The sequence below is a fragment of the Tessaracoccus massiliensis genome, assembly GCF_000826065.2.
Classification (GTDB): domain Bacteria; phylum Actinomycetota; class Actinomycetes; order Propionibacteriales; family Propionibacteriaceae; genus Arachnia; species Arachnia massiliensis_A.
This window is the reverse complement of the sequence record NZ_LN623537.1, coordinates 56973-105406: the sequence shown is the minus strand read 5'-3', so window position 1 is coordinate 105406 and position 48434 is coordinate 56973. Positions and strand designations below refer to the sequence as shown.

The window sequence follows — 48434 nt, the reverse complement described above, 5'->3', positions numbered from 1 at the left end:
TTTTGGCATTGGGCCCTCGGCGCTGACGGAGGCCATGGGCATGCTCAACCACCATTTCGCAGCAGCCGCCTGATCGGCGCAGAGCGACAGCCTACCTCTGACTGCCGCCAATCTTTGCAACAGAGCCCTCCTGGGCAACCGGTCACCGTGCGCGTCGAGGTCGAGGGCGATACTGTCACTGCGATCGTTTGCAATCCGCGTGACGAGGAGGCGTCCTCAGCCCATCCGCTCGATGGTGGATTCGGACTGCATGGCCTGCGGCATCGCGCCGCGATGCTGGGCGGCGCCCTCACCGTCCATCAGATGCCGACCCAGTTCGCACTGACTCTCACCCTTCCGGCGCACGCACGCCCATCTGCGGACAGCGCAGCATCTGATGGCGACATCGTCGCCGCCGAGGACGATGCCGCGACCCTTCGATCCCGCGCCACGCGTGCTGCCATCGCCGTTCCCTCAGCCATCCTCGGCGCACTCGTGTTCATCGCGGTCGCTTACTTCGTGCTCGCCAACACGCTATCGGTGATGACCACGGCACAGTTTGCGGACATCTCCGTCGGAGACACCCAGGAGACGGTCGAGCGTTCCCTCCCCGCCCTGGAGATGCTCGATCCTCCACGCGATGAGTTCCCGCCTCGCCCCGACGAGACCTGCGACTATTACGAGGCGGAAATCAGCTTCTTCGAACGAGTCGACGTCCACGTCGTCTGCTTCGCCTCCGACCAGGTCAGCAGGATCGGAACGGTTCCTGCGCCATGACCCCGGAGGATCGCACCGACACCCCACCGATCCGTGTCCTGATCGCGGATGACGACCAGCTCGTCCGCACCGGCGTCGCCGCTATTCTCGCCTCCGCCATTGACCTTGACATCACCGCCCTCGCCAGCAACGGCCACGAGGCAGTCGACGCCGCGGCAACACACCGCGTCGACGTCGCACTGCTGGATATCCAGATGCCACGACTCGACGGCATCGGAGCTCTCCGTGAGATCCGGCACCGACAGCCCGAGCTTCCGATCGCCATGCTCACCACCTTTTCCGACGACCATCTCATCGCCGATGCGATCAACGCCGGCGCCCTCGGTTTCCTCCTCAAATCCGACGAGCCTCAGCAGCTTATTGCCGGCGTCAGGGCCCTCGCGCACGGCGGCGGCGCGTTCTCCCCCCGAGTCGCCCGCTGGCTCGCCACCGAGCAACAGGCGGGCCACCGCACCCGAACCGCGCGAGACGAACTCACTGCCCTGCTCACCGAGCGCCAGATCGAGCTCCTCACCCACATCGCTCGCGGACTCTCCAATGCCCAGATCGGCCGGGCCATGCACCTCTCCGAAGGCACCGTCAAGCAGTACGTCTCCCAGCTCTTCAACACCCTCGGCATCGACAACCGTGTCCACGCCGCCATCACCGCCTACCGACACGGACTCATCACCTGAAGCCGACCCTGACCGCGCTAATGCTGGGTAGTGGAACACTCGAGAGCACGGTCACCGTCGGGATCCAGATGGCGGTCGTCTACAGCGGCGCAATCTTTCAACCAGAGTGGACAGCGCGTTCGCAATCAGTTCCCGCTCACCTGACCTCGAAGGCAGTGGCGTCGTGACGGTTTCGATGCGCGTGATGATCGCGAGGGATGGCTACTAGCACCTTCTGCGCACGGTCGCGGCTCAAAAGCAGTTGCGTTTCGATCGGGTGGTTTCTGCGGTTCCTAGATTACGGACTCAAGAGTCGCTCATGCTGTCCACAGAGGCCTTAGCCAACCTACGTCTCGATACAGTAGCTTCGCAGTTCTGCGAACATCGCGGTCTTCGGGTGCTAGACGAAGCGGAACGCATGGCTGAAACGGACGTGCCTTCCTACAGACTCGAGGTATCCATCGTAGGAAGCGCGTCGTCCGTGGGCGATGACCGAAATGACTTCCACCCGCTCGGGAGGACGGCGGGCGCACCTCTCGGGCTGCACTGGGGCCGCTGTGTGTGGATTTCTCGATGAGCGTCCAGCTCATGTCATCGGCAAGCTACTCGGAGAGGGCCTCCGGCTCTCCCTTGGCCTTCTCCGCGATCGGCACGCACACTTCAATGGGTCTTTAGACTCCCAGCTGACCTATCCTTGGCAGATGATGCCGAGTTGCCCGGTGGCACCGACTCGCTCGTCGGCCGTGGCGAAGACGTGTCGCCGTCATGTTGCTCCTGCTCACAACTCACATCGAGTCGCCGCTCGCCCATGAGCCGAACTTCGGGGACGCCGCTGTACCACGCACGATGAGAATCACGCAGGGCACGTAGAGTGCTGCGGCGCAGAGCCAGAGGAAGCCGTCGGCGTTGATGTAGGTGAACGCGAAGATCGTTGTGAAAGCGACCGGTCCGAAGATCGATGTGACGCTGTTGATGCTGGCGAGCACACCCTGGAGGCGCCCTTGCCGCTGTTCATCGACGCGCTGGGAGAGAAGGGTTTGCAGAGCGGGGAGGCCGATGCCACCGATCCCCAATGCCGCCAAGATAGGCGCCATGGACAATCCGTCAGTGACTATCGCCAGGCCTACGAGACCCAAGGCGTCGGTAACACACCCGATGATGACTGTTTTTGCCTCACCGATCCACTCCACGATGCGGCCAGTAAGGAGGGCCTGCACGAGAACCTGTACGATCCCGAAGACGGACAGGGAGATTCCAACTTCGACGGGACTCCAGTCGAGGCGGTGTTCAGTAAACAGCACCCAGGTCGCACCTGGAGCCTGCCCAATGAATTGAACAAGGCCGAATGCGACTAATAGGAAGGTAATCCCAGGCACCGCGCTGAGGCCGGGGCGACCACGATGCTGAGCGAGCGACGCAGAGCGCGCAGGGGAATCAGGACGGGTCTCGCGTAACAGGATAAAGGTGAGTGCCAGATTGCTCGCTGAGAGAAGAGCAGCGAGCAAAAACGGCAGATGTGGCGAGATGGCACCGAACAGTCCACCCATGGCTGGCCCCGCGATCATTCCGCCGCCATAGCAGGCACTGAGTAAACCGAAACGCTTGGCGCGCTGGTGGGGTGGCGTGATGTCGGCGATCACGGTGGCGGTGACCGCATTGGTCGCTCCGGTTATCCCAGCCACTGCGCGGGCGATATAGAACACCGACAGAGCGGACGTCGTGGCGAGCACGAGATAGTCGACGGTCGCACCGGCCAGGGAAACAAGCAGCACCCGGCGGCGGCCGAATCGGTCCGACAGCGTTCCCAGTACGGGGGCAAAGATGAACTGCATTACCGCGTAGAGCGCGATCAGCACTCCGACGTTCAGCGGAACCGCATCAGCGGTGACCCCTGCCTCGTGTAGCAGTGCGGGAAGAATCGGCATCACCAGGCCCATGCCGGCGGCGTCGAGGCTAGCCGTGATGAGGACCGTGGCCAACGAGCCACGAGCGGAAGTGAGAAATGACACCTTATCAACGATAAAGTTATCGATGATAAAGTGCAAGCATGGCTCAGAAACAAGCGCGACTCGATCGTGCAGCAGTCTTGCGCGGTGCGAGGCATGTGCTCAATAACACGGGGATCGACGGTTTCACCACGCGGGCGCTGGCTGCGCATCTGCGGGTGCAGCAGCCAGCGCTCTACTGGCACTTTCGGACAAAGGCCCACCTGCTCGGATCGCTCGCAGCTGATGTGCTTGATCGCGAACACCACGCCTCACTCCCAGAGTCAGGGGAGCGCTGGGACGACTTTCTCCTGCGCAACGCGCGGAGCTTCCGGACAGCGCTTCTGGCAGTCCGGGATGGAGCACGGCTGCACGCAGAGTTTCACCGTCAAAAGAGTGACCAGATGCCAGCGGGCTCGGATGCCCCCGAAAGTCAGATCGAGTTTCTCGTGTCCGAAGGATTCGCTGAGGGCTCTGCGGTCCGAGCTCTCATGGCTATCAGCCGCTATACGGTCGGTTTCGTACTAGAAGAACAAACAGCGCTCGACAACGGATGTGAGCCTGTCGATCAAGACCTAGATTTCGAGTTCGGGTTAGTTGCAATGGTTGAAGGGCTGGCATCAAAGCGATGAGGGATGCTCGCACTTTGGGTCTCTGCGTCAGTAAGGTCAATCCTTTCCCGCTCCCGCAGCACCTCCTCCGCGATACTGACGATTCGCTCATGGCTACGGGGCTCACAAACGAGCAAATCAGGGACCGTGTGTATGTCGCGTCGCGATCGCGGAACGGCACATCAGCAGCATCTTCACCATGCTCGACCTTAACGAGCGCACAGGGAACAAGCGCGTCATCGCCGTCCTCGAGTACCTCAAGAACTAAGCGTCGAGTGCGCGACCGGCGCGATGACCATAGGTAACGGCGGTTTAGCATCGGTGCCGCATCTTGACCCGACTCAATCCGCGACAGCTAACCTCCGCATATGGAGTTCGACGGAATGGAGATCCCCGACGATATCGAGGTCACGGTCTGGGGGAGCAACGAGTACCGGCTCTGTAACGTCTGCCGCGCAGAATGCGACCCCGAGCCGAGCGGCGCCGACGGGTACGGCGTGCGAATCATCTACGTCTGCCGCGACCACGGACTCCAATCCGTCGTGGACCCATTCGAGCATCTCCGTTGAAGCGCGCTCTTCGCTATCTCCCTGCATTGACGCAAACATCGCGCTCTCCGCCTTCCGAGGGTAGATCCCAAGATCTGCGGCGCACCTGCCCAGTGTGACGATTTCGATCAGGGTCATGACCGCTGGGGACGGGTACCGGTACCTGCTGAACGCAGTTGTCGCTGGCGACGGGGATCGCGATGCGTCGTCAGCGCTGACAAGGTACTACCTTGAAGCAGGAACGCCTCCCGGCATCTGGCTCGGGGCCGGCCTCCCAGGACTCGCCGGAGAGATCGCCGTCGGTGCCTCGGTGAGCGAGGAGCAGTTACGGCGCCTCATGGGGCACGGGCAGGATCCGAACAGTGGCGAGCAACTGGGGCGCCCGTACCGGAAGTTCGCGACCGCGGGCGAGCGGACGCAGCGCCGCCTCGATCAGCTCCCGAAGTCCCTCACCGCAGGTGAGCGTGCCGCGCAGCAAGCGCTGATCGAGGCGGAGGAGGCACAGAAGCCGACCAATGCGCCGGTCGCGGGGTTCGACCTCACGTTCTCGGTGCCGAAGTCCGTGTCGACCCTCTGGGCAGTTGCCGATGGCGGAACTCAGGCACTCGTCGCTCAAGCCCATCACGCCGCGATCCGAGACGTGATCGCCCTGCTTGAGCGCGACGTCGCGATGACCAGGGTCGGCGCGAAAGGGCCGCGCGGAGCTGTCGCGCAAGTCGACGTGCGGGGTGTGATTGCGACCGCCTACGATCATTACGATTCCCGCGCCGCGGATCCGCAACTCCACACGCACGTCGTGATCGCCAACCGCGTCCAAGCCGTCGATGACGGGAAGTGGCGCACGCTCGATTCCCGCGCTATCCACGCCGCCGTCACGGGCCTATCGGAGCATTACAACGCCGTCCTCTCCGACCATCTCACCCAGATCCTCGGCGTCGGGTGGGAAGCCCGCGACCGCGGAGCCGGACGCTCCACTGCGTGGGAGATCGTCGGCGTGCCGCAAGAGCTGATGGATGAGTTCTCTTCCCGCACACGCGATATCGAGCAGGTCAAAGACCGGCTGGTCGACGAGTACGTCTCGAAGCATGGCAGGCAGCCATCCCCGAAGCTGGTGTGGCAGTTCCGGCAGCAGGCCACGCTCGAGACCCGGCCCCCGAAGCAGCAGCACTCCCTCAGCGACCTCACCTCCCAGTGGCGAGAACGCGCGACCACGTTGCTGGGTGAGGACGCGCCAACCTGGGCGTCGGCACTGCTCGCCGGTAGTGAGCAGGAACCGTTGCTGCGGGCGGACGATATCCCGTTGGAAGATCTCGAGCAGGTCGCCGAGGTTGTGGTGCAGCAGGTAGGTGACCGGCGGGCGACGTGGAAACGGTGGAACCTTCACGCGGAGGCGATACGGCAGACGATGGATCTTCGCTTCGCGTCCGCGAACGACCGGGACGCTATCACCCAGCAGATCGTCGATGCCGCTGAACGGGTCTCGCTGCGTCTCACCCCGCCCGAGCTCGCGACGGCTCTGTTGCAAAAATCGTGAAGCTTGAGCATGCTTGGCGGAGATTGGACGGACGGAACGATGACGGATTTCAAGTGGCGCCATTTCCAGGGTGATGTGATCCTGTGGGCGGTGCGCTGGTATTGTCGCTATCCGATCAGCTATCGCGACCTTGAGGAAATGCTGGCGGAACGCGGCATTTCGGTCGACCATACGACGATCTATCGCTGGGTCCAGTGCTACGCCCCGGAGATGGAGAAGCGGCTGCGCTGGTTCTGGCGGCGTGGCTTTGATCCGAGCTGGCGCCTGGATGAAACCTACGTCAAGGTGCGGGGCAAGTGGACCTACCTGTACCGGGCAGTCGACAAGCGGGGCGACACGATCGATTTCTACCTGTCGCCGACCCGCAGCGCCAAGGCAGCGAAGCGGTTCCTGGGCAAGGCCCTGCGAGGCCTGAAGCACTGGGAAAAGCCTGCCACGCTCAATACCGACAAAGCGCCGAGCTATGGTGCAGCGATCACCGAATTGAAGCGCGAAGGAAAGCTGGACCGGGAGACGGCCCACCGGCAGGTGAAGTATCTCAATAACGTGATCGAGGCCGATCACGGAAAGCTCAAGATACTGATCAAGCCGGTGCGCGGTTTCAAATCGATCCCCACGGCCTATGCCACGATCAAGGGATTCGAAGTCATGCGAGCCCTGCGCAAAGGACAGGCTCGCCCCTGGTGCCTGCAGCCCGGCATCAGGGGCGAGGTGCGCCTTGTGGAGAGAGCTTTTGGCATTGGGCCCTCGGCGCTGACGGAGGCCATGGGCATGCTCAACCACCATTTCGCAGCAGCCGCCTGATCGGCGCAGAGCGACAGCCTACCTCTGACTGCCGCCAATCTTTGCAACAGAGCCAAGGCCCGATCCTTGGAGCCCTTGCCCTCCCGCACGATGATCGTGCCGTGATCGAAATCCAGATCCTTGACCCGCAGTTGCAAACCCTCACTGATCCGCATGCCCGTTCCATACAGAAGCTGGGCGAACAAACGATGCTCGCCTTCCAGAAAACCGAGGATGCGAACCACTTCATCCGGGGTCAGCACCACCGGCAAGCGCCGCGACGGCCGAGGTCTTCCGATCTCCTGAAGCCAGGGCAGATCCGTGCACAGCACCTTGCCGTAGAAGAACAGCAAGGCCGCCAATGCCTGACGATGCGTGGAGACCGAAACCTTGCGCTCGTTCGCCAGCCAGGACAGAAATGCCTCGACTTCGCTGCTGCCCAAGGTTGCCGGGTGACGCACACCGTGGAAACGGATGAAGGCACGAACCCAGTGGACATAAGCCTGTTCGGTTCGTAAACTGTAATGCAAGTAGCGTATGCGCTCACGCAACTGGTCCAGAACCTTGACCGAACGCAGCGGTGGTAACGGCGCAGTGGCGGTTTTCATGGCTTGTTATGACTGTTTTTTTGTACAGTCTATGCCTCGGGCATCCAAGCAGCAAGCGCGTTACGCCGTGGGTCGATGTTTGATGTTATGGAGCAGCAACGATGTTACGCAGCAGGGTGACGGTGTTCGGCATTCTGAATCTCACCGAGGACTCCTTCTTCGATGAGAGCCGGCGGCTAGACCCCGCCGGCGCTGTCACCGCGGCGATCGAAATGCTGCGAGTCGGATCAGACGTCGTGGATGTCGGACCGGCCGCCAGCCATCCGGACGCGAGGCCTGTATCGCCGGCCGATGAGATCAGACGTATTGCGCCGCTCTTAGACGCCCTGTCCGATCAGATGCACCGTGTTTCAATCGACAGCTTCCAACCGGAAACCCAGCGCTATGCGCTCAAGCGCGGCGTGGGCTACCTGAACGATATCCAAGGATTTCCTGACCCTGCGCTCTATCCCGATATTGCTGAGGCGGACTGCAGGCTGGTGGTTATGCACTCAGCGCAGCGGGATGGCATCGCCACCCGCACCGGTCACCTTCGACCCGAAGACGCGCTCGACGAGATTGTGCGGTTCTTCGAGGCGCGGGTTTCCGCCTTGCGACGGAGCGGGGTCGCTGCCGACCGGCTCATCCTCGATCCGGGGATGGGATTTTTCTTGAGCCCCGCACCGGAAACATCGCTGCACGTGCTGTCGAACCTTCAAAAGCTGAAGTCGGCGTTGGGGCTTCCGCTATTGGTCTCGGTGTCGCGGAAATCCTTCTTGGGCGCCACCGTTGGCCTTCCTGTAAAGGATCTGGGTCCAGCGAGCCTTGCGGCGGAACTTCACGCGATCGGCAATGGCGCTGACTACGTCCGCACCCACGCGCCTGGAGATCTGCGAAGCGCAATCACCTTCTCGGAAACCCTCGCGAAATTTCGCAGTCGCGACGCCAGAGACCGAGGGTTAGATCATGCCTAGCATTCACCTTCCGGCCGCCCGCTAGCGGACCCTGGTCAGGTTCCGCGAAGGTGGGCGCAGACATGCTGGGCTCGTCAGGATCAAACTGCACTATGAGGCGGCGGTTCATACCGCGCCAGGGGAGCGAATGGACAGCGAGGAGCCTCCGAACGTTCGGGTCGCCTGCTCGGGTGATATCGACGAGGTTGTGCGGCTGATGCACGACGCTGCGGCGTGGATGTCCGCCAAGGGAACGCCCGCCTGGGACGTCGCGCGGATCGACCGGACATTCGCGGAGACCTTCGTCCTGAGATCCGAGCTCCTAGTCGCGAGTTGCAGCGACGGCATCGTCGGCTGTTGCACCTTGTCAGCCGAGGATCCCGAGTTCTGGCCCGACGCCCTCAAGGGGGAGGCCGCATATCTGCACAAGCTCGCGGTGCGACGGACACATGCGGGCCGGGGTGTCAGCTCCGCGCTGATCGAGGCTTGCCGCCATGCCGCGCGAACGCAGGGGTGCGCCAAGCTGCGGCTCGACTGCCACCCGAACCTGCGTGGCCTATACGAGCGGCTCGGATTCACCCACGTCGACACTTTCAATCCCGGCTGGGATCCAACCTTCATCGCAGAACGCCTAGATGTGATGTCCAGGGACGTTGTTCTGGCCCCCGCCCGTAATGACACCGTGCCGATTCAAGAAGTATTTGTCCAGACCGCTTGCCATTGAAGGCATGTTAGAGTTTGGGGCATGTCGAGTCCCGAATCAGACAGGTCAGGGGTTGTCGGTCACACCGCCAGCCCCTTGAACCACTAGTTACGACGCCCACGATCTGTGTGGGCGTATGTCTGGCGTACCCGGGGCGCTGGCCGTGGTGACAAGAAGAACCATTTCTTGATCTCACACCTCGGAGTACTCGATGCCTTTTGCCCTTTACATGCTTGCCCTGGCGGTCTTCGTCATGGGCACTTCAGAATTCATGCTCGCGGGATTGCTCCCCGCGATCGCGACCGAACTTGACGTCTCGGTCGGCACTGCGGGCCTGCTGACCTCCGCATTCGCAGTCGGTATGGTCGTCGGCGCGCCAGTGATGGCGGCATTCGCTCGCCGTTGGCCACCGCGGCTCACATTGATCGTTTGCCTTCTCGTGTTCGCGGGAAGCCACGTCATCGGAGCGATGACACCAGTGTTCTCTCTCCTGCTCATCACCCGGGTGCTCAGCGCTCTCGCAAACGCAGGATTCCTCGCCGTAGCACTGAGCACGGCCACTACCCTCGTGCCAGCGAACCAGAAGGGGCGTGCACTGTCGATCCTGCTCTCCGGCACGACGATCGCAACCGTCGTGGGCGTCCCCGCCGGGGCACTGCTCGGCACAGCGCTGGGCTGGCGAACGACGTTCTGGGCGATCGCCATCCTCTGTATTCCCGCGGCCGTTGGAGTCATTCGTGGCGTCACGAACAATGTTGGTCGGAGCGAGACTAGCGCGACCTCACCAAGGCTCCGTGTCGAGCTCAGCCAGTTGGCGACGCCGCGGCTCATCCTGGCCATGGCACTCGGAGCGCTGATCAACGGAGGGACCTTTGCGGCATTCACCTTCCTGGCACCCATCGTGACCGAGACCGCGGGCTTGGCCGAAGCGTGGGTGTCCGTCGCGCTGGTGATGTTCGGCATCGGATCGTTCCTTGGCGTCACGATCGCAGGACGACTATCAGATCAACGACCTGGCCTCGTGCTCGCAGTCGGCGGACCGCTATTGCTGACAGGCTGGATCGTGTTGGCAGTGGTCGCATCTCATCCCGTTGCGCTTATCGTCCTCGTCCTCGTTCAGGGATTCCTGTCGTTCGGCGTCGGCAGTACTCTGATCACGCGTGTGCTGTATGCAGCATCGGGTGCGCCAACGATGGGCGGTTCGTACGCAACCGCAGCATTGAATATCGGAGCTGCAGCGGGGCCCGTGCTTGGTGCGCTCGGGCTCGCGACCGGGCTGGGGCTGCTCGCGCCGGTTTGGGTCGCTTCGGTGCTGACAGCGATCGCTCTCGTCATCATGCTTCTCACCAGACGCGCGCTTACGAAGACCGCGGCGGAGGCCAATTGATGACCCATCCGAACGCTCTTCTCACTCCTCGTGCCCGTCTCCGGTTAGCTCGGCTGATTGTCGAAGACGGCTATCCGGCCACGATCGCCGCAAAGATGTTCATGGTCTCCCCGATCACTGCCCGGAAATGGGCAGGCCGCTACCGGGAAGAGGGTGAGTTTGGGATGCAGGATCGCTCCAGCAAGCCGCACCGGATCCCAGGCAGGACGCCCGAGCATGTCAAGAAGAAGATCATCAACCTGCGCTGGCGGCTTCGACTGGGGCCAGCCCAGATCGCTGCGCGACTTGGTCTCTCGACGTCGACTGTTCACGCGGTCCTCGTCCGTTGCCGCGTGAACCGCCTCTCGCATATCGATCGTGTCACTGGCGAGCCATTGCGGCGATATGAGCATCCTCATCCGGGATCGTTGATTCATGTCGATGTCACGAAGTTCGGCAACATCCCCGACGGCGGTGGACATCGTTACGTAGGTCGGCAGCAAGGCGCACGGAACAAGCTCGCGACTCCGGGATTACCACGAGGAAAAGATCACAAGCCGCGCACCGGGACGGCGTTCGTTCACACAGTCATCGATGACCACTCCCGCGTCGCATACGCAGAAATCTGGTCGGATGAGCAGGCGAGCACAGCGGTGGGAGTTCTCGAACGCGCCGTGGCCTGGTTCGCCGAACGAGGCGTGACCGTCGAGCGAGTCCTATCCGACAACGGGTCGGCATACAGATCCCACGCATGGAGGGACTTCTGCGCTCGGCTCGGCATCCGACACAAGCGGACACGCCCCTACCGGCCGCAGACGAACGGGAAGATCGAGCGATTCCACCGCACGCTCGGGGACGGCTGGGCCTATGCCAGGTTTTACGGTTCAGAGGCCGAACGACGCCTGGCGCTGCCCGGCTGGCTCCACTTCTACAACCACCACCGACACCACTCTGCGATTGGCGGCGTACCCTTCGACCGACTCAACAACGTCCCTGGACATCACACCTAGACATGTCCCAAAATGATTGGTTGAGCCCGCGAGCCCTGCTCAGCCCACATCTTTCCGGGCAGTGTCGGTGAGCTTGCCGAAACCGACGGCGCGGTCCTGCGTCGGGAACAGGTCCTCGCAGGTGGTCAGGGTCATCAGCGCCTCGTGGGGGACGACGTCGGTCTGGCCGGGTACCGGGTCCAGCACCCAGCTGTCCTCCGCCTGGACGGTAAGTTCGGCGGGCGCGGAGACGATCTCGTAGGTGAACGTGGCGGTGCGGGTCTCGACGACGATCTCGTCGCCCTGCCTGAGTTCGAGCAGCCTGCGGAAGGGTTCGCCCTCGCTGAGGCAGTTGCCGGCCACGGCGAAGTTGCCCTGCTGCCCGGGCAGCGCCGTCCCGGGGTACCAGCCGACGCCGCGGTTGAGGTCGGCCTCCTCCACGCCGGCGATGATGGGCCACTCGGCGTGGAACGAGGGGATACGAAGGATCCAGTTGGCGTCGTGCAGCGTCGGTTCGCCGACGACGGGCGGGGCTTCCGGGTCCTCCTGCCGCAACTCGTCGGGCAGCGGACCGTCCCAGGAGGTGCGCAGTTCGGTGATCTCGGCCACGGCGCGGTCGCGGGCCAGGGCCGTGGTGCCCCAGACCTGCCAGGCGAGGATCCCGCCCGCAACGACTGCCGCGACGAGCAGCAACACCAGCAGCGTCAGGAAGGGCGAGAACCCCTTCTTCTCCTTGATCACGCGAGTCGCCACGGCCCCATTCTTGCAGGTGGTGCGGAACTGCTCCCTGAGCGTCGTCCGCTGGCTCGCATCCTTCGGCCAGACGCGCTGCTCGTTCCTCGCAGGCGCCTGGCTCAGGACAGGAGCTCGCAGGCGAACGCTCAGGGACCGGATAGGCTCGATGCCGTGGCCGACCGACTCTTCCCAGACCCCGAATCCATGGGCGCCTTCTACGTCCGGTTCGGGCCCACGTCGCAGTCCTACGTCGACCCGTACCAACCCGAACTCCTGCAGTTCGAGTACGTCATGCACATCTCGCTCCTGTTGGAGCACTCGGCATTCCGCACGCCGGAAGACCAGCGGCTCCGCGTCGTCCACATCGGCGGCGCCGGCATGACCATCCCCCGCTGGGTTGCCCACTGGCGGCCGGGAACGGCGCAGATCGTGTGCGAACCCGACGTCGAACTCACCGAAGAGGTCCGCCGCAAGATCCCGCTGCCTCCCCGCTCCGGCATCAAGGTGCGCGACGTCGACGGCCGCACCGGGCTGGCCGCGATGCCCGCCGAATGGGCGGACGTGATCATCGTCGACGCGTTCAACGAACTCGTCGTGCCCGGCGACCTCGTCACCGACGAGGCCCTCGACGACCTGCGCCGCGTCGTCCGAGGCGACGCCGTGGTCATCTTCAACGTCACGGACAAGGCCCCGTTCAGCTGGGCCAAGAAACTCGCCGGCGGCCTGGACGAACGCTGGCGCACCACCATGTTCGGCATGGAGAACGACGTCGCGAAGGGGCGACGCTTCGGCAACATCCTGATGCTCACCGCGGACCGCAAGCCGGACATCCGCGCCATCGAGGGCGAATCCAACCGCCGCATGTTCGGCTACCGCTGGATCACCGGCAACGCGGCGCGCAAGTGGCCCGGCGGCGCCGTGCCCTACACCGACGCCACCGCGAAGGACTCCCCCGGCCCGCAGGGGCGTGGCTGGTGAGCCTGCCCCGACGCGTACTCGCCCTCGCGGTCCCCGCCTTCGCAGCGCTGGTGGCCCAGCCGCTGATGATGCTGGCCGACACCTGGATCGTCGGCCACCTCGGCACCGTCCCCCTCGCCGGCCTCGGCATCGGCTCCGGGCTGCTGACCACCGTCACCGGGCTGATGATCTTCCTGGCCTACGGGTCGACGTCGGTGGTGGCCCGGCAGATCGGCGCCGGCCACGCGGGTCGCGGCATCGAGCTGGGTGTGCAGGCCATGTGGCTCGCCGCTCTGATCGGCACGACGGTGGGCGCGCTCACGTGGATCGCCGCGCCGTGGCTGGCGGCCTGGCTGGGCGCCACCGGCGAGGTGCACACGCAGGCCGTCGAGTATCTGCGCTGGTCGTTGCCGGGGCTGCCCGGCATGCTCGTGATGCTGGCGGCCACCGGCACGTTCCGCGGCCTGGCCGACGCCCGCACACCGCTGGTGCTGTCCGTCAGCTCCGCGGTGCTCAACCTGATCCTCAACGTATCCTTCGTGTTCGGACTGGGCATGGGCATCGGTGGCGCGGGCCTCGGCACCGCCGTCGCCGAGACCGCACTGGGCGCGACGGCGGCCCTCCTCGTCGCCCGCAAGGCCCGGGCGGTGGGCGCCGGGCTGGGCCCGTCGTGGCGGGAGATGATGAGCAGCCTCGCCGTCGGTGTGCCGCTGCTGCTGCGCACCGTGACGTTGCGGGTCGCGCTGCTGGTCACCACGTTCGTCGCCGCGAAGCAGGGCACCGCCGGGTTGGCGGCGCACCATGTCGCCATGCAGTTGTGGGGGTTGTTGTCCTACGCGCTGGATGCGCTGGCCATCGCCGGGCAGACCATCATCGGCACCGCGCTGGGCGCCTCCGACGTGCAGGAGGCCAGCGACTCCACCCGCCTCATGACCTGGTGGTCCGTCGGCGGCGGCGCCGTCATCGGGCTGGTTGTGGTGTTCGTGAGGGGGCCGGTGGCCGCGTTCTTCGCGCCGGACGACGATGTGCGCGCCCTGGTCGCCTGGCTGATGGTGCTCATCGCGTGCACCCTCCCGCTGGCCGGGTACGTGTTCCTGCTCGACGGCGTGCTGATCGGCGCCGGCGACGGTCGCTACCTGGCGATCGCCGGCGTCATCACCCTCATCGGCTACGCCCCCATCGCGTTGGGTGCGCTCACCGTCGACGGGGGTCGCCCGGGCCTGACGTGGCTGTGGCTCGCGTTCGCCGTCGGCTTCATGGGCCTGCGGGCCCTCACCCTGGGTCTGCGCGCCCGCGGCGACAAGTGGATGCGCCTCGGCGCCGGTTGAGCCGCGGGCTCAACCAACGTGCCTGGTAACGTCGTGACATGCGACGACTAGCGCCTTTAGTTCTGACCGCACTAGCACTGGCCGCCTGCACGGGCCCAGACGAGGATGCCCCACCAGCACCTGCTCCCACGGAGACAGCGGAGCCCACGGAGGCCGCCGAGACTGAGCCCACCGTCGAGGAGACCGCCGCCCCGGAACCCACCGAGGCCCTCCCCGAAACCCACGAGTACGCCATCACCGAGCAGGAGCCCTACTCCAATCCGTGGGCGATGGAATTCCTGCCAGGCACGGACCTGCTGGCCATCACCGAGCGCACCGGCGCGCTGAAGCTCCGCTCCCCCGACGGCACCGTGCGCGAGGTCACCGGCGTGCCCGAGGTGACGGCTGCGGGACAGGGCGGATTGGGCGACATCATCGCGGGCCCCACCTTCGAGACCGACGGCACCATCTACCTTTCCTGGGTGGAGCAGGGCGACGGCGGTTCCGGCGCGGTGATCGGCACCGCCACGCTCGACACCGAAGCCGCCGCCCTCAGCAACGTCACCACCATCTGGGAACAAACCCCGAAGGTCAGCGGCAACGGGCACTTCTCGCACCGCATGGCCATCCAGGGCGACCACCTCTTCGTCAGCTCCGGGGACCGCCAGAAGATGGACCCCGCGCAGGAGATGGACAACACGCTGGGCAAGATTCTACGCCTGACGCTCGAAGGCCAGCCCGCCGCCGACAACCCCTTCCAGGAGGACTCCCCCGCCGCCCAGCAGTTCTGGACCATCGGGCACCGCAACGTCCTGGGTCTCGAGTTCGACGCCGAGGGCAGGCTCTGGGCCTCCGAGATGGGGCCAGAGGGCGGCGACGAACTGAACCTCGTCAAGGAGGGCCTCAACTACGGCTGGCCAGTGGCGTCGATGGGCTCCCACTACGGCGGCGAGGCCATCGCGGACCACACGGAGGGCGACGGCTTCGAGCCACCCCTGATGTACTGGGGCCCCGAGACCGCGCCGGGCTCGTTGATGATCTACGACGGCGACCTGTTTCCGGCATGGAAGGGCGACGCGTTCCTCGGCGCACTCGCCGGGCAGAAGCTGATCCGCGTCAGCCTCGACGGCGAGACCGCCACCGAGGGCGAGGAGTGGGACATGGGCGCCCGCATCCGCGAGGTGGAGGAGGGCCCCGACGGCGCCATCTGGCTGCTGCAGGACGGCGACGGCGCGCTCCTCCTGGAGCTACGACCCGCGTGAGAGCCGAAAGTAGTAGGGGATGTCCGACCTGGGGCTGATGGCTGAACGACAAACCTCGCTACGGTTGATGTCATGACTCGCCGCATCAGCCGCTCCCAGCTCGTCCTCGCCGTCGCCAAGGCCACTGCCTGGGCGGGGATCACGCTCATCGACCCCAACAAGCTCACCGGCTGGCGCAAACATGCCTACTGGCTGGCGATGGCCGGCGGCACCGCCGCTGAGGTGGCCATGCCGATGACCCCCGACGACGGCATCTACCGCTCCCCCGAAACCACGCTCGGCATCGCGGCCGGCACCGGCGGCATCATCTACGGCGCGCAGGACCTGCTGGCCCGCAGCGACGCGTGGTCGATCGGCCTGCTCGAGAAGATCGGCCTGAAGAAGCCCCGCGCGTGGGCCGCGGCTGCGGTGTTCGCCAGCATGCTCGGTGCCTCGATCCTGGAGGCCAAGACGGCCCCCGAGGCCGAGGAGTACGACGAGCAGCGCCCAGACCGCGCCACCCTCGAGCCGCTGCCCGAGAAGGTGCGCGCGGTGATCGCCCAGCAGCTCGACGCCGTCGACGGCTACGGCAGCGAGGAACTGCGTGCCCAGCTCGACGGCGCGGTCTGCCGCCCGGAGGACGGCCAGTTCCTGCTGATGGCGGATCCCGAGGCGCCCCGCACGCTGCTGGAGAGCTACACGTTCCCAGCGACCGCGATCTTCGAGCGCGACGGCGTCAACCACATCCTCATGCTCGACATCGAGGAGGGGCAGCTGGCCTACCTCTCGCACTTCGTGGAGCCGTTCCAGGAGGATGAGAACGCCGTCGACTGGTCCCTGCCGGAGGTCTCCGAGCTGAAGATCGTCCAGGGCTTCGACGACACCGTCGACGCGGACTGACCACGTCCCCGCTCACGCTGGGCTGGACATGCGGCTCGATAGGGTCACTCACATGCGGAAAATGGTGCTCAGCGAGAGCTTCCGGGCGTGGGCGGCGGTGCTGCTGGCGCTGCCGGTGAACCTCATCATCATGCTGAACTTCGCCCGGCCGGAAGATGCGGTCAACCTGATCGGCTTCGTGTTCGCCACGGTGACGTTGGCCGCGGTGGTGGGCTTGGCCCTCTCGGAGCTCAGCTGACCGCCCGCATAGGCGGGGGGTCGCTGTGGATTATCCACACCGACCCCCCGATCTGGTAGAGATATTTTCCAACCTCCGAGGTCAGGGCTGCAGTCGCTCGTTGCGCCAGCCGTCCGCGGTGCGGGTGCAGCAGATGCGGTCATGGAGGCGGCTGGGCAGCCCCTGCCAGAACTCGAAGCTGTCCACGTCGATGACGTAGCCGCCCCAGTTCGGCGGGCACGGCACGTCCTGCCCCTCGAAGCGCTCCTCCACCGCCGCGACAGCAGCCACGAGGTCCGCGCGCGACGCCACCGGCGCGGACTGTTCGGAGGCCCACGCCTCAAGCTGGCTGGCACGCGGCCGTTTGGCGAAGTACGCCTCGGACGGCTCGCGGGACAGCTTCGTGACGACCCCCACCGCGCGCACCTGGCGGATCTGCACCGGCCACCAGAACGACGCCGAAGCCACCGGACGTGCGGCCAGTTCCTGCCCCTTGGCAGAGTCATAACTGGTGAAGACCACCAGGCCCTCGGGCGAGATCTCCTTCAGCAACACGATGCGTGCCTGCGGGCGACCCTCCTCATCGACCGTGGCCAGCGTCACTGCCGTGGGCTCTGGCTCGCCGGCGGCGAGGGCATCGTCGACCCATTGCGCGAGCAGTCCCCACGGGTCGATGGCGGCGGCGTCTTCGGGGAGTGGCTGGCCGCTGTAGTCGCGGCGCACATCATGCAGATTGGTCATACCTCCATCCAACCATTCGCTCCACACGGCCCCGCCTGGGGCACCTACCGCTTCGGCCGCACCGTCACCAGGGCGCAGTGCCCGGAAGACGAGGCGGAGAAGGCCGCAGACGCCGGGCGGCAACTGGCGGCCAAGCACGGCGTCGGCTTCTACAACGCCAACGCCGGCGAGGAGCGGTTGTTCTTCCCGAAGGGCGGCACGAGCTAGCCGCTCAGCGACCGATCTGCCTACCCCACGATTCGACGGTGTTCTTCGCGGTGACCAGGTCAGCGCCGGTCAGTTCGCGGTAGCGCTTGATGGCGTTGATCTTGCGGCCAGCGCGCACCTCTTCCATCACCCATTCGCGCTCGGAGTACGTCAGCGGGCGGGGCGGCGCCGTCGTTGCTGCACGCGGCGCCTTGTGGCGGCGGTGCTCGACCATCGACGGGTAGATCACCCAGATCCAGAGGGCTGCAAACACGATGAAGGGGAAGCTGATGTCCAGCGCGCTGCCCAGCAGGATCGCGACGATGAGCATCCACCACTGGGCGTACCACGGGCGGGGCAGGTCTCCCGCGGCCACAGGCGGGGGCGGCTGGCCGTAGCTGTCCGGCAACTGGTCGTAGCCGTAGGCGGGCGGAACGACGGGCTGCGGGTAGGCGGGCGCGCCGGTGTACTGGCTGCCTGGCCGGGGGTCCGGAAGGTCAAGGAACAACGCGTCGAGTTCGCTCCTGGTGCGGGCCTGCAGAGCGCGGGACATGCGGTCGTCGAACTCATCCGAGCCGAGCCTGCCGGTCGCGTGGTGCTCGCGGAGCATGCCGACCGCCTCGTCGCGTTCCGCATCGCCAATGCGCATGTAATCGGCAGCCATGGCACAAGAGTATCGCGCGATGGACGTACCCCCTTCCCGCTGGGGTGATGATCAGCTCTCCGCCGTGCCACCCCTGCTCCGGGAAGGCGGTGAACTCCCGGCTCCTGAGTCTGGTGCCCTGTCGCTTGCCCTTCATCGCCGAGTTCAGAGATGTGGAGGGAGAAATCGCGATAAGACCTCTCTATGGCGGCTGGGACCCGAATCTTCCCGCTAAATCTTGTAAAGATCGAGTTGGAACACCCCGCAACGAAGGGACACGTACCGCCATAGAGACATCCGAGGCCTTGTGGGGTTAGCGCCCGTGGTTGGGCGCTAACCCCACGAATTGATGTTGCTTGTCGGCTCACCGGGTTTCGACACTGCTCGCTGCGCTCGCAGGCTCAACCAGCGTCAGACCAGGGCGATCCCGTCGTCGACCTTGTCGAAGCGCACCGTCTGACCGTCGAAGATCTCGCCGCTCAACAGGCCGCGGGCCAGGGCGTCCTCGATGGTCGACTGCACCAGGCGACGCAGCGGGCGCGCACCGTAGACCGGGTCGAAACCCACCTCGGCGAGCCACGCCTTCGCCGCGTCGGAGACCTCGACGGTGATCCGGCGACCCGCGAGCCTCGCGTTGAGGCGACGCAGCTGGATGTCGACGATCTGCGCCAGCTCGTCCTGACTCAGCGCCTGGAAGAGCACCACCTCATCGAGCCGGTTGAGGAACTCGGGCCGGAAGGCCTGCCGCACCACCGACATCACGGACTTCTCCTTCTCCTCAGGGTCGAGGAGCGGATCCGCCATGAACTGCGACCCCAGGTTGGAGGTCATGATCAGCAGCGTGTTGCGGAAGTCGACGGTGCGGCCCTGGCCATCGGTCAGCCGGCCGTCGTCGAGCACCTGCAGCAGGATGTTGAACAGGTCCGGGTGCGCCTTCTCCACCTCATCGAGCAGGATCACCGAGTACGGACGGCGACGCACGGCCTCGGTCAGCTGGCCGCCCTCCTCGTAGCCGACGTAGCCGGGAGGCGCGCCGACGAGGCGGGCCACCGAGTGCTTCTCGGAGTACTCGCTCATGTCGATGCGCACCAGCGCGGTCTCGTCGTCGAACAGGAAGTCAGCAAGCGACTTCGCCAACTCCGTCTTACCCACCCCCGTGGGGCCGAGGAACAGGAACGAGCCGGTGGGCCGGTTCGGGTCCGAGATGCCGGCGCGCGAGCGGCGCACCGCATCGGCGACCGCAGTGACCGCGGAGCGCTGCCCGATCAGCCGCTCACCCAGGCGGTCCTCCATGTGGAGCAGCTTCTCGGATTCGCCCTGCAGCAGGCGACCCACGGGCACCCCGGTCCACGAGGAGACGACCTCGGCGATGTCGCCCGAGCCCACCTCCTCAGAGACCATCGACGGCGTCGCGTCGTGTTCTTCAGCCTCGGCGAGTTGCTTCTCCAGGTCCGGGATCTCGCCGTAGAGGATGGTGGAGGCCTTCGTCAGGTCGCCCTCGCGTTGGAACCGCTCCGCCTCGGAGCGCTTCTGGTCGATGAGCTCCTTGAGGTCGCCCACGCGGTTCAGGCCGGACTTCTCGGACTCCCAGCGCGTCTCCAACCCGCGCAGCTTCTCCTGCGCATCGGCCAGCTCCGCGTTGAGCGCGGCGAGGCGCTCGCGCGAGGCGTCGTCGTCCTCCTTCTCGAGGGCGAACTTCTGCATGGTCATGCGGTCCACGTCGCGGCGCAACATGTCGATCTCCTCCGGCGAGGAGTCGATCTCCATGCGCAGGCGCGACGCGGCCTCGTCCACCAGGTCGATGGCCTTGTCCGGCAGCTGACGGCTGGTGATGTACCGGTTGGACAGCTCGGCGGCGGCCACCAGCGCGGAATCCGTTATCCGCACCTTGTGGTGCGCTTCGTAGCGCTCGCGCAGACCGCGGAGGATCGCCACCGTGTCGTCGACGGAGGGCTCACCCACGTAGACCTGCTGGAAGCGACGCTCCAGCGCCGGGTCCTTCTCGATCCGCTCGCGGTATTCGTCGAGCGTGGTGGCGCCGATCATCCGCAGCTCGCCGCGGGCCAGCATGGGCTTGAGCATGTTGCCCGCATCCATCGCGCCCTCGCCGGACGCGCCGGCGCCGACGACGGTGTGCAGCTCGTCGATGAACGTGATGACCTGCCCCTCGGCGTCCTTGATCTCGGTGAGGACGGCCTTGAGTCGCTCCTCGAACTCGCCGCGGTACTTGGCGCCGGCCACCATCGACGCGAGGTCGAGGGAGACCAGGCGGCGACCCTTCAGCGAGTCAGGCACGTCGCCGGCCACCAGTCGCTGCGCGAGCCCCTCGACGACGGCGGTCTTGCCGACGCCGGGCTCGCCGATCAGCACGGGGTTGTTCTTCGTACGGCGCGCGAGCACCTGCACGACGCGGCGGATCTCCTGGTCGCGGCCGATGACCGGGTCCAGCTTGCCGGAACGCGCCTTCTCCGTGAGGTCGATCGAGTACTTCTCGAGGACGGACTCGCCGCCCTCGGATTCGGCCGAGGTGACGCGCTTGCCGCCCCGCGAGGCCTCGAAGGAGTTCTGCAGGTCGTTGGCCGTCACGCCCGCCTTGTCGAGGATGGTCTTGGCATCCGAGGCGATGGTCGACAGCGCGATGAGCAGATGCTCGGTGGCGACGAAATCGTCGCCCAGGGAATCCGCGAGGGTTTCCGCGGCGGCGAGCACACGCGCGAACGGCCCGCTCAGCGCGGGCTGCGTGACGGAGGTACCCGTCGTCGAGGGCAGCTTCTTGATGGCCTCGACGGCGGCCTGGTCCACCTGACCGGCGTCGGCGCCCACTGCTTCCAGCAGCGCGCCGACGGTGTTGTCAGGAGTGAGCAGAAGGCCGTGCAGCAGGTGCACGGGTTCGGTGTTGGGGTTGCCGTTGGTGAGAGCCTGACGGACCGCCGCCGTGACGGCGTCCCGCGACTTCGTCGTGAGGCGTTCGGTATTCAAAGGGGTTCTCCTAGATTCGGTTTCAAAGTTGAGTCTACATCACTCAACCTCCAAAAACCTGGAGTTATTCCCATTCCACGGCGACAGTTCGGCCCTCAGCAGACGTCCTTGTTGGTGGTGCCCTCTCGGTGGCCGGCGACCTTCCACGCGCCGTCGACCCATTCCAGCACCGCGACCCCGCTCTGGTAGCGCCCGTCCTTGTTCAGGGGGTTGCCGTCGGCGTCGAAGGCGCGGGTGTTGCGCATGTCGACGCAGAACTCCACGTCGGCTACCCCGCCGGCCTCGGAGAGCGAGACCTGCTTCGGGTTGGCGTAGAGCACCACGTTGACACCCTCGTAGCGGTTGCCGTCCGCCGTCCACTTCGCGAAGGTCTCAGACCAGAAGGACAACTGCTGCCCGGTCATCACGCGCAGCATGTCCTCGGTGGGCTGCTCGGCCCCGCCGTCGGCGTAGGTCTGGTTGATCACGTCCCAGTAGGCGCGGAAGCTCGACGCCACAAGCGCGTACCGCTCCGCCTCATCGCCGGAGAGCTCCGGGGTGGCGGCGGTTTCGGAGGCCTCCGGGCCCTTCGACCTGCCCGGCTCCTCCGTCGCGGGGGCAGGCTCAGGGGACGCACTCTGTGTCGCGGGGGCAGGCTCTGAGGCATCGACGGCGGTGCTGGGCGGCGCTGCGGGCGTCGTCTCGGCGGCGTCATCAGCACCGCTGCAGCTGGCGGCGAACAGTGCCGCAACGCAGGCCGCGGCGAGGGCGGATCGGATCTTCATCCGCCAACTCTTACACACCGCGGGCCCAGCGCCGCAACACACGCGGCCGCCATCACAGGTAGCGTAGGGCAGGTGACCACGACGCCAGAGAACCAGGTGCCTGATCAGATCGACGATGAGGTGCTGCCCGAAGCCAGCTTCGACCAGCAACGCTTCGCCGCCCGCCCCGCCCGGCTGCGACCCCGCGCGCGCCGACGCAGGGCCGACGAGGGGCCCATCGCGCCACCCTTCGCACCGTCCGGCGACGACCGGGCCTATGTGGAGTGGCTCGAGGAGCAGTCGATGCTGCACGACGCCCAGCAGGTCTCACGCCAGGTGGCCGGCACGCACCTCATGTGGGCCAACCCCTACGCGCACCCGGATCCGCGCGCCGCGCTGCAGCGCGCCTCCGTGTGGTTCACCGCCTATCCCCTCTCCCACATCACGGACCGCGGGCAGTCCTTCCTGGGCGCGTTGGGCTCCGAAGAGTTGTGGGACGCGTTCTCCTCGATCGGCATCGACGCGCTGCACACCGGCCCCGTGAAGCTGGCCGGGGGTCTGCAGGGCTGGGAGCCCACCCCGTCGGTGGACGGACACTTCGACCGCATCTCTATGGCGATCGACCCGCTGTTCGGCACTGAGGACGAGTTCCGCCAGATGTGCGAGACGGCCACCAAGCACAACGCCACGATCATCGACGACATCGTGCCCGGCCACACCGGTAAGGGCGCGGATTTCCGGCTGGCGGAGCTCAACTACAAGGACTACCCGGGCATCTTCCACATGGTCGACATCCCGCAGGAGCACTGGGATCTGCTGCCGGAGGTCCCTGAGGGTCGCGACTCCGTCAACCTCTCCCCCGAGGCCGAGCAGGCGCTCGCCGACGAGGGGCTCATCATCGGCGCCCTCCAGCGGGTGATCTTCTACGAGCCCGGCGTGAAGGAGACCAACTGGTCGTGCACGCCGCCCATCGTCGACCACAAGGGCGTCGAACGCCGCTGGGTCTACCTCCACTACTTCAAGGAGGGCCAGCCCACCATCAACTGGCTGGACCCGACGTGCGCGGGCATGCGCCTGGTGATGGGCGACGCGCTGCACTCCCAGCTCGACCTCGGCTCAGGCGGCCTGCGTCTCGACGCCAACGGCTTCCTCGGCGTCGAGAAGTCCGTGGGCTCCCCCGCGTGGTCCGAGGGGCACCCACTGTCGCTGGCGGCCAACCAGCTCATCGGCTCGCTGGTGCGCAAGGTGGGCGGCTTCACGTTCCAGGAGCTCAACCTCTCCATCGATGACATCGCCCGCACCGGCGCCGTCGGCCCGGATCTGTCCTACGACTTCATCACCCGCCCGGCCGCCCAGTTCTCGCTGGCCACGGCGGACACCGAGTTCCTGCGCATGGTGCTGCGCGAATCCATGGCCATCGGCATCGACCAGGCCTCCCTGGTGCACGCGCTGCAGAACCACGACGAGCTCACCTACGAGCTGGTCCACTTCGCCGCCGCGCACCGCGACGACGAGTTCACCCTCGGCGGGGAGATCTACACCGGCTCCGAGCTCGCCGAGCACGTCCGCAAGGTGATGCGCGAGAAGCTCACCGGCGAGGCCGCGCCGTACAACGCGCTGTTCACCACCAACGGCATCGCCAGCACCACCGCGTCGATCGTCGCCGCCACGCTGGGCATCACGGATCTCGACGAGATCACCGACGGCGACGCCCGACGCATCGCCAACGCACACCTACTGCTGTGCATGTTCGCCGCGTGGCAGCCGGGCGTGTTCGCGCTGAGCGGCTGGGACCTCGTCGGCGCCCTCCCCCTCGACCGCGAGGAGGTCAAGGGCCTGATCAGCATGGGCGACACCCGCTGGATCGAGCGCGGCGCCTACGACCTGCTGGGCGCGGCCCCGGACGCGAAGAAGTCCACCAGCGGCATGCCCCGCGCCCGCGTGCTCTACGGCTCCGTGCCGGACCAGTTGAAGAAGGAGAACTCCTTCGCCTCCCGGCTGGCGCAGATCCTGAAGGTCCGCAAGCGCAACGACCTGCCGTCGGGCGTGCTGGTCGACGTCCCCGAGGTGGGCGACAAGGCCCTCCTCGTGCTCGTCAACGAGCTGGAGAACGGCACCACGCAGATCACCGCGCTGAACTTCGGCGGCGAGAAGCTCACCGCCCGCGTGCAGTCCGAGAAGGTGCCCGCCGGCCGGGTGTTCGACCTGTCGACCCGACGCAAGGTGGGCGTGGTCGACGACCTTGGTGGGTTCACCGTCGAGCTACCGGCCTACGGGGGCCAGGCGATGATCATCCGGGACTGACCCGGCACACCCCAAGCTTGTTTCGGACGACCTCGACCAACGGTTCCGCCACGTCCCTGACCAGCTTCCCCGACCCTGGGCGCTCCCTGAAGCTTGGCCGAGATACTGCGGCACCAAGCTGTGCCTGAGGTGCTAGACACGCTGCAGCGGTTTCGACACTGCTCGCTGCGCCCGCAGGCTCAACCAGCGCGGGCTACTTCTGCGAACCGGCCAGCAGCGCCTGGACGAAGTAGCGCTGGAACGCGAAGAACACGAACAGCGGCACGATCATCGACAGGAAGGCCCCCGCCGAGAGCACGTCGATGTTCGAGCCGTACTGACGCAGCTGGCTCTGGATCGCCACGGTCAACGGCATCGACTGCGCGTTGGTGAAGATCAGGGCCACCAGCATGTCGTTCCACGTCCAGAGGAACTGGAAGATCGCCAGCGACGCGATGGCCGGCAGGCCCAGCGGGAGGATCATCCGGAAGAAGATCGCCCACTCCGAGGCGCCGTCGACCCGTGCGGCCTCCAGCAGCTCCTGCGGGAACTGCGAGAAGAAGTTGCGTAACAGGAAGATGGCGAACGGCAGGCCGAACGCCACGTGGAAGGCGATCACGCCCAGCACGCTGCCGAAGATCCCCAGCTGCCCGAACAGGCGGGCCAGCGGGATGAGCGCCACCTGGATGGGCACGGCCAGCATGATGATCACGACGATCAGCAGCCAGTCGCGGCCGGGGAACTTCAGCCACGCGAACGCGTACCCGGCCAAGGCTCCCAGCAGCACCACGAGCGCCGTCGACGGCACCGCGATCACCACCGTGTTCCAGAAGGAGCCGGTGATGGTGGGGTTCGACAGCAGGTTGGCGTAGTTCTCCAGCGTGAGCTCCGCCGGCTTGGTGAACACGTTCCACCAGCCGGAGGCCGCGTTGTCGCCCGAGCTGCGCAGCGACGTGAGCAGCAGCCCGACGGTGGGCACCAGCCAGAAGACCGCCACGATGGCCAGCACCACGTTGACGACGGAGTTGTTCAGGAAGCGCATCACCTTCTGCATGGGGGTGAGCTTGGACTTCACGATGCCTAGTTCGACGCTCATCGGCTGCGCTCCTCTCGGAAGCGGCGGATGTTCATGATCATCGAAGGCAGCACCAGGATGAGCAGCAGGATGGCCAGGGCGGAGCCGAGGCCGTAGTCGTTGCCGCCGCCGAAGGACACCGTCCACATCTCCACCGCGATCACGTTGGCCGCCGGTTTGGAGGCGCCGGGTGGGATGACGTAGACCAGGTCGAAGATCTTCAGCACGTTGATGATGAGGGTGACGAACACCACCACCAGCACCGGCGCCAGCAGCGGCGCGGTGATGCGGGTGAACACCTTCCACTCGCTGGCCCCGTCCATGCGGGCGGCCTCCTGCAGCGACGGGTCCATGGCGGACAGGCCCGAGGAGATCATCACCATCGCGAACCCCGCCCAGATCCACACGTAGGACAGGATCACCACCGCGTTGATGAACGTGGAACTCAACCAGGACACCCCCTGCGCGCCCTCGTCGAAGTTCGCCGCGGGCAGCGCGACGCGGTACATGGGCCCCGGTTCCAGCCCCTCGATCAGGAAGGTGCCGTCAGGGTTGGTGGTGGCGTGCCCGGCGATGGAGCCGTCCTCGGCCACCGCGTCGACGCGGATGCCCGGCAGGCCGGATTTCCCGTCGCCCAGCACGCCCTGTTCACCTCCGCCGCCGGGCACCACGTCGAGGAACACGGTGCCCGCGATCTGGTTGCCCTCCGGCGGCGACGCCGCCACGGCCTGCATGGCGTCTTCGGGCAGGTTGTTCTGCCGGATGCCGATCAGTGGGAGGTCGACGACGGTGCCCGCGGCCACCGTCGACTCCGTGGCGATGATGCCGTCCTCGGCTGCCAACCCCACGCCGTCGCGGGGCTTGGCGCCGGGATAGCTTGCAGTATCCGTGAACGTGTTCTGCACCCCGACGATGGCCGCGTTCACCGCACCCAGTTGCGGGTTCTCCTGGAACAGGCCGCGGAAGATGACGCCGGCCGCGAGCATGGAGATGGCCATGGGCATGAAGATGATCAGCCTGAACGCCGTCTTCCACCTCAGCTTCTGCAGCAGCACGGCGAAGATGAGGCCCAGGATGGTGCACACGGCCGGTGCCACCAGCACCCAGAGGATGTTGTTGCGGATGGCCGTGAACGTGGTCTCGTTGGTGAACATCGTCACGTAGTTCTGCCAGCCCACGAAGCTGCCGCCGGAGCGGTCGAAGAACGAGCGCACCAACGTGAACACGATGGGATACGCGACGAGGGCGCCCAGCACGATGAGGGCGGGCGCGAGGAATGAGGCGATGATCAACCCGCGCCGGAACCGGTTCGAGGACCGGGGCTTGGGGGCCCCGGTCCTCGGACGTTCTGGCGCGGTGACTGCTGCAGTCACCGGAAGCCTCGCTTAGCTGCCGTAGGCGGCGGCTGCGGCCGCCTCCAGGCGCACCATGGCGCCCTCGACATCAGAGGGGTTCTCGTAGAAGGTGATCATCTCCTGCCAGAAGCCCTGGCCCTGGGTGCCGCCGAACGCGCTGGGCGTCAGGTCGGACATGTCGAAGCGGAAGGCCTCGGCGCCCACGAGGGCCTCGGCGATCTGGCGCGAGATGTCATCCGGGTACAGCGACGTGTCGACGCCGTTGTTGGGCGAGGTCAGGCCGCCGTTGGGCACCCACACCTCGGCCGATTCGGGCGAAGCGAGGTAGGCCATCAGCGCGTTGGTGGCGTCGTCGTCGGTGAACGCGATGGCGACGTCGCCGCCGCCCACCACTGCCGGCTCGGAGCCGTTGATGGACGGGAAGTCGAAGAACAGGGCGTTCTCGCCGACGGTGGAGTTGCCGTCCTCGGCGATGTTACCGGCCACGAAGTCGCCCTCGTAGACCGTGCCGGCCTGCGGGCTGGCGCCGAACACCTCGGTCACGGACTCAGGGAAGCCGCGCTGCGCGCCGCCGTCCTGCACCAGATCCGTGCCCCAGAGCTGGGCCAGCACCTCGAGGGTCTCCTTGACGGACGGATCCGTCCACGGGATCTCGTGGTTGGTGAGCTGGTCGTACTTCTCCGGGCCTGCGACGCGCAGGTAGACGTTCTCGAACCAGTCCGTCAGCGGCCAGCCGACGTCTGCACCGATGGAGATGCCGGAGTAGCCGGCGTCGCGGATGAGGCCGAGCTGCTCGAGGAAGCCGTCCCAGTCTTCGGGGGCCTCTGCGCCAGCTTCGCTCCAGATGTCGGCGTTGTACCACATGGTGGACTTGTTGGCGGCCTTGAACCAGACGCCGTAGAGCTCGCCGTCGACGCTGCCCAGATCGAGCCAGGACTGCGAGTAGTTGGCCTCGACGGCCGCCTTCACGTCGTCGGTGAGCGGCTTGATGTCGCCGTCGGTGGCGAGCTGCTGCATGAGCGCGGGCTGCCCCACGACGGCGACGTTGGGCGGCGTGCCACCCTCGAGCTGGCCGGCGATGTAGGTGGGGCCGTTGTCGCCGAAGCTGGTGTAGGTGACGGTGGCGCCGGTGTCGTCCTGGAACTTCTGGAGGACGGCCTCGAAGTTCTGCTGCTCTGCGCCGGACCAGGCGGCCACCACGTTGAGGGTCTGGCCGGAGAGATCGACGTCGCCGCCGGGGGCCTCGCCCGCGGTGGTCTCGCCGCCACCGGTCTCGCCGCCGCCGGGGGCCTCGGCCGTGGTGGTGTCGACGGCGGGGGTCTCGGCACCGTCGGTGGGTGCCGGATCATCGGTGCCGCATGCGCTGAGCAGGGCGACGCTGGCCATGCCGAGCGCGGCGAGCGCCGCAACGTTCTTACGGGTTCGATTGAACATATGTCTCCTCCGATGGCGACCTAAGTTGTTGAACGTTTCCCAACCTAGAGGGGCCCCCGGATGTGTTTACGCTAACAAAAGTCTCAGTCAGATAACGTTTCGCTAACGGTTACCCACGAGCACGCCCAATCCTCCGCGCCAACGGTCAATCGTCCGAGTCTGAGAAATTTTTCCTCGCCCCCGATGTGTCGCAGGCGAGAAGCAGCAACTCAGGCACCGAGGAATCTCCGTTGGCGCGGAGGAACGCAACGTTGACGCGGAGCGGTCGGTCAGCGCAGGACGGCCAGCAGATCGTGGCGGGGACCGGCCTGATCCGTCCAGTCCGCCATCAGCGTGCCCAACGCGTCGCCCGGCACGTCGGCGGTCCGGTCCAGCACGCGCATCAGTTGCAGTTCGGCATCGGGCGCCTCCCCGGGCACCACGCCGCTGCCCTTGACGTGCATCACCAGCGGAATGGCGTTGCCGTCCATGTCGTGGATCTCGGCCTGCTCGCCCGCCTCACGGATGACGCGCTCAAACTCGGCCATGAACACCGGATCCGTGGCAGCGTCGTAGCACCAGCGGGTGCCCATCTCGGAGTGCTCCACCGTGCCGATCAACTCCGGCCCGTCCACCGGGGCCCCGCGCCAGGTCACGGGCACGAAGTAGCTGACCCCGCCGTCGGTGATGACCATGCAGTCGAGGCCCACCTCACCATCCGGGTCGACGAGGCGGAAGTTGGCCACCCGTTCGAGCCCTTCGGCGCCGCCGTCGAACCACGGCTGCCCTGGCAGCCAGGCCGCCAGGAGTTCGATCTTGCTGGGGGTCAGCGTCGCCCCCGTGTGGACCTGCGCCGCGCGGCTCATGCTGCCTCCTTGGATTCACGCCCCACGATAGGCGATCCGGCAGGCGCACAAATAAGTACCGACGACAGACAAAACCCTTGTCACTGACCCCGTCGGGTGGCAGAGTCAGCTGGATCGACGCCTCAGGCGTCCCTGAGAGGAGCAAAGATGCTGACCTTCAACCGACGACAGATCATCGGCCTGGGCGTGGGTGCCCTCGCCGCCAGCGCGGTGGCGGGCCGTCTCCCGGCCGCCGCCAACAACATCAACGGCTACGTCCGGTCCACCCTCGCCCGGATGACGCTGCCCGAGAAGGTGGGCCAGCTCATGGTGCAGGAGGTCTACGGCGTTGACCCCACCGTCGACGACGCCCGCAACCTGGGCAAGTACGGCACCGCCAAGGCCGTCGACGTGGTGCGCGACCTCCACCTGGGCGGCGTGATTTACTTCGCCTGGACCGACAGCTACCTCAACGGCCCCGACGGCGTGGCCAAGGCCAGCAACGCGCTGCAGGCCGCGTCCGCCGAGCGCCGGGTCACCAACGTCAAGGGCAAGCCGCAGGGCACGAAGGTGGCCGTGCCGCTGCTCGTGGCCACGGACCAGGAGCAGGGCATCGTGACCCGCTTCGGCGCGCCCGCCACCCAGTTCTCCGGCGCCATGGCGCTGGGCGCAGGCCGTTCCGAGTCCGACGCCAGGACTGCTGCGGCGATCACCGGCAAGGAGTTGCGCGCCGTCGGCATCAACACCAACTTCGCGCCCGTCGCCGACGTCAACGTCAACCCCGCCAACCCCGTCATCGGGGTGCGCTCCTTCAGCTCGGACCCCGCGTTGGCGGCGCAGATGGTGGCCGCGCAGGTCCGCGGCTACCAGGGCGATGCCCGGGTCTCGGCCTCCGCCAAGCACTTCCCCGGCCACGGCGACACCGCCGTCGATTCACACTACGGCCTGCCGCTGATCACCCACAGCCGCGAGGAGTGGGAGCGCCTGGACGCGCCGCCGTTCCGCGCCGCGATCGACGCGGGCATCGACATGATCATGACCGCCCACCTGGTGATGCCCGCCTTCGACGACTCGGGCCACCCCGCCACGCTCTCCAAGCCCATCCTCACCGATCTGCTGCGCGGTGAGTTGGGCTACGAGGGGGTCGTCATCACCGACGCTCTGGACATGGCCGGCGTACGCGAGATGTACAGCGACGCGGAGGTCGCCGTCCGCGCGCTGGAGGCCGGCGTCGACATCCTGCTGATGTCGCCCGCGCCGCTGGCCGCCCGCGACGCCGTGCTCGAGGCCGTCCGCACCGGCCGCCTCTCCGAAGCCGAGATCGACGCCAAGGTGGAGCGCGTCTTGCGCATGAAGCACCGCCGCGGCCTCCTGAACGACTATCTGGTGGACACGGCCAGGATCAACAGCATCGTGGGCACCCCGGAGCACCTGTCCATCGCCGATGCCATCACGGACCGCACCATGACTCTGGTGCGCAACGACGGCATGCTCCCCGTGCAGGTCAGCGGCAGGCGGGTGCTGGTCGCCGGCTGGGGCGTGGGCACCACGCAACTCGTGCAGGCCGCGTTCAACGAGGCGGGGGCCACCACCACGCGGCTCAACTACACCTCACCGACGGCTGCCAACATCGCCCAGGCGGTGGCCGCGTCGCAGACCCACGACCTCACGGTGGTGCTCACCCACAACGTGAACCAGGCACAGATCAACCTGGTCAACGCGCTGACGGCCACCGGGAAACCCGTGGTCGCGGTGGCGGTGCGCAACCCGTACGACGTGGGCCGCTACGAGGCGCCCGCCGAGATCTGCACCTACTCCTACTCGCCGGTCATCGCGCCGTCGCTGGTGCGGGTCATCACGGGCGAGGTCAACCCCACCGGCAAGCTGCCCGTTGACGTGCCCTCGCCGTCGGGAGGGCTCGCCTACCCGTTCGGGCACGGCCTGAGCTACTGACGCGCGGGGCGGTAGCGTGGCGGACATGGCTGAGCCTGCCCCGCTCCGGGTCGGTGTCGTGGGCGTGGGTGCCCGCGCCGATATCGCCCGGCACTTCGAACTGTTCTCCAGCAGGGGCTGGATCACCGCGGTGTTGAGCCGCACCCTGATGCGTCGCGCCGTGTCCGGGGGCGGCTCGGCCGCGACGTGGCCATCGCCGGAAGCGTCGCCGAGTTGGCCACAGGCGTCGACGTGGAGCTGGTCACCCCCGGCACCAAGCTGTACGTGGGCCACAACATGCGCCACATGGATGTGGCGCGGCGCCTGGTGGCCTACTTCCTAGGCAATCAGGCCGTCGATGCTGGTTGAGCCGGCGCGTAGCGCTTGGCCGCGCGGGCGCGGGCCTTGGGGCCTCCTCCTCGCGGTTCTTGGGCGGGGCGACGGTGACCAGGTCGCCGGCCCGCCAAGGGTTCGTCGCGACAACCATCAGGGTCGGTGCGCGCGGCGGGCCGCGGCGTGCCACGATGGGAGTCATGTTGGCGCTCGTCAAGACCTCCCCCGCCCCCGGGCTCGAACTCATGGACCTCCAGGTTGGTGACGGATGCGCCCACCCCCGGCACCAACGAGGTGCTGATCAAGGTGCGGCGCACGGGCATCTGCGGCACGGACGTGCACATCGACAGGTGGGACGGCTGGGCGCAGAAGAACGTCAAGTGCCCCCGCGTGGTGGGCCACGAGTTCTGCGGCGACATCGTGGAGGTGGGCGCATCCGTCACCAACCTGGAGGTGGGGCAGTTCGTCTCCGGTGAGGGGCACTGCGTCTGCGGCCGGTGCCGCGCCTGCCTGGCCGGGAAGCGGCACCTGTGCCGCAACTTCCGCGGCATCGGCTACCACGTCGACGGCGCGTTCAGCGAGTACTTCGTGATGCCGGCCAGTAACGTGTGGGTGCACCCCGACGGCATGGACCCCGATGTGGCGGCGATCTTCGACCCGTTCGGCAACGCCGTGCACGCCGCCCTCCAGTTCCCCGCGCTCGCGGAGGACGTGCTGGTCACCGGCGCCGGCCCCATCGGGATCATGGCGGCGTTGGTGGCGAAGTTCCAGGGCGCCCGCAACGTGGTCATCACGGACCTGTCCGACGAGCGGCTGGAACTCGCGCGCTCGCTGGGCCTGTCGTCGACCGTCAACACCGCGACGGAGAAACTAGAGGACGTCTACGGGCGCTTCGGGATGGTGGAGGGTTTCGACATCGGGTTGGAGATGTCCGGCTCCGGGGCCGCGCTGCGCTCGATGATCGACCACATGACGCACGGTGGGCGGATCGCGCTGCTGGGGTCGCCGACGAGTGAGCTCACCGTCGACTTCGCCACCATCATCTTCAACATGCTCACCATCCAGGGCGTGACCGGGCGCGAGATGTTCGAGACCTGGTACGCGATGAACGCCCTGGTGCGCTCCGGGCTGGACATCAGCGGGGTGATCACGCACCGCTTCCCGGCCGAATCGTTCGCCGAGGCGTTCGAGGTCGCCTCAGATGGCCGCTCCGGCAAGGTGCTCCTGACCTGGGAGCACCTGTAGGTCACCGTCGCCCGCCGTGAGCAATTGGATGGGGTCACGGCGCGACACGCCGGGAAAAATGACGGTTCCGGCCCGTGACCCCATCCAATTGCTCATCGACATCCCCCCACCGCACGAGGAGAATCATGCAGTTTCTTGACGACATCCAGCAGCAGCTACAGGAGCTCCGAAGCGAGGGGCTCTACAAGGAGGAGGCCCCGCTGACGACGGCGCAGGCCGCGCACGTGGGCACGCTCGACGGCGACGTGATCAACCTGTGCGCCAACAACTACCTGGGGCTCGCCGATTCGCCCGAGCTGATCGCCGCCGCGAAGGAGGCGCTCGACCGCTGGGGCTTCGGCATGGCCTCGGTGCGCTTCATCTGCGGCACGCAGACGCAGCACCAGGAGCTCGAGTCGCGGCTGACCGGCTTCCTCCGCAAGGGCACCGCGGGCTTCGACACCATCCTCTACTCGTCGTGCTTCGACGCGAACACCGGCCTGTTTGAGACCATCTTCGGCCCCGAGGACGCCATCATCTCCGACGAGCTCAACCACGCGTCAATCATCGACGGCGTGCGCCTGACGAAGTCGCAGCGCCTGCGCTACAAGAACCGCGACCTGTCCGATCTCAGGGCCAAGCTCGAGGAGGCCAAGGGTGCGCGGCACCGCGTGATCGCCACCGACGGGGTGTTCTCCATGGACGGCTACGTGGCCCCGCTCGACGAGATCTGCGCCCAGGCCGACGAGTACGGCGCGCTGGTGATGGTCGACGACTCCCACGCCGTCGGCTTCGTGGGCGAAACCGGTGCAGGCACCCCGGAGCGGTTCGGCGTCACCGAGCGGGTCGACATCCTCACCGGCACGCTCGGCAAGGCCCTGGGCGGCGCCTCCGGCGGGTTCACGTGCGCGCGCCAGCCCATCGTCGAACTGCTGCGGCAGAAGTCGCGGCCGTACCTGTTCAGCAACTCGCTGGCCCCCGCCATTACCGCCGCGGCGATCGCGGTGATCGACTACCTCGCCTCCAGCCCCGGGCTGCTGACGACGCTGCGCGAGAACACGGCCTACTTCCGCCGTCGGATCGTGGAGGAGGGGTTCGAGGTGCCCGAATCGGACCACCCGATCGTGCCCGTGATGATCGGCGACGCCGTCCTCGCCGCCAAGATGGCCGACGCCATCCTCGCGCGCGGCGTGTACGTGCGGGCGTTCTCCTACCCGGTGGTGCCGAAGGGGAAGGCTCGGATCCGCACCCAACTCTCGGCTGCGCTGACCCGCGACGACCTGGACAAGGCGGTGGAAGCGTTCGTGGCCGCGCGCGCCGAGGTCGGCTGAGGTGCCTCACCCTGAACGCCGATGGCCCCTCTGCCGCACAGGCAGAGGGGCCATCGCTTCAGTCGCGGGGATCAGGCGTCGACGACGCCGCTCTCGCCGACGTCGGGGCGCTTGTCGCGGACGAGCCCACCCACCATGCCGAGCACGGAGCCGACGGTGCCGGGGGTGTCCCAGTAGGCGATGGTGTCAGCCGTCACCTTGATCAGGCGGACGCGGGCGTCCTCCGGCTCACAGTCGCCCATCCAGGCGTCGACGGCGGGGTTCCACAGTTCCCGGGCGCGCGCCGCGTCCTGCACCACGGTGGCGCCACCCGTCACGGACAGGTAGTCCTTGTCCGCGAACGCGACGTTGACGCGGGCATCGGCCTCAACCTGCGCGGCCACGTCGGAATCAGCCAGGCAGAAGAACCAGAACGTGCCGTCGCCCTCTGGCTGCATCACGCCCATCGGGCGGCTGACGGGCTGGCCGTCCTTGAGGGTGATCAGCATCGCGACGTGCTGCTTCTTGGTGAGCTTGAGGACGTCTTCCAGGGTCTTGTCGTTCTTCGTCATATCTCCACCCTTCCATGCCCGCCCGCACCCCACCACCCCCTTTAGCCTGACTTCCAGGGTCTTGTCGTTCTTCGTCATATCTCCACCCTTCCATGCCCGCCCGCACCCCACCACCCCCTTTAGCCTGAAACCGCCCGAAGCGCCCGGTGCGCCACTGGTAGGCTCGGGGATGAAGCCGGGGTGCCCCTCCTCAGGGGCTGAGAACAGACCCGTACCACCTGATCTAGGTCGTGCTAGCGAAGGGAGCAATCCACATGACCCGTATTCTCGACGTCCTCACCGCCGTGCGCGAGGCCACCCCCCTCGTGCACTGCATGACCAACACCGTCGTGCCCGAGGTGACCGCCAACGTCCTGCTCGCCGTCGGCGCCGCCCCCGCGATGATCGACCTGCCGGAGGAGGCCGAGATCTTCGCCGGCCTCGCCTCCGCCCTGCTGATCAACGTGGGCAACGGCTCGGCCGAGCAGCACGAGGGCATGCGACGCGCCGCCCCCGCCGCGCTCGCCGCAGGTAAGCCGTGGGTGCTCGATCCGGTCGCCGTCGGCGGCCTGCCCGTGCGCACCCAGCTGGCTCGCGACCTCCTCACTCACCGCCCCGCCGTTATCCGCGCCAACGCCTCCGAGATCCTCGGCCTGGCCGGCACGTCGGCCGGTGGCCGCGGCGTCGACGCCACCGATGAGGTGGACGCCGCCGTCGACACCGCCCGGCAACTCAACGCCGACACGGGCGCCGTCGTCGGCATCTCCGGCCCCACCGATCTCATCGTCTCCGCCGGCCGCGTCACCCGCGTGACCGGCGGCGACGAGATGCTGCAACTGGTCATCGGCACCGGCTGCTCGCTGGGCGCCACCGTCGCGGCATGCCTGGCCGTCGCCGAGGACCGCCACGACGCCGTGGTCGCCGCCCACGCGCTGTTCGGCGCCGCAGGCATCCTCGCAGCTCGCGACGCGAAGGGTCCCGGCAGCTACCGCGAGTTGTGGCTCGACGCCCTCCACGCCCTCACCCCCGCCGAGGTGGTGGAGCTCGTGAACATCGAGGAGGCCTGATGCAGGCACAGAAGAAGATCGCCAAGTCCGTCGACTGGCGGCTCTACCTGGTCACCGACACCGAGCTGGCGGGCGGCCCTGACCGCGTGCCCCGCATCGTCGAGCAGGCAGTTCTCGGCGGCGCCGGCGTCGTGCAGGTACGCGACAAGCACATGACGGAGCTGGAGTTCCTCAAGCTCACGCAGGCCTGCGTCGACGCCACCCGCCGCGTGTTCGACGCCACCGGCCACCAGGCAGCGATCTTCGTCAACGACCGCCTCGATATCGCCGCTGACCTCGGCCTCCACTTCCACATGGGCCAGTCCGACGGCGACATCAAGGAGGCCAGGCAGCGCCTGGGTCGCGACTCGATGATCGGCCTGTCGATCTCCAACAGCGAGCAACTGCGCCTCGAGATGCGCGAGCCCACCGCTGACGTGCTGGGCCTGTCGCCCATCTGGTCCACGCCCACCAAGACCGACACGGATCCGCCGCTCGAACTGCAGGGCGCCGAACAGATCGTGCGCGAAACCGCCGGGCGCGCCAAGACCGTGGCCATCGGCGGCATCAACGCAGTCAACGCCCCGTGGGTGATCGACACCGGCGTCGACGGCATCTGCGTCGTCTCGGCCATCATGTCCTCCCCTGATCCCCTGGCCTCGGCCGAGCAACTCATGTCCTACTGGAGGGTCCGATGACCACCCCGAAGATCGCCCTCAGCATCGCCGGTTCAGACCCCAGCGGCGGCGCCGGCATCCAGGCCGACCTCAAGACATTCCACACTCTGGGCGTCTACGGCACCGCCGCGCTGGCCGGCCTGACCGCGCAGAACACCCAGGGTGTCCGAGACGCGCGCCCCGTCGAGCCGGCCTTCGTGCGCGCGCAGATCGAGGCCGTGCTCGACGACCTGCCCGTCGCCGCCACCAAGCTGGGCATGCTGTCGAACGCCGAGGTCGCCTCCACCGTCGCGGACCTGATCGACGAGCGCCGCGCAGATTTCGGCGTCGTGGTGCTCGACCCGGTGATGGTCGCCACCTCCGGCGACAAGCTCCTCCAGGACGAGGCGATCGCCGTCGTGCGCGAGCGCCTCATGCACCAGGCCGACGTGGTCACCCCCAACGTGCCCGAGGCCGCAGTCCTCCTCGAGGCCTCCCCCGCGACAGACGGCAACGGCATCATCGCTCAGGCCAAGGCCCTCGTCGACGCCGGGGCGCGCGCCGCGCTCGTCAAGGGCGGGCACCTGACCGACGGCCAGGTCACCGACGCGTTCGCCACCGCCGACGGCGTGGCCATCCTGTCCGGCCCCCGCATCGCGTCGCGGCACACGCACGGGACGGGCTGCACCCTGTCATCGGCCGTCGCCGCCTTCGCCGCGCTGCACGGCGACACCATCGCCACCGGCGTGCGCGTCGAATCCGTTGAAAAGGCCCGCGACTTTCTGATGCGTGCCATCGAATCCGGTTCCCATTGGGAACTCTCCCGCACCCCCGCACAGGGCCACGGCCCCGTCGACCACTTTGTAGAAGGGCACGCATGACCATCACCTGGACCACCGGAGACTTCAGCACCCGCGCATGGGAGGCGACGGAGGAGATCCGTCGTCGGATCGACGCGCTGCCGCTGCTCACCGAACTGGCCGACGGATCCCTCGAGGTCCACCGGTTCGTCGAGTACCTCGTGCAGGACGACTTCTACCTGCGCGGCTACACCCGCGCGCTGGCGATGCTCGCCACCCGCGCCCCGTCCCCGGAGGCCTCGGGCTTCTGGGCGGCCAGCGCGAGCGGCGCGGTCGCTGCCGAGGTGCAGATGCACGCCGGGCTGATGACCGACCCGCTGCTGGCAGGCGCGCCGCGCCCCACCGTCGCCTCGGGCACCACCCGCGCGTACGTGAACATGCTGCAGACCATGACGGCCTACGAGCCCTACGAGGTGGGGGTCGCGGCCGTGCTGCCGTGCTACTGGGTCTACGCCGACGTCGGCGCACGCCTGGCGCAGACCGCTTCGGCCGTGAAAGATCACCCATTCGGCGCCTGGGCCGCGGCCTACGCCGATCCGGTGTTCCAGGACGAGACCCGGCGCGCAATCGAGTTGCTGGACGAGGCCGCCGCGGCCACCGACGAGGAAACGCGGGAGCGGATGCTCACCGCCTTCGTGGACGCCACGTACTACGAGGAGCAGTTCTGGGCCCGGTCCTACGATCTCGAGGCGTGGCAGATCTGAGCCTGGTCAACTTATCTCTACCGATCAGGGGGGTCGGTGTGGATTATCCACACCGCTCCCCCCCGATTTGGTAGAGATATATCTCATGCGCCCCGAAGCGCCCGCCCGTCCGCGGTCCGGGAGGTGAACACGCGGGTCACCAGCCACGCGAGACCCATCGCCAGGAACGGCGCCAGCATCAGCAGCGCGAGGTTCAGCGCCCCGCCGTCGAACGCCCGGTTGGGGCCGTGCAGCATCAGCCAGAACTGGAAGCTGTTGCACACGGCGTGGATGAACACCGGCACCAGCAGCGAGCCCGCGAAGTGGTAGGCCAACGCCCACACCGCGCCGGCAGCCAGGTAGATGAACGCCTGGAAGGGATGGATGGTGAAGTGCGCGAACGAGAAGGCCAGGCCGGAGATGAACGCGGCCACCCCGATGCCCGCGCCGAGCGGCATGAACTGCAGGAACAGTTCGCGCCAACCACCGAAGACGGCGGCGCGGTAGATCAGTTCCTCGGCGACGGGGGCGATCATTGCGGAGCCCAGCACCAGGCCGATGGTGGTGAGGCTGCCCTCCCTCATGCCCAACTGCGCGACGCCTTCAGCGATCGCGGCGCTGGCCTGGTCAGTGTGTCGCCCCGCCGTCGGCAACTGCGGCCCGATCATCACGGCGATGCCGCCCAGCACCCACAGCGCGGCCATCCACCGGGCCGCACCGCGGTGGGCACGAAGGAGCGGGAGTCGCGGATCAGCCAGCGGATCAGCGCCGCGATGACGACGGCGGCCACTGCGAGCCGGATGGCCATGGACCACGCCGGCGGCGCCGGGATCAGCGGCACCGCGAAATGGATGATCGGGGCGACGAACGCCACCACGATGTAGCGCCAGATCTGCGTGGGATTCTCAACCGGGGTGTCACTGGTCACCGGGCGATCCTATGGCCCGGCCTCGGTGGTTGAGCCCGCGAGTGCGATGAGCCGTGTCGAGGCCAGCAGCCATAGGTGAGGGTGACATGGAGGCTCACCGGGTTTCGACACTGCTCGCTGCGCCCGCAGGCTCAACCAGCGAGGGTCAGCAGCCGCCGAAGCTCACGTCCGCGAGGTACTCCTGGGCAGCGATCTCGACGACCACGTCGGCATCCTGCAACGGCCTCGTCGGCGCGTAGCGCAAGCTTCCATCGCTGTAGGGCTCACCCTCGACGCGGAACTGCAGTTCGCGGTCGCCCACCTTCACCGAACCGAAGTACTGCTTCTCGGCGTGGTTGTCCTTACGGACCTCCTTGTAGGCCGAACCGTACAGCGCCTTGATCTGGCCGATGGTCATGCCCACCTCGGCGCCCTTCTCCGTCTTGATGCCGGGCTTGGTGACGGCGACATCGGCGAGGTCCACCACGGAGATGCCACGCGCCTTCAACTCAGCACCGTTGTCGTAGGCCTCGCAGCCCTCCACATCGCCGAGGACGACGTAGCCCAGGCGCTCGAGGTTCTGGAACACGGTGGGGTAGGTGTCGACCTTGTCGGGTGCGAACGTCAGCGGCCCGAGGCCGTTGTGCGTCAGCACGCTCTGGTCGAGGATGTGGGCTGGGACCTTCGACACAGGCGCGACGGACCCCTCGGCGAAGCGGACCAGGTTGTTGAACACGTAGCCGCTCTTGCGGACGTACCTGCCACCCTCGGTGGCGATGTAGTTGGTCATGATGTAGGAGCGGCAGGCGCCGCGTCCCGTGGCAGGGGTGTCGCACTCGGTCTTCCACTGGCGCCCGGCGCTGGTGAACTCGCCCGCCTTGGCCAGCGGGTTGCCCGCCCACGACGACCTCGTCGACGGCAGGTAGGTGAGGTTGTTGAAGTGCCAGCCGGTCTTGTTGACGAACTTGCCACCCTCGTAGACGATCTGGGTGGCCCAGATGTTGGTGGTGCAGCGCACCACGGACGAGGAGTACATGGAGCAGTCGGTGTCCCAGAGCCGGCCGCTCTGGATGTGCCCACCGGGGGTGGTGTAGACGTCGGCCTCGGCGGCGTGGGACGGCTGGACGGCCAACCCGGCGATGGCGACGGCCGCAGCGGCGGCGACGACGGTGGTTCGGCGGAGAAGCGACATGGCAGGTCCTAACTCTGTGCCTTGTGGGGCGGGTGTGCCCCTGGGATGTGTTCATCCTCGCGGATGCGGGGCTCATATGTAATACGCCTCAGGTCTCGATCTGGTTGACCCGCCGTCGCAGTTTGTTCAGAAACGAATCGGCCGACCCGTTGCCGGGCCGGCCGATCCATGTCAGCGGAGGTCAGTTGCCTCAGACGTTGCGACGTCCGTCCGCATCCGGATCGTCGAGCAGACCGTCGATGGGGTCTGCCCCGCGACGGCGGTCCCCGACGGGGCCGTCAGCGGCATCGGGACGCCCGGTGGCATCGCCTGCGACGTAGTCGCCGGCCAGGCCGGGCTCGTCGTGGCGCTGGTCCTGCAGGCGCTCGTTGTCGACGTAGCGCTCGTCGCCCTGCGCGGCCTGATCCTGGATGAAGGCGGGATCGTTGCGGTACGCGGGGTCCCCGGAGAGATCGTCGCGACGCTCACGGAAGTCGTCCTCGCGGAGGCCGGAATCGTCGTGGCGGCTGTCGAAGCGGTCACCGTCGGGGCCGTCGAGCACCTCGCCCACGGGGCCGCGACCGTCGCGGTCGTGGTCGAACAGCGGGCCGTCGGGGCGGTGCTCCCCGTCGGCCACCACGTCGTCGCGGTTCCAGCGGCGGGTGCGGAGCCGCTCGGCCTCGATCTCACCGGAATCGACGCGGTAGTAGCTGTACAGCTCGTCTTCCTGCGAGCGCGTGATGTGGCCATCCTCGTCGACGTTGGGCGCGTCCTTGACGGTGTCCTTGTCGTGCGCGATGGTCAGGCGGTCGCCTTCCAGCGACGAGCCGGCGAGCGGGGCGAAGCTGGTCCGCAGCCCGAACAGGCCGGTGTTGATGGTGACCCACATGGGCTGGCTGGTCTGGTCGTCAAGGTAGACGCCGCTGACGCCGCCGATCTTGTCGCCGTTCGGGTCGTAGGCGGTGGCTTCGAGCAGCTGGTCAATGTTCTCGTCGTGGTGCATGGTGTTGCTCCCTTCGTGAGGTTCGGCCGGCCGGGGACCCTTGTGGGGTCCCGCTCAACCGGCAGTGGCATCCAGCTTTCCGCACGTCCCAACGCCGGGCAACACCCAGAAGGAGGCATTCGGCACCCGCGGTACCGCGAACATCGGGGACGGACGAAGGCGCCCCCGATGTGAGAAATATGCACGTTCAAACTAGTCTGGGGCCATGACTGACTCCGCGCAGAACACTGGGGGCCCCATGCGGGCCGATGAATCACCCGAGACCAACGTCCGCAGCACCGGACCCTCGTCCACTCCGACGCACCCGCTCGCCACCGCGCCGGTGGGTTCCCCGACGTACTCCGTCGACGGTTTTGTGAAGGAATTCCTGCACGAACTCAACACCAACCAGGGCGTCACCCTGTCGAGTTCCAGCGTCAACGACCAGTACCTGGCCCTCGCCAGCACCGTCAAGAACTACCTCATGGCGCGCTGGCTCGAGACCAACCGCAAGACCCACGACGCCAAGGTCAAGTCCATCGGCTACCTCTCGGCCGAGTACCTCCTGGGCCGCCAGCTGAACAACGCGCTGCTGGCCACGGACCTGCACAACATCGCCGAAGAGGGCCTGAAGCTCTGCGGCCTCGACCTGCCCACGCTGCGCGCGCAGGAGATCGAGCCCGGCCTCGGCAACGGCGGCCTCGGCCGTCTCGCCGCCTGCTTCATCGACTCGCTGGCCACCATGAACGTGCCGTGCATCGGCTACGGCATCCGCTACGAGTACGGCATCTTCCGCCAGACCTTCGTCGACGGCCGCCAGGTGGAGCAGCCCGATACCTGGCTCGCGCTCGGCGGGCCGTGGGAGTTCCCGCACCCTGAAGCCTCCGTCCAGGTTAACTTCGGTGGCACCACCGAGAAGTACACCGACGACGAGGGCAACGAGCACACCCGCTGGATCCCGGACTGGAACGTGCAGGCGGTGCCCTACAACTACATGGTGCCCGGCTACCTCAACGGCCGCGTCAACACGCTGCGCCTGTGGAGCGCCGTGGCCACCAAGGCGTTCGACCTGCAGATCTTCAACGCCGGCGACTACGCCCAGGCCGTCCGCGCCCAGACCTTCGCCGAGAACATCTCCAAGGTGCTCTACCCGGAGGACTCCACGCCGCAGGGCAAGGAACTGCGCCTGCAGCAGCAGTACTTCTTCGTGGCCGCGTCGCTGCGCGACTTCATCAACAACGAGCTCGAAGAGGGCTTCGATCTGCACAACCTGGCGGACCGGATCATCTACCAGCTCAACGACACCCACCCCGTCATCGCGGTGCCTGAGCTCATGCGCATCCTCATCGACGAAGAGGGCTTCGGCTGGGAGGAGGCGTGGAAGGTGACCAACGAATGCTTCGCCTACACCTGCCACACGCTCCTGCCGGAGGCGCTCGAAGTGTGGTCGACGGAGCTGCTCGGCCGGCTGCTCCCCCGCCACCTGGAGATCATCTACCAGATCAACGAGGAGTTCCTCGCCGAGGTGCGGGAGGCCTTCCCCGGCGACGAGATCCGCGCCCGCCGCATGTCGCTGATCGTGGAGGGCACCGAGCGGGGCGTGCGCATGGCGCACCTCGCCGCCGTCGCGGCCACCAAGATCAACGGCGTGGCCGCCCTGCACTCGCAGCTGCTGCGCGACAAGGTGCTCAAGGACTTCGCGGAGCTGTGGCCCGAGAAGTTCACCAACGTCACCAACGGCGTCACCCCCCGTCGCTTCGTCCGGATGGCCAACTACAAGTTCGCTGATCTGCTCAACGACACCCTCGGCTCCGGCTGGGTGACCGATCTTGAGCGCCTCAAGGAGCTCGAACCGTTCGCCGAAGACGACGAGTTCAAGGCCAAGTTCCGCGAGGTCAAGGCCTGGAACAAGCACCGCCTCACCGAACTGCTGCGCGAGCGCGACGGCATCGACCTGCCCGACGGCCACATGCTCGACGTCATGGTCAAGCGCCTGCACGAGTACAAGCGCCAGTCCCTGAAGCTCCTGCACGTGGTCTCGCTGTACGAGCAGGTCATCAGCGGCAAGATCACCGCCGCGGACCTGACGCCGCGCACCGTGCTGTTCGGCGCGAAGGCCGCCCCCGGCTACCGCATGGCCAAGGACACGATCCACCTGATCAACAAGGTGGCCGAGGTGGTCAACAACGACAAGCGCCTCGAAGGTCGCCTCAAGGTGGCGTTCCCGGCCAACTACAACGTGACCCTCGCCGAGAAGCTGATCCCTGCGGCGGACCTGTCCGAGCAGATCTCGCTGGCCGGTATGGAGGCCTCGGGCACCGGCAACATGAAGTTCGCCCTCAACGGCGCGCTCACCGTCGGTACCGACGACGGTGCCAACGTGGAGATCCGCGAACTGGTCGGTGACAAGCACTTCTTCCTGTTCGGCATGACCGAGCCGGAGGTCGCCGAGCTGCAGGCGAAGGGCTACAACCCCACCGAGTACTACGAGAGCAACGAGAACCTGCGCGACGCGCTGAACCTCATCCTCTCGGGCACGTTCTCCAACGGCGACGGGCACACGTTCGACTCCGTGGTGCTGAACCTGATCAACCAGGACCGCTTCATGGCCCTGGCGGATTTCCAGAGCTACGTGGACGCGCAGGCCCGCGTCGAGGAGCGTTACGCGGACCAGGAGGCCTGGACCCGCTCTGCCATCCTCAACGTGGCCCGCACCGGCTACTTCAGCTCGGACCGCTCGATGCGCGACTACCTGCAGCGCATCTGGCACACCAGCCCGATGCTCTGATCGGACACACAGCCAAGCGGCCGGCACCCGAGGGTGCCGGCCGCTTGTTGTTGTTCCCGGTGAGGGGTCAGGCCTCGTGCGTGGGGCGCTGGAAGCCCTCGGCGAAGTCCTCGACGGATTCCGCGGCCCGGTCTACGGCCGAAGCCACGTCGTCGGCGGCCTTGTCCCCCTTGTCCGCGACATTCTCGGCGAAGCGGTCAGCCTTGTCCTCGAAGCTGCTGTCGCCGTCCTTGGCGGAGGCGCGGCCGCGCTCCGCGAGGTCGCGGAAACCGCGGTTGACCTCATCGATGAACTTGTCGAGCTGCTCGCGCAGCTGAGCGAGGAAGTTCTTGGCGCCGGTATCGCTGTCGGACTCCGGGTGCGAATCGGCGTACTGCCGCTTCTGGTCCTCGTAGAACTCCTTGGCCTTGTCTGCCACGAGGCCGACGAAGCCGACGGCCGCGTAGGCGGTGTCCTCGGCTGCCTTACGTAAGTTCTGGCCCATCTGATCGGCGGCGGTCACCTTCGGCTCCGGCCCGTCGACGGAGTGGTGCGGCTCGCCCGCAGCATCCGCCGCCGCGTCGGTGGCGTCGTCGGTGACCGACGTGGCATCCTCCGCCACGAAGTCTGCGGTGTCGTTGAGGTTGGTCGAGTTGTTGGCCGCGAAGTCGTCCTCGTCGCCGAAGTGCTTGTCCTGCTCGTCGGGGCGCTCATTGATGTGTTCGGTCATGGGACCCTCCTGGATCTCTCGGTACTCCTCCAGTGTGCCGTGTCGAGCGGGTCGTCACGAGGGGTTTGACCCTGGAACCTGCCCGGATTCACCCCTGAGGATGACCGCCCCTCGGCGGCATGGCAGGGTGGGGACATGAAGATGCGCGGCACGAAACTCTCGGTCGTCGGCGCGGGCGCCGTCGGCACGTCCCTGGCCTACGCGGCCCTGATCAATGGAGCTGCCACCCACGTGGCATTGCAGGACATCAACGCCACCAAGGTACGCGCCGAGGCCCTGGACATGGCACACGGCAGCCAGTTCCTCCCTCCACACGTCACCGTGGAGGGCTCCGACGACGTTGCGGTCACCGCGAAGTCCGACGTCGTGGTGGTGGCTGCCGGCGCCAAGCAGCAGCCGGGCGAGACGCGGATGGACCTGGCTGCGAAAACCGTCGAGATGATGAAGACGCTCATCCCACCGCTGGTGGAGCAGTCGCCCGACGCGGTGTTCATCATGGTGACCAACCCCGTCGACGTCACCACGCAGGCCGCGCTGAAGATCTCTGGGCTGCCCGCACACCAGCTGTTCGGCTCCGGCACGGTGCTCGACTCGTCGCGGCTGCGCTGGCTCGTCGCGCAGGAGTGCGGGGTGGCGGTCAGTAACGTGCACGCCTACATCGCCGGCGAGCACGGCGACACCGAGACCCCGCTGTGGAGCACCGCCACCATCGGCGGGGTGCCCCTCAAGAAGTGGGAGCAGCAGACCGGCCAGTTGAGCCCGGAGGCGCGGGACCGGATCGCCGATCAGGTGGTGCGCGCCGCCTACGAGGTCATCGACGGCAAGGGCGCCACCAACTACGCCATCGGCCTGGCCGGCACCCGCATCATCCAGGCTGTGCTGCGCGACGAGCACACGGTGCTGCCCGTCTCGGCGCAGCTCGACGACTGGCACGGCATCTCGGAGGTCTGCATGTCGGTCCCCCGCGTCGTCGACGGGCGTGGCGTGGGCCGCGCGCTGGCGCTGCCCGTCAACGAGCACGAACTCCAGAGCCTCAAGGACTCCGCCGAGCACATCCGGGAGGCCGCCCGCCGCCTCGGCTTCTGAGGGATGGTCTCCTCCACCGGCTAGGCTGCACGCTTGAGGAGGCCGAATGCAGACAGCCTATGGGCCGGGGCGCCCCACGAGAACAGACCGGGTGCACAAGTACGTCACCGCCTGGTGCCCCCATTGCCACGCGGCCGACGGCTCGCTGACCGGCGCCGAGCGGCTGGCGGGAGTGCTCCTCAACGAGGACGGCCAACTGTGGCTGCAGCGAGGCTGCCCGGAGCACGGGTTGGTGCGCACGCTCTACGACGAGCGCGCGGACATCGTCGGCTACCTGGAGCGCTGGCAGGCGCCCACCAAGCAGCACGTGCCGGACGACCCCACCAACTTCCGCCCCATCCCCGAGGCCTACGCCTACGGCCTGCCGCCCACGCAGACGCAGCACACCTGCATCCTGCTGGAGGATGTCATCGAGCACTGCAACCTGCGGTGCCCCACCTGCTTCACGGCCTCCGGCCCCGCGCTGAAGGGCGTGGCCAGCGTCGAGGACATCCTCGCCTCCGTCGACACCCGCCTGGAGAGGGAGGGCGGCAAGCTCGACGTGCTGATGCTCAGCGGCGGCGAGCCCACCCTCCACCCGCAGTTCGCCGAACTCATGGACGAACTCGTGGCGCGCCCCATCGTGCGGATCATGGTCAACACCAACGGCCTCGTCCTGGCCGAGGACGACGCGCTGCTCGCCGTGCTGAAGAAGCACCGGCAGCGCGCCGAGGTCTACCTGCAGTACGACGGGCCGTCCAAGGAGGCCGGGGTCGCGCTGCGCGGCGGGGACCTGCGCGCCCGCAAGGACCGCACCATCGAACGACTCGCAGGCGCGGGCGTCTTCGTCACCCTCGTGATGACGATCGTCAAGGGCCTCAACGACGCAGACATCGGTGCCGTCCTCACCAAGGCGCTCGAGACCCCCTTCGTCGGCGGCGTGGCACTCCAGCCCGTGTTCGGCTCCGGGCGCAACCCCGGCGTCGACCCGAACAGCCGCGTCACGCACGGCGGCACCCTGGCCCGGATGGGCGAACAGACCGGCGGCGTGGTCAACTGGCACGACCTCATCGGCCTGCCGTGCTCCCACCCCCACTGCGCCTCCGTCGGCTACATGATCAAGGGCGACGACGGCACCTGGCGCTCGCTGGTCAGCATCATGGGCCACGACCAGTTGGCCGAGTGGCTGCAGCTGGAGCCGGAACTGATCGCCAACCGGCTCGTCGACACGGAGATCCCTGAACAGTTCCGGGAGCTGATGAAGACCTCCCTGCTGGACCTGATGAGCGAGCAGACCTCCCTGACCCACCCGCGGACCTTCCAGGTGTGGCGCGACATCTGCACCGCCTGCGACCTGGGCATCTCCACCATGGCCACCCTCGCAGCCAGCCGGCTGCCCGGCCAGGGCGACAGGATGCGCCGGCTGCTCGCTGAACGCGTCAAGCGGATCACCGTCAAGCCGTTCATGGACATCAACACCATGCTGGAGGAGCGGCTCACGCAATGCTGCGTGCACGTCGGCACGAAGTCGGCCGCAGACCTCCACCAGTGCGCCCCGTTCTGCGCGGTGCAGGCCTGGCCAGAACTGGGCGCGCAGCGGCTCGGCTTCACCCAGAAGGCGCAGCCGTTGAAGCTGATGGAGAGGAGCCGGCGGTGAGCGAGAAGAGCGCGCGCGAGTTCGCCGCCGGGCCCACGGTGTCGTCGATGATCGGGAGCACCCCTCCCCCCGCGGACCCCGCCGGCGAGGCCAGCCGGGAGGAGCCAGCCTTCGACCCGCTGAAGCTGTGCATCTTCTCCACGGTGGCACTGCTCGGCTGGATCTTCGGGCCGTTCGCACTGCTGGTGTTCGCCGGGGTCGCCTTCGCGGGCTACTGGAAGGCGCACCAGGCCGGGCTGCGTCGGTCCCGCTGCTACCTGCGCGACACCCGCCTCGTGCTGGCCTACCTGGGGCTGCTCACGCTCGCCGGGGTCGCCGGCGCCGTGTGGTGGGGCATGCGGCTCTTCGGTGCCGCCTGATGATGGAGTTGCCCTACCCGAACAACGATGTCGTCCATGGGCTGTTCACCGCGCTGGGCCTCATCGCCGCGATGATCGTGTTCTTGTCCGAGAAGCGCCGCCTCAACCTGCGCGACGACAGGCTCTGGGCCATCGTCGGCTGCACCCTGGCGTTCGGGGCGGTCGGCGGGCGGCTCGGCACCTGGCTGACCAGCGTCGACCAGGGCGAACCGGCAGGGCTGCTGGAGTGGTGGCTCAGCGGCAACCGCAGCATCGTCTCCGGCATGATCGGCGCCTGGGTGGGCGTCTACTTCGGCAAGTGGATCACCGGCTACCGCTGGAAGACCGGAGACCTGTTCGCGCCCGCCGCGGCCCTGGCCATCGGGATCGCGCGGATCGGCTGCTTCCTCACGGAGTACCCGGGCACGCGCACCGGCGGCAACTGGGGCGTGACGATGCCCGCAGGGTTCGTCGACGCGGTGGGCGGCCACGTCGACGAATGTCCCTCGTGTGGGCACCACCCGTCGCTGCTGTACGAGGCGGTGTTCCACGTCGTCGCCTTCTTCGCGCTGATGCGCCTGCGGGGCCGGCTGCCCCGTCCGGGCGACCTGTTCATCCTCTATGTCAGCGCCTACGCGCTGTTCCGTTTCGGGGTCGAGTTCGTGCGCGGGAACCGCGAGTTCGCGTTCGGGCTGTCCGGCCCCCAGTTGTTCTGTCTCCTGACGCTGCCCTTGTTGGCGTGGAGAATGGTGCGCATGTGGCGCGAATCGCGCGCCGTGCCGGAAGGAGCGGCCACGGCCCTCCCCCACCGGGAGGGGGCTATCCGCGGTATCCGCATTGGGCGCCGGAGAACGCGCCGCCACCCCCGCCGTCGGGCGGCTCGATCTGGCTGGGCATCGCCATCGCTGCGGCGATCGCCTTCGGCTCGGTCGTTCTGACGTTCGCCTTGCCGAGCGGTTGGGGCAACCCGTTTCGCTGGCTGCCCTATCTGACGTTCACCATCTGGCTGGGCCTGGCGACGTTCTTCACCGTGCGCCCGGAATCCCGCCGCACCGGCGCCGGGATGTTCATCGCCGCCGGCGTGACGCCGATCATCCTGGCCGGCGCGTGCGTGCTGCTGATCGCCGGCTTCGC

General features: G+C 67.2%; 47 protein-coding genes, 2 pseudogenes and 1 riboswitch (1 of these 50 only partly in view). Of the genes and pseudogenes, 32 read left to right on the top strand and 17 right to left on the bottom strand.

What is annotated here, in order from left to right; translation table 11 throughout:
• Together BN1186_RS00870 and BN1186_RS00865 are read left to right on the top strand one after the other, a co-directional pair.
• On the top strand, positions 1-756 hold a 756-nt coding region (locus BN1186_RS00870), incomplete at its 5' end, for an ATP-binding protein (RefSeq protein WP_218975371.1).
• Positions 753-1430: a response regulator gene (locus tag BN1186_RS00865; RefSeq protein WP_040281605.1), complete on the top strand. Its 678-nt coding sequence runs from the start codon at positions 753-755 to the stop codon at positions 1428-1430. The genes BN1186_RS00870 and BN1186_RS00865, both read left to right, overlap by 4 nt.
• A 764-nt stretch (positions 1431-2194) precedes the next feature.
• Here the strand turns inward: BN1186_RS00865 and tet(33) are convergent.
• A complete protein-coding gene (tet(33), locus tag BN1186_RS00860; RefSeq protein ID WP_074436872.1) occupies positions 2195-3418 on the bottom strand; it encodes a tetracycline efflux MFS transporter Tet(33) in 1224 nt (407 codons plus the stop codon).
• Positions 3419-3456: 38 nt separating this feature from the next.
• Here tet(33) and BN1186_RS00855 point away from each other — a divergent pair, with 38 nt between their 5' ends.
• The 4 genes from BN1186_RS00855 (at position 3457) to BN1186_RS00835 (ending at position 6891) form a co-directional block, all read left to right on the top strand.
• Positions 3457-4026, top strand: a complete 570-nt coding sequence (locus tag BN1186_RS00855; protein WP_005882738.1) for a TetR/AcrR family transcriptional regulator C-terminal domain-containing protein — start codon at positions 3457-3459, stop codon at positions 4024-4026.
• Positions 4027-4373: 347 nt separating this feature from the next.
• On the top strand, positions 4374-4574 hold the full coding sequence (locus BN1186_RS00850; protein ID WP_040281601.1) for a hypothetical protein: 201 nt from the start codon (positions 4374-4376) through the stop codon (positions 4572-4574).
• Positions 4575-4668: 94 nt separating this feature from the next.
• Positions 4669-6087: a MobF family relaxase gene (mobF, locus tag BN1186_RS00845; RefSeq protein ID WP_281278419.1), complete on the top strand. Its 1419-nt coding sequence runs from the start codon at positions 4669-4671 to the stop codon at positions 6085-6087.
• Positions 6088-6126: 39 nt separating this feature from the next.
• Positions 6127-6891, top strand: coding sequence for an IS6-like element IS6100 family transposase (locus BN1186_RS00835; RefSeq protein WP_001389365.1), 765 nt, complete (start codon positions 6127-6129; stop codon positions 6889-6891).
• On the opposite strand, the pseudogene BN1186_RS00830 reads toward BN1186_RS00835, so the two are convergent.
• A pseudogene (locus BN1186_RS00830) lies at positions 6864-7478 on the bottom strand (phage integrase N-terminal SAM-like domain-containing protein); the annotation flags it as partial. The gene BN1186_RS00835 and the pseudogene BN1186_RS00830 sit on opposite strands and share 28 nt — an antisense overlap.
• Positions 7479-7579: 101 nt before the next feature.
• On the opposite strand from BN1186_RS00830, the gene sul1 reads away from it, so the two are divergent.
• The 5 genes from sul1 (at position 7580) to BN1186_RS00800 (ending at position 11489) form a co-directional block, all read left to right on the top strand.
• Complete coding sequence (gene sul1, locus BN1186_RS00825; RefSeq protein WP_000946487.1) at positions 7580-8431, top strand: sulfonamide-resistant dihydropteroate synthase Sul1; 852 nt, start codon at positions 7580-7582, stop codon at positions 8429-8431.
• A 127-nt stretch (positions 8432-8558) separates the two neighbouring features.
• Positions 8559-9134 carry a GNAT family N-acetyltransferase gene (locus BN1186_RS00815; RefSeq protein ID WP_040281598.1) on the top strand — a complete coding sequence of 192 codons (576 nt, stop codon included), beginning with the start codon at positions 8559-8561 and terminating at the stop codon, positions 9132-9134.
• A 115-nt stretch (positions 9135-9249) separates the two neighbouring features.
• Positions 9250-9303: a chloramphenicol resistance leader peptide gene (locus BN1186_RS16410; protein WP_011113070.1), complete on the top strand. Its 54-nt coding sequence runs from the start codon at positions 9250-9252 to the stop codon at positions 9301-9303.
• Positions 9304-9324: 21 nt separating this feature from the next.
• Complete coding sequence (gene cmx, locus BN1186_RS00805; protein ID WP_005297378.1) at positions 9325-10500, top strand: chloramphenicol efflux MFS transporter Cmx; 1176 nt, start codon at positions 9325-9327, stop codon at positions 10498-10500.
• Positions 10500-11489, top strand: a complete 990-nt coding sequence (locus BN1186_RS00800; RefSeq protein WP_011113072.1) for an IS481-like element IS5564 family transposase — start codon at positions 10500-10502, stop codon at positions 11487-11489. The genes cmx and BN1186_RS00800 overlap by 1 nt, the downstream gene beginning before the upstream one ends.
• 39 nt (positions 11490-11528) lie before the next feature.
• On the opposite strand, the gene BN1186_RS15320 is transcribed toward BN1186_RS00800, so the two are convergent.
• Positions 11529-12221: a class E sortase gene (locus tag BN1186_RS15320; RefSeq protein WP_052459616.1), complete on the bottom strand. Its 693-nt coding sequence runs from the start codon at positions 12219-12221 to the stop codon at positions 11529-11531.
• Positions 12222-12374: 153 nt separating this feature from the next.
• On the opposite strand from BN1186_RS15320, the gene BN1186_RS15315 reads away from it, so the two are divergent.
• The 5 genes from BN1186_RS15315 to BN1186_RS00775 all read left to right on the top strand — a co-directional run bounded on the left by BN1186_RS15315 (position 12375) and on the right by BN1186_RS00775 (position 16846).
• A complete protein-coding gene (locus BN1186_RS15315; protein ID WP_180348986.1) occupies positions 12375-13181 on the top strand; it encodes a spermidine synthase in 807 nt (268 codons plus the stop codon).
• Positions 13178-14488 carry an MATE family efflux transporter gene (locus BN1186_RS00790; protein ID WP_218975370.1) on the top strand — a complete coding sequence of 437 codons (1311 nt, stop codon included), beginning with the start codon at positions 13178-13180 and terminating at the stop codon, positions 14486-14488. The genes BN1186_RS15315 and BN1186_RS00790 overlap by 4 nt, the downstream gene beginning before the upstream one ends.
• Positions 14489-14526: 38 nt before the next feature.
• The gene (locus BN1186_RS00785) at positions 14527-15729 is read left to right on the top strand and encodes a PQQ-dependent sugar dehydrogenase (RefSeq protein WP_040281594.1); all 1203 of its coding nucleotides are present in this window, start codon (positions 14527-14529) and stop codon (positions 15727-15729) included.
• A gap of 72 nt (positions 15730-15801) precedes the next feature.
• Positions 15802-16608: a hypothetical protein gene (locus tag BN1186_RS00780; RefSeq protein WP_040281592.1), complete on the top strand. Its 807-nt coding sequence runs from the start codon at positions 15802-15804 to the stop codon at positions 16606-16608.
• A gap of 52 nt (positions 16609-16660) precedes the next feature.
• Positions 16661-16846 (top strand): hypothetical protein, encoded by a 186-nt coding sequence (locus BN1186_RS00775; protein ID WP_139650719.1) that lies wholly within the window; start codon positions 16661-16663, stop codon positions 16844-16846.
• 81 nt (positions 16847-16927) lie between these two features.
• Here BN1186_RS00775 and pdxH read toward each other — a convergent pair whose 3' ends face one another.
• Positions 16928-17566: a pyridoxamine 5'-phosphate oxidase gene (gene pdxH / locus BN1186_RS00770; protein WP_040281591.1), complete on the bottom strand. Its 639-nt coding sequence runs from the start codon at positions 17564-17566 to the stop codon at positions 16928-16930.
• Between pdxH and BN1186_RS00765 the strand changes: the two genes are divergently transcribed.
• Positions 17552-17773 carry a hypothetical protein gene (locus BN1186_RS00765; protein WP_139650717.1) on the top strand — a complete coding sequence of 74 codons (222 nt, stop codon included), beginning with the start codon at positions 17552-17554 and terminating at the stop codon, positions 17771-17773. The genes pdxH and BN1186_RS00765 overlap by 15 nt on opposite strands.
• A 4-nt stretch (positions 17774-17777) precedes the next feature.
• Here BN1186_RS00765 and BN1186_RS00760 read toward each other — a convergent pair whose 3' ends face one another.
• The 3 genes from BN1186_RS00760 to BN1186_RS00750 all read right to left on the bottom strand — a co-directional run bounded on the left by BN1186_RS00760 (position 17778) and on the right by BN1186_RS00750 (position 22138).
• A complete protein-coding gene (locus BN1186_RS00760) occupies positions 17778-18416 on the bottom strand; it encodes a DUF1707 domain-containing protein (protein ID WP_052459615.1) in 639 nt (212 codons plus the stop codon).
• A 390-nt stretch (positions 18417-18806) separates the two neighbouring features.
• Positions 18807-21374 (bottom strand): ATP-dependent chaperone ClpB, encoded by a 2568-nt coding sequence (gene clpB, locus BN1186_RS00755; RefSeq protein WP_040281589.1) that lies wholly within the window; start codon positions 21372-21374, stop codon positions 18807-18809.
• 95 nt (positions 21375-21469) lie between these two features.
• The gene (locus BN1186_RS00750; protein ID WP_040281588.1) at positions 21470-22138 is read right to left on the bottom strand and encodes a hypothetical protein; all 669 of its coding nucleotides are present in this window, start codon (positions 22136-22138) and stop codon (positions 21470-21472) included.
• A 72-nt stretch (positions 22139-22210) separates the two neighbouring features.
• Here BN1186_RS00750 and treS point away from each other — a divergent pair, with 72 nt between their 5' ends.
• A complete protein-coding gene (treS, locus tag BN1186_RS00745) occupies positions 22211-24421 on the top strand; it encodes a maltose alpha-D-glucosyltransferase (protein WP_246043193.1) in 2211 nt (736 codons plus the stop codon).
• Between the two features lie 193 nt (positions 24422-24614).
• Here the strand turns inward: treS and BN1186_RS00740 are convergent, their stop codons facing one another.
• From BN1186_RS00740 to BN1186_RS00725, 4 genes are all read right to left on the bottom strand, one after another.
• On the bottom strand, positions 24615-25496 hold the full coding sequence (locus tag BN1186_RS00740; RefSeq protein ID WP_052459614.1) for a carbohydrate ABC transporter permease: 882 nt from the start codon (positions 25494-25496) through the stop codon (positions 24615-24617).
• On the bottom strand, positions 25493-26848 hold the full coding sequence (locus BN1186_RS00735; RefSeq protein ID WP_040281586.1) for a carbohydrate ABC transporter permease: 1356 nt from the start codon (positions 26846-26848) through the stop codon (positions 25493-25495). Before BN1186_RS00735 ends, BN1186_RS00740 begins: the two co-directional genes overlap by 4 nt.
• A 12-nt stretch (positions 26849-26860) precedes the next feature.
• Complete coding sequence (locus BN1186_RS00730) at positions 26861-28264, bottom strand: ABC transporter substrate-binding protein (RefSeq protein ID WP_040281585.1); 1404 nt, start codon at positions 28262-28264, stop codon at positions 26861-26863.
• Positions 28265-28533: 269 nt separating this feature from the next.
• Positions 28534-29109, bottom strand: a complete 576-nt coding sequence (locus BN1186_RS00725; RefSeq protein ID WP_040281584.1) for a maltokinase N-terminal cap-like domain-containing protein — start codon at positions 29107-29109, stop codon at positions 28534-28536.
• 147 nt (positions 29110-29256) lie between these two features.
• On the opposite strand from BN1186_RS00725, the gene BN1186_RS00720 reads away from it, so the two are divergent.
• The 4 genes and pseudogenes from BN1186_RS00720 to BN1186_RS00710 all read left to right on the top strand — a co-directional run bounded on the left by BN1186_RS00720 (position 29257) and on the right by BN1186_RS00710 (position 33908).
• The gene (locus BN1186_RS00720) at positions 29257-31041 is read left to right on the top strand and encodes a glycoside hydrolase family 3 protein (protein WP_052459613.1); all 1785 of its coding nucleotides are present in this window, start codon (positions 29257-29259) and stop codon (positions 31039-31041) included.
• Between the two features lie 186 nt (positions 31042-31227).
• Positions 31228-31389 carry a hypothetical protein gene (locus tag BN1186_RS15310; protein WP_180348985.1) on the top strand — a complete coding sequence of 54 codons (162 nt, stop codon included), beginning with the start codon at positions 31228-31230 and terminating at the stop codon, positions 31387-31389.
• Positions 31390-31553: 164 nt separating this feature from the next.
• Positions 31554-32598, top strand: a pseudogene (gene tdh, locus BN1186_RS00715) (L-threonine 3-dehydrogenase).
• A gap of 125 nt (positions 32599-32723) precedes the next feature.
• Complete coding sequence (locus tag BN1186_RS00710) at positions 32724-33908, top strand: glycine C-acetyltransferase (protein WP_040281581.1); 1185 nt, start codon at positions 32724-32726, stop codon at positions 33906-33908.
• 71 nt (positions 33909-33979) lie between these two features.
• Here the strand turns inward: BN1186_RS00710 and BN1186_RS00705 are convergent, their stop codons facing one another.
• Positions 33980-34459, bottom strand: coding sequence for a pyridoxamine 5'-phosphate oxidase family protein (locus BN1186_RS00705; RefSeq protein WP_040281576.1), 480 nt, complete (start codon positions 34457-34459; stop codon positions 33980-33982).
• 166 nt (positions 34460-34625) lie between these two features.
• Positions 34626-34721: riboswitch (TPP riboswitch) on the top strand.
• Between BN1186_RS00705 and thiM the strand changes: the two genes are divergently transcribed.
• The 4 genes from thiM to BN1186_RS00685 all read left to right on the top strand — a co-directional run bounded on the left by thiM (position 34714) and on the right by BN1186_RS00685 (position 37704).
• Positions 34714-35505, top strand: a complete 792-nt coding sequence (thiM, locus tag BN1186_RS00700; protein ID WP_040281574.1) for a hydroxyethylthiazole kinase — start codon at positions 34714-34716, stop codon at positions 35503-35505. Its footprint overlaps the riboswitch before it by 8 nt.
• Positions 35505-36182 carry a thiamine phosphate synthase gene (thiE, locus tag BN1186_RS00695; protein ID WP_040281572.1) on the top strand — a complete coding sequence of 226 codons (678 nt, stop codon included), beginning with the start codon at positions 35505-35507 and terminating at the stop codon, positions 36180-36182. The genes thiM and thiE overlap by 1 nt, the downstream gene beginning before the upstream one ends.
• Positions 36179-37021, top strand: coding sequence for a bifunctional hydroxymethylpyrimidine kinase/phosphomethylpyrimidine kinase (gene thiD, locus BN1186_RS00690; RefSeq protein ID WP_040281570.1), 843 nt, complete (start codon positions 36179-36181; stop codon positions 37019-37021). Before thiE ends, thiD begins: the two co-directional genes overlap by 4 nt.
• Positions 37018-37704 (top strand): TenA family protein, encoded by a 687-nt coding sequence (locus tag BN1186_RS00685; RefSeq protein ID WP_052459612.1) that lies wholly within the window; start codon positions 37018-37020, stop codon positions 37702-37704. Before thiD ends, BN1186_RS00685 begins: the two co-directional genes overlap by 4 nt.
• A gap of 83 nt (positions 37705-37787) precedes the next feature.
• Here the strand turns inward: BN1186_RS00685 and BN1186_RS00680 are convergent, their stop codons facing one another.
• The 4 genes from BN1186_RS00680 to BN1186_RS15305 all read right to left on the bottom strand — a co-directional run bounded on the left by BN1186_RS00680 (position 37788) and on the right by BN1186_RS15305 (position 40764).
• Positions 37788-38387: a CPBP family intramembrane glutamic endopeptidase gene (locus tag BN1186_RS00680; RefSeq protein WP_082031039.1), complete on the bottom strand. Its 600-nt coding sequence runs from the start codon at positions 38385-38387 to the stop codon at positions 37788-37790.
• Positions 38351-38611 (bottom strand): hypothetical protein, encoded by a 261-nt coding sequence (locus tag BN1186_RS00675; protein ID WP_040281567.1) that lies wholly within the window; start codon positions 38609-38611, stop codon positions 38351-38353. Before BN1186_RS00675 ends, BN1186_RS00680 begins: the two co-directional genes overlap by 37 nt.
• A 145-nt stretch (positions 38612-38756) precedes the next feature.
• Complete coding sequence (locus BN1186_RS00670) at positions 38757-39782, bottom strand: hypothetical protein (RefSeq protein ID WP_040281565.1); 1026 nt, start codon at positions 39780-39782, stop codon at positions 38757-38759.
• Positions 39783-39972: 190 nt separating this feature from the next.
• Positions 39973-40764 (bottom strand): PRC-barrel domain-containing protein, encoded by a 792-nt coding sequence (locus BN1186_RS15305; RefSeq protein WP_052459611.1) that lies wholly within the window; start codon positions 40762-40764, stop codon positions 39973-39975.
• A gap of 205 nt (positions 40765-40969) precedes the next feature.
• Between BN1186_RS15305 and BN1186_RS00660 the strand changes: the two genes are divergently transcribed.
• Complete coding sequence (locus BN1186_RS00660) at positions 40970-43531, top strand: glycogen/starch/alpha-glucan phosphorylase (protein WP_082031038.1); 2562 nt, start codon at positions 40970-40972, stop codon at positions 43529-43531.
• 67 nt (positions 43532-43598) lie between these two features.
• Here BN1186_RS00660 and BN1186_RS00655 read toward each other — a convergent pair whose 3' ends face one another.
• Positions 43599-44240, bottom strand: coding sequence for a hypothetical protein (locus BN1186_RS00655; RefSeq protein WP_040281563.1), 642 nt, complete (start codon positions 44238-44240; stop codon positions 43599-43601).
• Positions 44241-44375: 135 nt separating this feature from the next.
• Here BN1186_RS00655 and BN1186_RS00650 point away from each other — a divergent pair, with 135 nt between their 5' ends.
• The 5 genes in view from BN1186_RS00650 to BN1186_RS00630 are tightly spaced (at most 46 nt apart) and all read left to right on the top strand, a layout consistent with a single transcriptional unit that may run on beyond the window.
• The gene (locus BN1186_RS00650; RefSeq protein WP_040281561.1) at positions 44376-45326 is read left to right on the top strand and encodes an L-lactate dehydrogenase; all 951 of its coding nucleotides are present in this window, start codon (positions 44376-44378) and stop codon (positions 45324-45326) included.
• Positions 45327-45372: 46 nt separating this feature from the next.
• Positions 45373-46962, top strand: a complete 1590-nt coding sequence (locus BN1186_RS00645) for a radical SAM protein (protein ID WP_040281559.1) — start codon at positions 45373-45375, stop codon at positions 46960-46962.
• The gene (locus tag BN1186_RS00640; protein ID WP_218975369.1) at positions 46959-47321 is read left to right on the top strand and encodes a hypothetical protein; all 363 of its coding nucleotides are present in this window, start codon (positions 46959-46961) and stop codon (positions 47319-47321) included. Before BN1186_RS00645 ends, BN1186_RS00640 begins: the two co-directional genes overlap by 4 nt.
• Complete coding sequence (locus tag BN1186_RS00635) at positions 47321-48238, top strand: prolipoprotein diacylglyceryl transferase (protein WP_074436869.1); 918 nt, start codon at positions 47321-47323, stop codon at positions 48236-48238. Before BN1186_RS00640 ends, BN1186_RS00635 begins: the two co-directional genes overlap by 1 nt.
• Positions 48239-48246: 8 nt before the next feature.
• Positions 48247-48434, top strand: partial view of a hypothetical protein gene (locus BN1186_RS00630; RefSeq protein WP_040281557.1) — the 5' portion only. It continues 10 nt past the right edge of the window; 188 of the gene's 198 nt are visible here — the first part of the coding sequence; it begins with the start codon at positions 48247-48249; its stop codon lies off the right edge, out of view.

Excerpts from the sequence above, each read along its gene's own strand:
- BN1186_RS00635 (WP_074436869.1), top strand. The coding sequence starts at position 47,321 with ATGATGGAGTTGCCCTACCCGAACAACGATGTCGTCCATGGGCTGTTC.
- BN1186_RS00645 (WP_040281559.1), top strand. The coding sequence starts at position 45,373 with ATGCAGACAGCCTATGGGCCGGGGCGCCCCACGAGAACAGACCGGGTG.
- BN1186_RS00725 (WP_040281584.1), bottom strand. The coding sequence starts at position 29,109 with ATGAGCCGCGCGGCGCAGGTCCACACGGGGGCGACGCTGACCCCCAGC.
- BN1186_RS00765 (WP_139650717.1), top strand. The coding sequence starts at position 17,552 with ATGCAGATTGGTCATACCTCCATCCAACCATTCGCTCCACACGGCCCC.
- BN1186_RS00855 (WP_005882738.1), top strand. The coding sequence starts at position 3,457 with ATGGCTCAGAAACAAGCGCGACTCGATCGTGCAGCAGTCTTGCGCGGT.
- BN1186_RS00800 (WP_011113072.1), top strand. The coding sequence starts at position 10,500 with ATGACCCATCCGAACGCTCTTCTCACTCCTCGTGCCCGTCTCCGGTTA.
- BN1186_RS00650 (WP_040281561.1), top strand. The coding sequence starts at position 44,376 with ATGAAGATGCGCGGCACGAAACTCTCGGTCGTCGGCGCGGGCGCCGTC.
- BN1186_RS00775 (WP_139650719.1), top strand. The coding sequence starts at position 16,661 with ATGCGGAAAATGGTGCTCAGCGAGAGCTTCCGGGCGTGGGCGGCGGTG.
- BN1186_RS00865 (WP_040281605.1), top strand. The coding sequence starts at position 753 with ATGACCCCGGAGGATCGCACCGACACCCCACCGATCCGTGTCCTGATC.
- BN1186_RS00730 (WP_040281585.1), bottom strand. The coding sequence starts at position 28,264 with ATGTTCAATCGAACCCGTAAGAACGTTGCGGCGCTCGCCGCGCTCGGC.
- BN1186_RS00660 (WP_082031038.1), top strand. The coding sequence starts at position 40,970 with ATGACTGACTCCGCGCAGAACACTGGGGGCCCCATGCGGGCCGATGAA.
- pdxH (WP_040281591.1), bottom strand. The coding sequence starts at position 17,566 with ATGACCAATCTGCATGATGTGCGCCGCGACTACAGCGGCCAGCCACTC.
- BN1186_RS00750 (WP_040281588.1), bottom strand. The coding sequence starts at position 22,138 with ATGAAGATCCGATCCGCCCTCGCCGCGGCCTGCGTTGCGGCACTGTTC.
- BN1186_RS00760 (WP_052459615.1), bottom strand. The coding sequence starts at position 18,416 with ATGGCTGCCGATTACATGCGCATTGGCGATGCGGAACGCGACGAGGCG.
- BN1186_RS00710 (WP_040281581.1), top strand. The coding sequence starts at position 32,724 with ATGCAGTTTCTTGACGACATCCAGCAGCAGCTACAGGAGCTCCGAAGC.
- BN1186_RS00670 (WP_040281565.1), bottom strand. The coding sequence starts at position 39,782 with ATGTCGCTTCTCCGCCGAACCACCGTCGTCGCCGCCGCTGCGGCCGTC.
- BN1186_RS00785 (WP_040281594.1), top strand. The coding sequence starts at position 14,527 with ATGCGACGACTAGCGCCTTTAGTTCTGACCGCACTAGCACTGGCCGCC.
- BN1186_RS00655 (WP_040281563.1), bottom strand. The coding sequence starts at position 44,240 with ATGACCGAACACATCAATGAGCGCCCCGACGAGCAGGACAAGCACTTC.
- thiM (WP_040281574.1), top strand. The coding sequence starts at position 34,714 with ATGACCCGTATTCTCGACGTCCTCACCGCCGTGCGCGAGGCCACCCCC.
- cmx (WP_005297378.1), top strand. The coding sequence starts at position 9,325 with ATGCCTTTTGCCCTTTACATGCTTGCCCTGGCGGTCTTCGTCATGGGC.
- BN1186_RS00835 (WP_001389365.1), top strand. The coding sequence starts at position 6,127 with ATGACGGATTTCAAGTGGCGCCATTTCCAGGGTGATGTGATCCTGTGG.
- BN1186_RS00740 (WP_052459614.1), bottom strand. The coding sequence starts at position 25,496 with ATGAGCGTCGAACTAGGCATCGTGAAGTCCAAGCTCACCCCCATGCAG.
- sul1 (WP_000946487.1), top strand. The coding sequence starts at position 7,580 with ATGTTACGCAGCAGGGTGACGGTGTTCGGCATTCTGAATCTCACCGAG.
- BN1186_RS00850 (WP_040281601.1), top strand. The coding sequence starts at position 4,374 with ATGGAGTTCGACGGAATGGAGATCCCCGACGATATCGAGGTCACGGTC.
- BN1186_RS00780 (WP_040281592.1), top strand. The coding sequence starts at position 15,802 with ATGACTCGCCGCATCAGCCGCTCCCAGCTCGTCCTCGCCGTCGCCAAG.
- BN1186_RS00815 (WP_040281598.1), top strand. The coding sequence starts at position 8,559 with ATGGACAGCGAGGAGCCTCCGAACGTTCGGGTCGCCTGCTCGGGTGAT.
- BN1186_RS15305 (WP_052459611.1), bottom strand. The coding sequence starts at position 40,764 with ATGCACCACGACGAGAACATTGACCAGCTGCTCGAAGCCACCGCCTAC.
- BN1186_RS00705 (WP_040281576.1), bottom strand. The coding sequence starts at position 34,459 with ATGACGAAGAACGACAAGACCCTGGAAGACGTCCTCAAGCTCACCAAG.
- thiD (WP_040281570.1), top strand. The coding sequence starts at position 36,179 with ATGACCACCCCGAAGATCGCCCTCAGCATCGCCGGTTCAGACCCCAGC.
- BN1186_RS00680 (WP_082031039.1), bottom strand. The coding sequence starts at position 38,387 with ATGGCCGCGCTGTGGGTGCTGGGCGGCATCGCCGTGATGATCGGGCCG.
- BN1186_RS00720 (WP_052459613.1), top strand. The coding sequence starts at position 29,257 with ATGCTGACCTTCAACCGACGACAGATCATCGGCCTGGGCGTGGGTGCC.
- thiE (WP_040281572.1), top strand. The coding sequence starts at position 35,505 with ATGCAGGCACAGAAGAAGATCGCCAAGTCCGTCGACTGGCGGCTCTAC.
- BN1186_RS00685 (WP_052459612.1), top strand. The coding sequence starts at position 37,018 with ATGACCATCACCTGGACCACCGGAGACTTCAGCACCCGCGCATGGGAG.